This is a genomic window from Methylophaga sp. OBS1, from assembly GCF_026319365.1.
In genome coordinates, this window is record NZ_JAPDMS010000001.1 from 1,204,595 (window position 1) to 1,262,265 (window position 57,671).

General features: G+C 49.4%; 49 protein-coding genes and 1 other RNA gene (2 of these 50 running past the window's edge). 12 read left to right on the forward strand and 38 right to left on the reverse strand.

Features of this window, described 5'->3' with window-relative positions:
* The 5 genes in view from glnT to OMQ46_RS05890 are tightly spaced (at most 38 nt apart) and all read right to left on the reverse strand, a layout consistent with a single transcriptional unit that may run on beyond the window.
* Nucleotides 1-558, reverse strand: the 5' portion of a protein-coding gene (glnT, locus tag OMQ46_RS05870) for a type III glutamate--ammonia ligase (RefSeq protein ID WP_266235040.1). It extends 813 nt beyond the left edge of the window; only the first 558 of its 1,371 coding nucleotides appear in the window; it begins with the start codon at nucleotides 556-558; the stop codon falls past the left edge of the window.
* A gap of 38 nt (nucleotides 559-596) precedes the next feature.
* On the reverse strand, nucleotides 597-1,265 hold the full coding sequence (locus tag OMQ46_RS05875) for a sarcosine oxidase subunit gamma (protein ID WP_266235038.1): 669 nt from the start codon (nucleotides 1,263-1,265) through the stop codon (nucleotides 597-599).
* A 2-nt stretch (nucleotides 1,266-1,267) separates the two neighbouring features.
* Nucleotides 1,268-4,180 (reverse strand): 2Fe-2S iron-sulfur cluster-binding protein, encoded by a 2,913-nt coding sequence (locus OMQ46_RS05880; RefSeq protein ID WP_266235036.1) that lies wholly within the window; start codon nucleotides 4,178-4,180, stop codon nucleotides 1,268-1,270.
* Nucleotides 4,177-4,440 (reverse strand): sarcosine oxidase subunit delta, encoded by a 264-nt coding sequence (locus tag OMQ46_RS05885; RefSeq protein ID WP_266235034.1) that lies wholly within the window; start codon nucleotides 4,438-4,440, stop codon nucleotides 4,177-4,179. Before OMQ46_RS05885 ends, OMQ46_RS05880 begins: the two co-directional genes overlap by 4 nt.
* Before the next feature lie 14 nt (nucleotides 4,441-4,454).
* Nucleotides 4,455-5,696 (reverse strand): FAD-dependent oxidoreductase, encoded by a 1,242-nt coding sequence (locus OMQ46_RS05890; RefSeq protein ID WP_266235033.1) that lies wholly within the window; start codon nucleotides 5,694-5,696, stop codon nucleotides 4,455-4,457.
* Between the two features lie 243 nt (nucleotides 5,697-5,939).
* On the opposite strand from OMQ46_RS05890, the gene OMQ46_RS05895 reads away from it, so the two are divergent.
* Nucleotides 5,940-6,575 carry a helix-turn-helix domain-containing protein gene (locus OMQ46_RS05895; RefSeq protein WP_266235031.1) on the forward strand — a complete coding sequence of 212 codons (636 nt, stop codon included), beginning with the start codon at nucleotides 5,940-5,942 and terminating at the stop codon, nucleotides 6,573-6,575.
* On the opposite strand, the gene OMQ46_RS05900 is transcribed toward OMQ46_RS05895, so the two are convergent.
* Complete coding sequence (locus OMQ46_RS05900) at nucleotides 6,572-6,982, reverse strand: group II truncated hemoglobin (RefSeq protein ID WP_266235029.1); 411 nt, start codon at nucleotides 6,980-6,982, stop codon at nucleotides 6,572-6,574. The two genes, OMQ46_RS05895 and OMQ46_RS05900, sit on opposite strands and share 4 nt — an antisense overlap.
* Before the next feature lie 184 nt (nucleotides 6,983-7,166).
* Between OMQ46_RS05900 and OMQ46_RS05905 the strand changes: the two genes are divergently transcribed.
* Nucleotides 7,167-8,384: a diguanylate phosphodiesterase gene (locus OMQ46_RS05905; protein WP_266235028.1), complete on the forward strand. Its 1,218-nt coding sequence runs from the start codon at nucleotides 7,167-7,169 to the stop codon at nucleotides 8,382-8,384.
* Nucleotides 8,385-8,389: 5 nt separating this feature from the next.
* Here OMQ46_RS05905 and OMQ46_RS05910 read toward each other — a convergent pair whose 3' ends face one another.
* The 7 genes from OMQ46_RS05910 to OMQ46_RS05940 all read right to left on the reverse strand — a co-directional run bounded on the left by OMQ46_RS05910 (nucleotide 8,390) and on the right by OMQ46_RS05940 (nucleotide 17,395).
* Nucleotides 8,390-9,970 carry an alkaline phosphatase gene (locus OMQ46_RS05910; RefSeq protein WP_266235026.1) on the reverse strand — a complete coding sequence of 527 codons (1,581 nt, stop codon included), beginning with the start codon at nucleotides 9,968-9,970 and terminating at the stop codon, nucleotides 8,390-8,392.
* Between the two features lie 110 nt (nucleotides 9,971-10,080).
* Complete coding sequence (locus OMQ46_RS05915; RefSeq protein ID WP_266235025.1) at nucleotides 10,081-10,527, reverse strand: HEPN domain-containing protein; 447 nt, start codon at nucleotides 10,525-10,527, stop codon at nucleotides 10,081-10,083.
* Nucleotides 10,524-11,111: a nucleotidyltransferase domain-containing protein gene (locus OMQ46_RS05920; protein WP_266235023.1), complete on the reverse strand. Its 588-nt coding sequence runs from the start codon at nucleotides 11,109-11,111 to the stop codon at nucleotides 10,524-10,526. The genes OMQ46_RS05915 and OMQ46_RS05920 overlap by 4 nt, the downstream gene beginning before the upstream one ends.
* Nucleotides 11,112-11,168: 57 nt before the next feature.
* Nucleotides 11,169-11,705, reverse strand: a complete 537-nt coding sequence (locus OMQ46_RS05925; protein ID WP_266235021.1) for a hypothetical protein — start codon at nucleotides 11,703-11,705, stop codon at nucleotides 11,169-11,171.
* Nucleotides 11,706-11,717: 12 nt separating this feature from the next.
* Complete coding sequence (locus OMQ46_RS05930) at nucleotides 11,718-12,686, reverse strand: calcium/sodium antiporter (protein ID WP_266235020.1); 969 nt, start codon at nucleotides 12,684-12,686, stop codon at nucleotides 11,718-11,720.
* Nucleotides 12,687-12,815: 129 nt separating this feature from the next.
* Entirely contained in the window at nucleotides 12,816-16,520 is a 3,705-nt protein-coding gene (locus OMQ46_RS05935; RefSeq protein ID WP_266235018.1) for an EAL domain-containing protein, read from the reverse strand.
* A 419-nt stretch (nucleotides 16,521-16,939) separates the two neighbouring features.
* Nucleotides 16,940-17,395 carry a very short patch repair endonuclease gene (locus OMQ46_RS05940; RefSeq protein ID WP_266235017.1) on the reverse strand — a complete coding sequence of 152 codons (456 nt, stop codon included), beginning with the start codon at nucleotides 17,393-17,395 and terminating at the stop codon, nucleotides 16,940-16,942.
* 14 nt (nucleotides 17,396-17,409) lie between these two features.
* On the opposite strand from OMQ46_RS05940, the gene OMQ46_RS05945 reads away from it, so the two are divergent.
* A complete protein-coding gene (locus OMQ46_RS05945; RefSeq protein ID WP_266235016.1) occupies nucleotides 17,410-19,254 on the forward strand; it encodes a DNA cytosine methyltransferase in 1,845 nt (614 codons plus the stop codon).
* 26 nt (nucleotides 19,255-19,280) lie between these two features.
* Here the strand turns inward: OMQ46_RS05945 and OMQ46_RS05950 are convergent, their stop codons facing one another.
* From OMQ46_RS05950 to smpB, 7 genes are all read right to left on the reverse strand, one after another.
* Nucleotides 19,281-21,380 (reverse strand): AIPR family protein, encoded by a 2,100-nt coding sequence (locus OMQ46_RS05950; RefSeq protein WP_266235015.1) that lies wholly within the window; start codon nucleotides 21,378-21,380, stop codon nucleotides 19,281-19,283.
* Complete coding sequence (locus OMQ46_RS05955) at nucleotides 21,373-22,350, reverse strand: PD-(D/E)XK motif protein (RefSeq protein WP_266235014.1); 978 nt, start codon at nucleotides 22,348-22,350, stop codon at nucleotides 21,373-21,375. The genes OMQ46_RS05950 and OMQ46_RS05955 overlap by 8 nt, the downstream gene beginning before the upstream one ends.
* Complete coding sequence (locus OMQ46_RS05960; protein WP_266235012.1) at nucleotides 22,340-25,204, reverse strand: Z1 domain-containing protein; 2,865 nt, start codon at nucleotides 25,202-25,204, stop codon at nucleotides 22,340-22,342. Before OMQ46_RS05960 ends, OMQ46_RS05955 begins: the two co-directional genes overlap by 11 nt.
* Nucleotides 25,186-26,541 carry an ATP-binding protein gene (locus OMQ46_RS05965; protein WP_266235010.1) on the reverse strand — a complete coding sequence of 452 codons (1,356 nt, stop codon included), beginning with the start codon at nucleotides 26,539-26,541 and terminating at the stop codon, nucleotides 25,186-25,188. The genes OMQ46_RS05960 and OMQ46_RS05965 overlap by 19 nt, the downstream gene beginning before the upstream one ends.
* Complete coding sequence (locus OMQ46_RS05970; protein ID WP_266235008.1) at nucleotides 26,534-26,890, reverse strand: hypothetical protein; 357 nt, start codon at nucleotides 26,888-26,890, stop codon at nucleotides 26,534-26,536. The genes OMQ46_RS05965 and OMQ46_RS05970 overlap by 8 nt, the downstream gene beginning before the upstream one ends.
* A 381-nt stretch (nucleotides 26,891-27,271) precedes the next feature.
* Nucleotides 27,272-27,635, reverse strand: a transfer-messenger RNA (tmRNA) gene (gene ssrA / locus OMQ46_RS05975).
* A 548-nt stretch (nucleotides 27,636-28,183) separates the two neighbouring features.
* The gene (gene smpB / locus OMQ46_RS05980) at nucleotides 28,184-28,663 is read right to left on the reverse strand and encodes an SsrA-binding protein SmpB (protein WP_266235006.1); all 480 of its coding nucleotides are present in this window, start codon (nucleotides 28,661-28,663) and stop codon (nucleotides 28,184-28,186) included.
* 131 nt (nucleotides 28,664-28,794) lie between these two features.
* On the opposite strand from smpB, the gene OMQ46_RS05985 reads away from it, so the two are divergent.
* From OMQ46_RS05985 to OMQ46_RS05995, 3 genes are read left to right on the forward strand one after another with little or no spacing between them, the layout of a single operon-like run.
* Nucleotides 28,795-30,165, forward strand: coding sequence for a sodium-dependent transporter (locus tag OMQ46_RS05985; protein ID WP_266235004.1), 1,371 nt, complete (start codon nucleotides 28,795-28,797; stop codon nucleotides 30,163-30,165).
* 17 nt (nucleotides 30,166-30,182) lie between these two features.
* Complete coding sequence (locus tag OMQ46_RS05990; protein WP_266235003.1) at nucleotides 30,183-30,623, forward strand: type II toxin-antitoxin system RatA family toxin; 441 nt, start codon at nucleotides 30,183-30,185, stop codon at nucleotides 30,621-30,623.
* On the forward strand, nucleotides 30,610-30,924 hold the full coding sequence (locus OMQ46_RS05995; RefSeq protein ID WP_266235001.1) for an RnfH family protein: 315 nt from the start codon (nucleotides 30,610-30,612) through the stop codon (nucleotides 30,922-30,924). Before OMQ46_RS05990 ends, OMQ46_RS05995 begins: the two co-directional genes overlap by 14 nt.
* 1 nt (nucleotide 30,925) lies before the next feature.
* On the opposite strand, the gene OMQ46_RS06000 is transcribed toward OMQ46_RS05995, so the two are convergent.
* Together OMQ46_RS06000 and OMQ46_RS06005 are read right to left on the reverse strand one after the other, a co-directional pair.
* The gene (locus OMQ46_RS06000; protein ID WP_266235000.1) at nucleotides 30,926-31,747 is read right to left on the reverse strand and encodes a ferritin-like domain-containing protein; all 822 of its coding nucleotides are present in this window, start codon (nucleotides 31,745-31,747) and stop codon (nucleotides 30,926-30,928) included.
* Nucleotides 31,740-32,720, reverse strand: coding sequence for an ABC transporter permease (locus OMQ46_RS06005; protein WP_266234998.1), 981 nt, complete (start codon nucleotides 32,718-32,720; stop codon nucleotides 31,740-31,742). Before OMQ46_RS06005 ends, OMQ46_RS06000 begins: the two co-directional genes overlap by 8 nt.
* Before the next feature lie 207 nt (nucleotides 32,721-32,927).
* On the opposite strand from OMQ46_RS06005, the gene OMQ46_RS06010 reads away from it, so the two are divergent.
* The 3 genes from OMQ46_RS06010 to OMQ46_RS06020 all read left to right on the forward strand — a co-directional run bounded on the left by OMQ46_RS06010 (nucleotide 32,928) and on the right by OMQ46_RS06020 (nucleotide 35,330).
* Complete coding sequence (locus OMQ46_RS06010; RefSeq protein WP_266234996.1) at nucleotides 32,928-33,680, forward strand: hypothetical protein; 753 nt, start codon at nucleotides 32,928-32,930, stop codon at nucleotides 33,678-33,680.
* Nucleotides 33,681-33,745: 65 nt separating this feature from the next.
* Nucleotides 33,746-34,594, forward strand: a complete 849-nt coding sequence (locus tag OMQ46_RS06015) for a DUF692 domain-containing protein (RefSeq protein WP_266234994.1) — start codon at nucleotides 33,746-33,748, stop codon at nucleotides 34,592-34,594.
* Nucleotides 34,587-35,330, forward strand: a complete 744-nt coding sequence (locus tag OMQ46_RS06020) for a DNA-binding domain-containing protein (RefSeq protein WP_266234992.1) — start codon at nucleotides 34,587-34,589, stop codon at nucleotides 35,328-35,330. Before OMQ46_RS06015 ends, OMQ46_RS06020 begins: the two co-directional genes overlap by 8 nt.
* 732 nt (nucleotides 35,331-36,062) lie before the next feature.
* Here OMQ46_RS06020 and OMQ46_RS06025 read toward each other — a convergent pair.
* Together OMQ46_RS06025 and edd are read right to left on the reverse strand one after the other, a co-directional pair.
* The gene (locus OMQ46_RS06025; RefSeq protein WP_266234990.1) at nucleotides 36,063-36,695 is read right to left on the reverse strand and encodes a bifunctional 4-hydroxy-2-oxoglutarate aldolase/2-dehydro-3-deoxy-phosphogluconate aldolase; all 633 of its coding nucleotides are present in this window, start codon (nucleotides 36,693-36,695) and stop codon (nucleotides 36,063-36,065) included.
* A gap of 28 nt (nucleotides 36,696-36,723) precedes the next feature.
* Nucleotides 36,724-38,547 (reverse strand): phosphogluconate dehydratase, encoded by a 1,824-nt coding sequence (gene edd, locus OMQ46_RS06030; RefSeq protein ID WP_266234989.1) that lies wholly within the window; start codon nucleotides 38,545-38,547, stop codon nucleotides 36,724-36,726.
* A gap of 385 nt (nucleotides 38,548-38,932) precedes the next feature.
* On the opposite strand from edd, the gene trmB reads away from it, so the two are divergent.
* The 3 genes from trmB to OMQ46_RS06045 all read left to right on the forward strand — a co-directional run bounded on the left by trmB (nucleotide 38,933) and on the right by OMQ46_RS06045 (nucleotide 42,740).
* Complete coding sequence (gene trmB, locus OMQ46_RS06035) at nucleotides 38,933-39,619, forward strand: tRNA (guanosine(46)-N7)-methyltransferase TrmB (protein ID WP_266234987.1); 687 nt, start codon at nucleotides 38,933-38,935, stop codon at nucleotides 39,617-39,619.
* Between the two features lie 85 nt (nucleotides 39,620-39,704).
* Complete coding sequence (locus tag OMQ46_RS06040) at nucleotides 39,705-40,928, forward strand: OmpP1/FadL family transporter (protein WP_266234985.1); 1,224 nt, start codon at nucleotides 39,705-39,707, stop codon at nucleotides 40,926-40,928.
* A gap of 9 nt (nucleotides 40,929-40,937) precedes the next feature.
* Nucleotides 40,938-42,740 (forward strand): AMP-dependent synthetase/ligase, encoded by a 1,803-nt coding sequence (locus OMQ46_RS06045; RefSeq protein ID WP_266234984.1) that lies wholly within the window; start codon nucleotides 40,938-40,940, stop codon nucleotides 42,738-42,740.
* A 2-nt stretch (nucleotides 42,741-42,742) separates the two neighbouring features.
* Here the strand turns inward: OMQ46_RS06045 and folC are convergent, their stop codons facing one another.
* The 14 genes from folC to OMQ46_RS06115 all read right to left on the reverse strand — a co-directional run.
* Entirely contained in the window at nucleotides 42,743-44,041 is a 1,299-nt protein-coding gene (gene folC / locus OMQ46_RS06050) for a bifunctional tetrahydrofolate synthase/dihydrofolate synthase (protein ID WP_266234982.1), read from the reverse strand.
* Between the two features lie 11 nt (nucleotides 44,042-44,052).
* A complete protein-coding gene (gene accD / locus OMQ46_RS06055) occupies nucleotides 44,053-44,910 on the reverse strand; it encodes an acetyl-CoA carboxylase, carboxyltransferase subunit beta (protein WP_266235921.1) in 858 nt (285 codons plus the stop codon).
* 21 nt (nucleotides 44,911-44,931) lie between these two features.
* Nucleotides 44,932-45,753 (reverse strand): tryptophan synthase subunit alpha, encoded by an 822-nt coding sequence (gene trpA / locus OMQ46_RS06060; protein WP_266234980.1) that lies wholly within the window; start codon nucleotides 45,751-45,753, stop codon nucleotides 44,932-44,934.
* 10 nt (nucleotides 45,754-45,763) lie between these two features.
* Nucleotides 45,764-46,984, reverse strand: coding sequence for a tryptophan synthase subunit beta (gene trpB / locus OMQ46_RS06065; RefSeq protein ID WP_266234978.1), 1,221 nt, complete (start codon nucleotides 46,982-46,984; stop codon nucleotides 45,764-45,766).
* Nucleotides 46,977-47,591, reverse strand: coding sequence for a phosphoribosylanthranilate isomerase (locus OMQ46_RS06070; protein WP_266234977.1), 615 nt, complete (start codon nucleotides 47,589-47,591; stop codon nucleotides 46,977-46,979). Before OMQ46_RS06070 ends, trpB begins: the two co-directional genes overlap by 8 nt.
* Nucleotides 47,592-47,627: 36 nt before the next feature.
* Entirely contained in the window at nucleotides 47,628-48,407 is a 780-nt protein-coding gene (truA, locus tag OMQ46_RS06075; RefSeq protein WP_266234975.1) for a tRNA pseudouridine(38-40) synthase TruA, read from the reverse strand.
* Nucleotides 48,408-48,419: 12 nt separating this feature from the next.
* Nucleotides 48,420-50,996: a FimV/HubP family polar landmark protein gene (locus OMQ46_RS06080; protein WP_266234973.1), complete on the reverse strand. Its 2,577-nt coding sequence runs from the start codon at nucleotides 50,994-50,996 to the stop codon at nucleotides 48,420-48,422.
* A gap of 30 nt (nucleotides 50,997-51,026) precedes the next feature.
* Nucleotides 51,027-52,049 carry an aspartate-semialdehyde dehydrogenase gene (locus tag OMQ46_RS06085; RefSeq protein ID WP_266234971.1) on the reverse strand — a complete coding sequence of 341 codons (1,023 nt, stop codon included), beginning with the start codon at nucleotides 52,047-52,049 and terminating at the stop codon, nucleotides 51,027-51,029.
* A gap of 21 nt (nucleotides 52,050-52,070) precedes the next feature.
* Nucleotides 52,071-53,141, reverse strand: coding sequence for a 3-isopropylmalate dehydrogenase (leuB, locus tag OMQ46_RS06090; RefSeq protein ID WP_266234970.1), 1,071 nt, complete (start codon nucleotides 53,139-53,141; stop codon nucleotides 52,071-52,073).
* A gap of 30 nt (nucleotides 53,142-53,171) precedes the next feature.
* Complete coding sequence (gene leuD, locus OMQ46_RS06095; protein ID WP_266234969.1) at nucleotides 53,172-53,810, reverse strand: 3-isopropylmalate dehydratase small subunit; 639 nt, start codon at nucleotides 53,808-53,810, stop codon at nucleotides 53,172-53,174.
* A 19-nt stretch (nucleotides 53,811-53,829) separates the two neighbouring features.
* Nucleotides 53,830-54,417, reverse strand: coding sequence for a YceI family protein (locus tag OMQ46_RS06100; RefSeq protein ID WP_266234967.1), 588 nt, complete (start codon nucleotides 54,415-54,417; stop codon nucleotides 53,830-53,832).
* Nucleotides 54,418-54,429: 12 nt separating this feature from the next.
* Nucleotides 54,430-55,323 carry a flagellar motor protein MotB gene (locus OMQ46_RS06105; RefSeq protein ID WP_266234965.1) on the reverse strand — a complete coding sequence of 298 codons (894 nt, stop codon included), beginning with the start codon at nucleotides 55,321-55,323 and terminating at the stop codon, nucleotides 54,430-54,432.
* Between the two features lie 17 nt (nucleotides 55,324-55,340).
* Entirely contained in the window at nucleotides 55,341-56,108 is a 768-nt protein-coding gene (gene pomA, locus OMQ46_RS06110) for a flagellar motor protein PomA (protein WP_266234963.1), read from the reverse strand.
* An 84-nt stretch (nucleotides 56,109-56,192) separates the two neighbouring features.
* Nucleotides 56,193-57,671, reverse strand: the 3' portion of a protein-coding gene (locus tag OMQ46_RS06115; protein WP_266234962.1) for an ABC transporter substrate-binding protein. It continues 672 nt past the right edge of the window; only the last 1,479 of its 2,151 coding nucleotides appear in the window; the start codon falls outside the window, past its right edge; its stop codon occupies nucleotides 56,193-56,195.

Genomic DNA, 57,671 nt, shown 5'->3' on the forward strand with positions numbered 1-57,671 from the left:
CATCAAGGCTTCGGTCATTTTTTCGAGATACTCACCCTGGCGCTTTATACCTTTGTAGTCATAGCAGGGTTTTTGCAGGGTGTCTGTTTCTTCCCATGGTTCAATCTTGCCGGTGACCGGGTCTTTCTTGAGCAGAGAGAATTCAGGTTCCAGGCCGGTATAAAGAATCCAGCCTTTTTCTTCCAGGCGCTTGATCTGATTTTTCAGCACCACACGGCTGTCATGACCGTAAGGTTGTCCATTGACATGACCGTCGCAGATGATGCGGGCATAGCCTGGCTGCCAGGGCAGCAAACTCAGGGTACTTAAATCACCCACCGCCATATAATCGGGACCATTAGGCGCAATGCCCATGCCCCAGATAGCACCCCCGGCAAAGCCGGCACCATTAGTGGTAATGTCTTCCAGGTGTGAAGCAGGGACAGATTTAACCTTGGCGACACCGTGAATATCGACAAACTGAGCCAAGACGTATTTAACATCATTGTCTTTCAGAAACTTCTTGGCCTGCTCGATTTGGGCTGACTCCAGAAGTGTGTCGTTGTGTTCGTATTTCATGATCTCTTTCCTTCTGTTTATAAAAACAGCGTTGGTGATTAAGTAAGCGAGTAATAAAAATTGAAACCGACCGGGCCGCCGCCCTGCTCTTCGATAATGCTGAGCAGGGTTTTCCACAAATAAGGTCCGAAGGTTCCGTCACACCAGATGCGATAAACAGATTGGCCGTTGAGCGTCTGCTTCAGCAGCGTTGCTGACACACCGGCGATGACAGTCATGACCAGACGATTTTCTGCCAGGGTCGCGCCGTCCAGATCGATGGCACACACTTCAGAAAACAGGGCTAGGGTCAGCTCACCGCTGACAATAAATGCCGCGTCATTGCGCATCACTTTATGCACACCGCCCTCATTCACGGCGGTGTCGTTGAGCATCCGGGCAAGGTCGTTTTCCGGCCGGTCTTCCAGCAGAAACTCGGTATTACCCAAACGCATCACCAGACTGCCGTTGTCCTGTGGCGTCCAGCTGTTAGTGGTTTCAGGCAGCTTGATTCCCGCTGTCTGCAACCAGTTGGCAGCCTGTGGTCCTTTCACACCAAAACGATTGAGATTGCTGACATCGCAGATACTCAAGGTCTTGCTGCGTGAGGCTTCCACATCGGCTGCATCAAAGCTCAATGCAGTCTCCATGCCATTGACTTCCCCGCTGACCGGCTTCCTTAATGCGTGAGCAAAGGCCACCGGACTCATTAATACGGCGTCTTGCATGATTACTCTCCTCTACTCTCTAAAAGGTGGAAAAACGGTGCATTGCAGGCGGTCGCCGATACCATCGCACCGGAGTCGGTACGGATCTGGAAACGGGCGCCGTCATGGCTCTGTTCAGGCGGCACAAAGGCAAAGCCGATGTGACGATCAAGATAGCCGCTGTAGGAAATACTGGTGACTCGTCCAGCAATACGGCTTGCACTATCAATGACCAGGTTGCACTCATTTGGCATCTCGCCGTTGAAGCCCGGATCCAGTACAAAAGTGGTCAGCTTCTTGTTAAGCGGCTTTTTCTCCAGGATTTTCAGGCTGCGCTGACCGATGAAGAACGGTTTATCCATCGCCACCAGAGATTCAGAATGCGCTTCAAACGGGTTGGTCAGACCATCGGTATCGTGACTCACCAGGTGATGCCCCATCTCCAGACGCAGCAGACGCTGGGCATCGGTTCCGAATGGGCGTATGCCTGATGATTTACCGGCTTCCATCAGTGCTTTCCAGACATGCAGACCGGCTCTGTAGGGCACATGGATTTCGAAGGCGAGATCCGCAACAAAGCTGACACGCATCACGCGGGCATCGACACCGGCCACTTTTCCGGTACGGAACGCGCCTTTACCCATGCCGGCTTCAGACACATCAATCTCGGTCAGCGCCGCCACGACATCACGGGATTTGGGACCAGCGACAGTCATCGCTGCCATTGCACCGGTCAGGTTGACCAGCGTGACCTGCATCTTCCACAGCTGAACGTAGCGCTGCATTTCACGGTAAACGGTCGCGGCATTGGATGAGTTGGTGGAGACATAAAACTGGTCTTCCGCCATTCTCACCGCGACACCATCGTCACTGACCACACCGGCTTCATCGAGCAGCATGGCAATGCGACTGCCACCGACTTTTTGATCGGCAAACTTACCGGTGTAAAAACGTTCCAGGAAGGCGCCGGCATCGCTGCCGAAGACCTCGATTTTGCCTAGGGTGCTGCCGTCGATCATGCCCACGCTCTCGCGTACCGCCAGCGTTTCCTGCTGTACCGCCTCACTGGCAGTCAGACCGGAACCGGCCGGCGCATAATAGGCCGGACGCATCCAGACACCGGCTTCCATCATTTCACCGCCGTGATCCACATGCCACTGGTGCATCGCGGTATAGCGATGAGGATGGAAACCACGTCCACCCAGGTGACCAATCGGGGTCGGATGGAAGAATGGACGTGCAGTCGTAGTGCCGATTTTTTCTACCGGCAGCTGACGGATACGAGCCAGGATCCGGATGGCATTCATATTGGAATGCTTGCCCTGGCTCGGGCCCATGCCAACCGTGGTAAAGCGTTTCATCAATTCGATATTGTCGAAACCTTCTTTGGCGGCATTGATAAAGTCCTTAACCTGGATATCCTCGTCAAAATCAACAAAGTTCTTGCCTTTGGGATGGTTGACGATGGGATAAGGATGGCTGGGACGGTTGACCGATGCGGCTTTAAAGCGCTCCAGCTGGACCACTTTACCCAGGTAATTAGCGGCTTCCGTCGCGGCACGGCGGCCATCCTGCTGACGTGATTTCAAATCAAACACGCCGTTGACCTTACCGGCAGCAAATACGCCTTCAGGCAGCTGGGCCGGGACGAACTGTTCGACATCATAGTCGTAGCCCATTTTGGTACCAGCCTGGTACAGCAGCGCGGCAGCCGGTGCCCAGCCGGCACTCATAGCAACGCCATCACAACTCAGACGCACACTGCGGCTGGTATCAGCTTCAGCGGTGTTTTCGTTATAAGGACAGACCACCACCTCTTTCACGCCCAGCTTGTCACCAGTGGGCACGGCTTCATAAATGCAGCTGCCTTTATGCACGCTGATGCCACTGTCTTTGACCTTTTGAGTCAACTCCTGACCGGCACCACTGATGCGCATATCGATGACGGCAACGACTTCAACACCGACCGAGGCCAGATCCAGTGCCGTGCGGTAGCCATGATCATTGGCTGTCACAACCACACCTTTATCAAATGGCTTGACCGCATAACGATGCACCAGCCGCTGAGCAGCGCTGCCCAGCATCACGCCTGGCAGATCGTTGTAGCGGAACACGGGGGGTTGCTCGAATACGCCGGTTGCCACAATCACAGATTGTGCGCGCACCTTGGTGATACCGCTTTTTTCGACAATCGGCACCAGGTGGTCAGTGTAATAACCACCGGCATAAGCATCGGTAATCAGGCGGATATTGCTGTTGGCTTCGACTTCACTCAGCAGCGTATTCAGTGTGTCAGCAGAAGTCTGATCACCGGCATAGTCATAGCTCAGACTGCCGCCTGCCTGGCGGTTCTCATCCACCAGAATCACACTCAGGCCTTCTGCTGCCGCAGTCAGGGCCGCTGACAGACCGGATGCACCGGCACCGACTACCAGCACATCACAATGCGCATGGCGTTTAGGACGGATATTGCGCGGGTAGTTAGAGTTAACCTCGCCCAGTCCGGCTGCTTTACGGATTTTGTCTTCCCAGAACGGGAACATCCGTTTGGGTTTATAAAAGGTTTTGTAATAGAAGCCGACCGGCAAAAACGGTGACAAGTAATCGATATACTTGTTCTTATCTTTGATAACGCCGCCATCGGTATTGACCGCTTTCAAGGTCATACCATGGCTGACCGGCCAGACATCAGCGCGAATATTGGTGTCTTCACCATCGGTCATCAGCGCGTTGACATCATGATTGGCAAAACTCAACAGACCACGGGCACGGTGATACTTGAAGCTGCGGCCCAAAACCTGAATACCATTGGCCCACAGTGCACTGCTGATGGTGTCACCCTCGTAACCCTGTACCTGCTGACCTTCGTATTCAAACGTCAGGGGCTTGTCGCGGTTGATCCACTCGCCTCTTTTCTTTGCAATTCGACGGGTCATTTTGCTTCCTCCTGACCGGCAATGTAGGTACGGACGACTTTGTCAGCCATCGTGTCGCGTTCGGCAATAAACCAGGTGCCGCTGGGCCCGTGGTACCACCATTCCTTTTTCACACCGGGTGCACCATGACGGTAGTGCACGTAGGCAGCCCATTCCTTGTCGCTGCAGGTGTCGGGATTCGGCATATCACGGTACTCACCGCCGTAGGTGAATTCGCTGAGAGGCCGGATGCCGTTGATTGGACATTGAAGTAATTTCATGGTGTGTTTCTCACTTAGTGTCCGACCGAGGCTGCACCTTTTTCACCGGTCAGCTCGTAGTCTTCAAAACGGGATAAACGGAAAGGCTGGATCAGATCCGGGGCCGCATCACGGGCGATGGTCTCGGCCATCGTCTTACCGCTGATAGGTGTTGCCTTAAAGCCCCAGGTACCCCAGCCGGCGTCGAGATAGAAACCTTCCACCGGGGTTTTCCCCATCACCGGCGCAAAGTCCGGGGTCAGATCGGCCATGCCGGCCCACTGACGAACCACTTTGACGTTGGACAGGAACGGGAACATATCGACGATGTGCGAAGTGAGGCCCTCGACGAAATCCAGTGAACTGCGGGTTGAATGCACTTCATAAGGATCCAGCGAAGACCCCATGACCAGCTCACCACGGGATGACTGGCTGACATAAACATGCAGGCTGCCGGACACCAGGATGGTATCGAGCCAGGGTTTCATCGGCTCACTGACGCAGGCTTGCAGTGGGTGAATCACAATCGGGGTATCGATATCGACCATGTCGGTAATACGCGGTGTAAAACCGGCAACGGCAGACAAAACCCGGTTAGTTTCGATGTAACCCTTACTGGAATTGACGCCGACGACCTTGCCGCTTTTCACATCGATACCGGTGACTTCGGTCATCTGAAATATTTCCACACCCATACGATCGGCTTCTTTGGCATAGCCCCAGGCCACAGCATCATGACGCGCCACTGAACCGGGTGCGTGATACAGCGCGCCCATAATGGGCGCCTGACCACTACATTGAATATCCAGCTGAGGACAGGCTTTGGAGATTTCATCCGGACCGACCACATAGCTCTCCACACCAACATGTTTATTCACTTCGGCACGCCAGCGCATGGTGCGCATCGCGGATTCGGTGTGCGCCAGTGTGAAGTGACCGCGGGTGGAGTAAAACAGGTTGAGGTCCAGCTCTTCCGACAGGTCCTCATACATTTTGACGCTGGCGTCATAGAAGTTGACGCCTTCCGGTGTCAGGTAATTGGAACGGACGATCGTGGTGTTCCGGCCCGTATTGCCACCACCGATATAGCCTTTTTCCAGCACGGCGACATTGGTGATGCCGTAATCTTTGGCCAGGTAGTAAGCGGCAGCGAGGCCATGACCACCACCGCCGATGATGACGGCATCGTAGCTTTTCTTGGGCTGCGTGCAGTCCCGAAAAAACCGTGGTGCCGGATGTTCTTTGCTAAGACCGTATTTCAAAAGTCCTAATGGCATTCTTTACCTCCACTGCCGTGGTGCTGGCTTCTACTACTTAAGAAGTAGACTGCGGCTACCACCTTTTTAGTAAACATTGTTTCACTGGATGAAACTTGATTTCCATTTACGCATGACTGATTTTTGATGTCAATACTTGCAGTAAACTTTTTTTCATATAATGAATCTTTGAATGGTCTGATGCCCGGAAACTGGGTTATAATCAAAGCCCTGAACAAGGCATACGACGGAGTATTTTCAGGCGTGAACAACAAAGAATCGCTCACCACAGGGACGACCGGCCATTCACTGGATAAACATCTGGGCAATACTTTGCGCCACTTGCGGATGGAGAACGGTCTGACCATTGCCGAAGTCAGTAAGCGGGCTAATGTCAGCCGCGGCATGTTGAGCAAAATCGAAAACGGTCTCACGTCACCCAGCCTCGAAAAACTGGAACATCTGGCTAACGCCCTGGGCGTTACCCTCTCCCGCCTGTTTCATGACTACGACACGCCCAAGGCCGGGGCGCAGTACGTTCCCCATGGCGAGGGCATGGAAGTCGTGCGTCGCGGCACTAAAAGCGGCCACACCTATCATCTGCTGGCCTACGACACGGGCCCGAAAAAGCTGTTTGAACCGTTCCTGATTTCGCTCGATGAAGACAGCGAAGTGTTTGACCCTTTCGAGCACGCCGGTACCGAATTCATTTATATGCTGGAAGGCAAGCTGGAATACTCTGTGGGTGACAAGCTCTATATTCTTGAGCCCGGTGATTCGCTGACATTTGATGCCGAACAGCCGCATCGACCGATGGCCAAGCTGGACATGCCGATCCGCTACCTGGCTATCATCTACTACGACAGCCTCGACGACTTTGAGGGCGACCAACACGGTTAAGTTTGAGCCTGGGCTGATTGGCGAACCAGAATTGCTGCCATATCAGTAAAGCTCTGCATTAATTGCTGTTTGAGATTCGGGCTATAGTTCAGTTTGTCCATAGCCATAGACATACTGGTCAGCCAGGCCTGACTGACACTGTCATCGATATGCACATGCGCATGAATCTGTCGTACGTTGGAGTGCCCCCATTTCTCAGCGTAAAGCTTGGGGCCACCGAATAAACCGGAGAAGAAATTGAACTGCTCCATTCGGGCATGGGCCATCCCATGACCACGCAGATGCAACAGATAAACAGGCTTACCGACCTCTGTCGTTTCCAGAATATTACAGAAAGTCTCAACCAGCCGCTCAACGCCCTCGGCGCCACCAATCTGTCGGTAAATACTTTCACGAGGTTTTGTCATCGCTTGCTGCATGCTTACCCCCTAACCACTCAGCAACCATCAATAAAATGATTTTAGTGAGGGGCAAGAGACGGTGAAATACCGATGAGTGTGTACTCCCAAAGAGGTATATCCGTTACCGCAGCGTGTTTTCACAATGTGACAAACCTGTGTTAACGTCCTACAAAAAAGCGTGGAATTGGCTATGTCATTAAGCCTGTTGGTCTATCGAAGTCGTTCAACCAACCAACTAAAGAAAGATAAAGTTGTGGCGATGTCAAAGCACTTCGCCGACAGAAATCGTCATCGCGATATCACCGGTATGCTGGTGTTTGATGGTGAATTTTTTTTGCAGGTGCTGGAGGGACCCAGGCAAAGGGTGAGCGCTTTATATGAACTGATTCAGACCGATCCCAGACATGATGAAGTCGTCACCGTGCTCGAAGAACCCATATACAGACGCACTTTTGATGACTGGGGACTGGGATTTATCGTCATCAATGATGAGGGTGGTAAGCAAATCATCTCCAGTGACCTCGAGTTTGACGATCAACTCCACAGACTGGGTCTCGATAACCTGGAACGGGTCGATGCAACACGCGCTTCCTTGATCATTGATGCCTTTGCCAAGGGCCGCTGGCGCGACTCCTATAATATCCCCTCAAGAAAACTCTATGACGATCTTAACGGCATCGTGGTAAGGCCGAATGAGAAGGCAGTACCTATCGGAAACTACCCGGTTAATTTTGCTTTCCAGCCTATCGTTAACCCCATCAGTAAACTGGTGACTTCTGCTGAGGCGCTGCTCAGGGGGCCAAATAGTGAATCCCCCCTCTCTATCCTGTCTCAATATAGTGGCATCGATTTGTATCGATTCGACCTGGAATCTAAACAATACGCACTGCAAATTGCAGCAGATATGGGCCTGCCCTGCCGGATTTCACTCAACCTGTTGCCGATGTCACTGATTATGGTGCCGGATGCTGTGGATTTTCTGCTGGATACGATAGAAAGACTGGGGCTTTCCAGTGAGCAGATTGTGGTGGAAATCACCGAAGAAGAGGCTATCACTAATTACGATGCCTTTTTCGGTGCCATTACCCGCTTACGCGGTGCTGGTATCAAAGTAGCGATAGATGACTTCGGTGCCGGCTATGCCGGCCTCTCATTGCTCGCTGAATTTCAACCAGACAAAGTCAAAATAGATCGCAAACTGATCCAGGGCATTCAAACCAATGGCCCCAGACAAGCTATTGTGAGAGCGATTATTGAGTGTTGTTACTCTCTGGGGATCTCGGTCATTGCTGAAGGCGTGGAAGAAGCCGCTGAAGTTCAGTGGTTACTGGCAGCGGGCGTCAGTAAATTTCAGGGCTTTTACTTTGCACGCCCCTCTCTTAACAGTTTCCCACAAATCAACTGGTAAAACACTCACCACGGCGCTACTCGCCGCATGACGTGAAAGATCAGATTCTGTTCATTGACGCCTGAGACCGCTGAAGCCCCCGGGCCAATCGCATAAATGGCCACATCTTCTCCACCATGTGTCTCTGAACCCAGCGGCACCAGCACTTCCTGGTGATAGCCTTTGGCCTCTGTATCAACATGGCTGAGGTCATGCCGCCCTGTATTAGCTGGCTGAGTGTAAGCCACATCCGCATCCGTTTCATCGCCCAAATCCCGAAAGCCTAAACCATTCGCATAGCCCAGCGTGGTATAGGGCATGCCATCCTCTGCGACTGCCGGTTCCTGTTCACCGATATTAACGACTTTTCCCAAAATCGGATTACCGCGCTTGGGATAACCGGCCATAGTAAAGACATGACTGTGATCTGCGGTCACGATAATCAGTGTTTCTTCGCTGTTGGTGTTCTCCAGCGCGATCTCAACTGCGCGAGCAAACTCAATCGTATCTGTCAGGGCGTTATGGGCATTACCGGCATGATGAGCGTGATCAATCCGTCCGCCTTCCACCAGCAGGAAAAAGCCATTTTCATTGTTATCCAGAATATCAATCGCTTTGGCTGTCATCTCACTGAGCGACGGTTCACCGGCATCATCATTGCCGCGGTCAGCCTCATAGTGCATATGTGAGTCTTCAAACAGCGCCAGCAGCTTCTGGGTTTCAGCGGGATTCACGGCATCAAATCCTGCCTGATTCTCGATGTAATGACCGCCCGGATATTGTGCCTGCCACTCATCAATTAAGTTGCGCTGGTCATTTCGGTCACCAGTGAATAAGCTTTTTTCATCCTCATTATCCGAGGCTGGCTGATTGGGCAGAAAATGACGACGGCCACCGCCCATCATCACCTCAATACCGTCAATATCAACAGTTGGATAACGTTGCTCCAGTCGCTGCTCAAAACTGACCAGTTGCGAGGCAATATCTTCACAGCCTGCCGCCACTGCATCCGCTGGCAGATCAGCGCTGTCTTCCCAGTTACGTTCCGGTGACTTGGCATAGGTCGCGGCTGGCGTGGCGTGCGTGACCCGGGTTGTGGTTACAAAGCCTGTCGACTGCCCCGCCATTTCCGCGAGTTCCAGTGCGCTGACCAGTTCATTACCACTGACGCTGGTGCAGTCACCGCGCGTGACGTCTTCATCAATGCCGATAATACCGGCATCTGTTTTCACACCGGTGATTATCGCGGTCATGGTACCGGCAGAATCCGGTGTCTGGGCATCCACATTGTAGGTTTTGGAGAGTCCGGTAAACGGAAAGGCTTCAAAGCTCAGGCTGTTCTCTTCCCCGGGCAGGCCTTTGTTCTGACCATCCAGAATCCGCGCCGCGGTAATAGTGGACACGCCCATGCCATCGCCAACAAACAGAATAATGTTTTTGGCTTTTTTCCCGGGTTCAAATACCGGTTTTTCTGCCAGTTTGGCTGCCGCGTCCTGAAACCAGGGATTATTGGTCTGATGCTCAGGTAAATTTACTTCACCGCTATAGGCATGCAGACTGGTAACAATTAAGGCAATCGCAATTAAAAATAAAGATTTCTTGGGCATTACAATATCGGCCTTGATTAAAAAGAAGACGTTTAACAGAAACAGTGCCTTTCATGTTATGCGTAAACAATGAAACTCATATTTCATAATCGGCATCAGTTTAGTTATCACTATGCTTTTGAGATTAAATCAGCGTGATTTTCAAGCAAGTATTGATTCACCAACTTCCATAATGCATCTGCATGGTCGAGACACGCTTGCATAGATCTATCCGTGATTAGGTCACCGCTATAATCAGCAATATTGCGTTGCTTTCTCAAGATATCCAGTTCTACAATGATGTCCTTATCCAGACCAACCGTTTTAGCTAAGCTCTGAATCATGGTCTGATGATGACCCGGCACCGAGGTAACAGTGCGATAACCGTTGGCCTGCAGCGACGCGTTGGCAAGTTGCATAATGGCCTTATAAGCCATATCAAAACGGTTTTCATTACTCAATGTGGTGGTTTGTGCATCTTCAATATTGCGCCTGGCTGCAGCCAATAAGCGCTGAATCATATGTTTATCAGGCGCAACCGCATCCAGCGACTTCCCGACAAGATTATCTAATGTCATGCTAAATCATCCCTGTTACCAATCACATTAATGACTGGTTTGTGCAAAAGCTCCTGCAGAAATACTGTGTTCTTTTTCTTGCTCTGCTGCCACTCTGATAGTGTAAAAGTTTTCGGATTAATTTCACGTCCCAGAGTCTGCTGACACGGATAGACGGCTTTTACCAACTCAGCAAAACTGACCTCTCCCACCACGCACAAATCAATATCGCTGTGAACACCAGCCTCGCCCGAAGCCATCGAACCAAATACAAAAGCCACATCAATTTGTTCAGACAAGGCAGCCATTGCATGGCGCAGCACATCCGCTACACCGAAGGTCTTTCGAGCGATTGAGACCAGCTCTTCAAATATCGGGCTAGCAGGATTAGCCTGGTAGTGCTGTTGATTTCCTTCTCTTGACACAAGAACAAGACCGGCGCCCGCAAGTTTTTCCAACTCGCGAGTGACAGTGCCTCTTCCCATATCAGCCCGACGTAGGATCTCGTTGGTATAAAAACGCTCGCCAGGCTTGCTAAAAAGTAATCCCAATACCCGTTGCTGTGTTTTTGTGAATAATGCATCAGCTATCGAAGTGATTGACATAGAACACCAACAATAAAATCCCCAATATGGGTACTATAATCCCCATATTGGGGATTTTCAATATTCACTATGAATTGGGTATTCCAGCTCTGAATAATAATCACCAAACACAATTTCCACCCGTAGTCGCTCTCCTGATTTTGCGAGTGAAGCCGGGTTGGAAACCTGCTCCAGCCACTGGCTGGCCTGATTGGCTGGAATCAGGTTGCAGATATCACCGATGGGCCAGTGAAAATACAGTTCATTGTTTTTCTTCTCCGCCAGCACGTCCGGGTCAGTGCTTTCAGGAATCGGAATATAGGAGCTGAACATTTCCAGCCCACCCTGCTGCTCAGGATCATTGGCAAAATACTCTAGCGAAATATCCCAGCCGCGCACCAGTCCGGCCATTTCATTGCCCTGCTCCAGGCTGAAGCCATACATCGCCAAGGTGCCGTCATTGACCTTGGGCAATTTATTCAGCGCTTTCTGCACGGCTTTAATGGCCTGACTGTCCTGTTCACTGAGCCCATCCAGGGAAAGCAGCCAGTCACCTAAATCAATCGCCGACTGAATGAGTTTTTTGTGCGACTTGTCGAGCAGTATATTCGCCATGATGTTCCGTGATTAAGCGAAAACAGTAGTGATCAGGTACACGGTATAGCCGACATAAGCCGACAGCAGAATACCGCCCTCAATCCGATTGATTCGGCCCTGTTTACCGAGACCGTAACCAAACACAAACAGCGACAGCGTCAACACAATCATGGTCATCACATCGCGATACAGCAGTTCCTGAGAGACGGCCATCGGGGCAATGCTGCCGGCGATACCCACCACGGCCAGGGTGTTAAACAAGTTGGAACCGATGATATTACCCAGTGCGATATCATGCTCACCTTTACGGGCGGCAATCACTGATGAGGCCAGCTCGGGCAGAGAGGTACCCACAGCTACAATGGTGAGACCGATAATCAGGTCACTGACGCCCAGGGCTGTAGCGATTTCCACCGCCCCCCAGACCAGTACCCGGGAACTCAGAATCAATAGCAGCAAGCCGGTAATCAGCCAGAATACGGCACGTTTAATCGGCATTTGCTGCTGTTCAAGCTCCTGCTCCATTTCGGTACCGAATTCATCTGTTTTTTTCTGCATCCCCTGCCAGATGGTCCAGCCCATCAGAACAGCGAAAATCAGCAGCAGGACGATAGCGTCCATCCGGGACAGGTTGCCATCCCAAAGCTGCCAGGCTGCGGCGAAGGTAATGATGGTGAGGATAGGCAGCTCTTTTCTCAGCACCTGTGAATGCACTGCAATCGGGCTGATTAAAGCTGTGATACCCAGAATCAGGGCAATATTGGTGATATTGGAGCCATAGGCATTGCCCAGGGCGATACCGGGATTTCCCTGCGATGAGGCCAGTGCCGAGACCACCATTTCCGGCGCAGAAGTACCAAAGCCGACAATCACCATACCTATTAATAAGGCAGGCATGCCGAAGTGCCGTGCGGTAGCGGCGGCGCCTTCAACAAACTTGTCCGCACTCCAGACCAGTAAAATCAGGCCAAAAATGACAGCAGCAATAGCAAGGCTCATACAGGTGATTACTCCGATTCAATGCGTTAGAAACAAAAGCCTGCCCGATCATAGCAAGCCTGAAAATGCTTATCAGAATAATCTCATCATGTCGCTACGATTCGGTGTTTTATGCCGGTGTTACCTGGATTACTGAAAGGACTGAACCCAGTCAAACACAGCCGCAGCGGGCATCGGTTTGGCGATGTAATAGCCCTGAATCGTCTCACAGCCAAATTGCATCAAAGTGTCACACTCCGCTTCGGTCTCAACCCCCTCCGCGACAATGTGCCGTTTGAAGGTTTGTGCCAGCTCGATTACACCTTTCACAATCGCCATATCGCCCTCGCTTTCATGCATGCTGCTGACGAATGAGCGATCAATTTTCAGCGTTCTGACGGGTAATTTTCTCAGGTAGGTCAGCGAAGAATATCCGGTTCCAAAATCATCCAGCGCGAAAAAGATACCGAGCCGCTGACCTGCCGCCTCTACCACACCTGCCGTTTGGCGGGTTTCAAGCGCGGATGTTTCCAGTAACTCCAGCTCCAGCAAGGCAGGGGGAATGTCAGGATAATTCGACAGCAGTTTTTCCAGTTTATCCACGAAATCAATATGCTGGATTTGCCGTGCCGACACATTCACGCTGACCTGTAAATCCAGTCCCTGGCTGCGCCATTGTTGAATCTGTTGCAGGGCTTGTTCCAGCACCCAATCGCCTACAGTAATGATGAGTTCATGCGATTCAATCGCCGGTAGAAACTCACCCGCGCCCAGCACGCCTTTTTCCGGGTGTCGCCAGCGTATCAGTGCTTCCATCCCCGTGACCTCACGGGTTCTCATATTGACTTTGGGTTGATAGTACAGACAAAGCTCATCGTTTCGCAGCGCTGCCGCAACCTGTTCAATACGGGCATGCAGCGCATGCATCTGCTGGTCGAGTTTGACATCAAAAATATGGTAACCGTCACGCCCCGCCTGCTTGGCCTCATACATGGATAAATCAGCATGACGAATCAGGGTATCGGCATCGACATCATCCAACGGATAAATTGCTACGCCGATACTGGCGGTAACAGAGACAATATGGCTATCCAGTGAAATTTCTTCTGCAATTTTCTTGTTGATACGGGTCAGCACCGGATCCAGTTCTTGAAGATCCTCAATATTGGTGATCAGCAGAACAAACTCATCGCCGCCCATTCGAGCAACCGTATCACCACTTCGAACCACCTGATTAAGACGATTTGCCACTTCAATCAGTAGTTTATCGCCAACATCATGGCCGAAACTGTCATTGATAGGCTTGAAATCATCCAGATCAAGAAAACACACTGCCAGCATACTGCCTCGGCGTCGGGCATGGTTCAATGACTGCTCAAGCCGGTCAGACAACAATGTCCGGTTGGCCAGTTGGGTGAGCGAATCGTAATGAGCCAGATCCTCCAGTTGACGCTCGGTATTTTTTATTTCGGTAATATCCGCGAACAGGCCGAGATAATTAGTGATTTCGCCCTGCTCATCCTTAATGGCACTGATAGTCAGGATTTCGGCATAAAACTCACCATTCTTCCGACGGTTCCAGATTTCACCTCGCCAGCGCCCCGTCTCGTGAATGGTTTTCCACATCTTGTCGTAGAAACTTTTATCCTGACGACCGGAAGCCAGCACGCCCGGATCCTCACCTATCAACTCATTTTGACCATAACCGGTAATTTCAGTGAAAGCATGGTTAACGGTAATGATGCGATTGTCCTTATCGGTGATCAGGATACCTTCCCAGGCATTATCGAAAACGCTGGCGTGTAAACGTAAGGCTTCCTGTGCTTTCAACCACTCGGTCACATCATAAAACCAGCCGATGACACATTTTTCGTTTTCGTACTGAATTGGCATATAGGTGGCCAGCACCACCTTTTCTTCACCATCGGGTATCTGCAGACGAGTGAGCACATCAGACACTTTGCCATCCTGCTCCAGGGTCTTCAGGTAATGCTGGTATTGTGCTTCATCGACATAATAATCAGCAGGGTCAGCACCGAGCACCGTATCAGCGTCACGCTTTATCAGCTCTGCGTAGCCCCGGTTTGCGTATATCACTTTTCTGCCACCGTCAGCAGCAATCCTTGTCGCGATGGGGCTGTATTCCAGCAATTCCTGTTGCTGTTTTGTCAGTGTCCGAAGATCTGTTTCGATTTGTTTGAGATAAGAAATATCGGTATGCATACCGATCATCCGGGTCGGGCACTGTGCCCGGTCCCGCTCGACCACGATGCCGCGTGACAAAATCCATTTCCAACTGCCATCCTTGCAGCGCATTCTGAATTCAGCAGCAAAAACGGCGCTCTTACCACTGAGGTAGTCATCCAGATGCTCGCGGGCTTTTCCAATATCATCCGGGTGAACCAGCTCATCCCAGGACGAAATCTCGGGGGAAATCTCATGCTCTTTAAACCCGAGCATTCGTGCCCATTGTTTGGAGTAAAGGACATCTCCCGTCGTGATATTCCAATCCCAGACCCCGTCACCGGCCCCCTCCAGGGCCAGGTTCCAGCGTTCCTCACTCTCAGCCAAAGCTTGCCTGGCGTCCGCCACACGCTCGGCCATAACATCAAATTCCCGCGCAGCCATGGCAATTTCATCTTTGCCTTTCACGCTCTGCGCGACCACATTTCGGTCACCGGATTCATAAGATCGAATTGCCCGGGTCAGACGGGTCAAACGCGACACAACATTGGTGTGAATCGCCGCCGTGATCAGCCCACCACACACCGCAGTAATCACAAAGACCATGACGAACAACATGAACAGTAACTGTTGCAGCGGCTCAACAATATTAGCCACAGGTACCAAACGGAAATAAGACCAGTCCACCGGGGCAATCCGCATGCCCAGCGCAATATATTCCTCGCCATCAATCATCAAATTCCGTGACAACAATACCGAGGCGTAATCCAGTGAGTGGGTATTGAGTAACGCTTTTAATTCGTCTTCCCCATTCAACGCGAAATCATCCTGATCCGTTGCCGCCTCAAGTGCCTCCTGCCATTGACCGGCAAGAATAAACTCCCCTTCTTTATCAAGCAGGAAGTGCTGCGTATCCGGGTACATCTGCTGATCACGGAAGATAAACCCCAAAACATTAGTGAGTTGCATATCTTCCCCAAGTGCACCCATCCATTGTTCATTCAAGTAAAGGGGATAGACTGCACTGACCATCCAAACTTTCGGCACCGGATCAAATAGTGGCGGTGTAAACCGATAGCCGCGAGCCGGGTTTGATTCGGGGGAAGTCAATGTCATCCAGGGTGTCTGGGTGTAGTCATTATCAGCGTCTTGATCAAAAACAAACTCAGGAAAAGTCTTATCGAAAATGACCTCGCTGCGGTCCCGAGACAGATACCAGACATTTTCGTGCAAACGGTTGGCTGCAGCACCAAAGGTATCCATAACCTGCTTGATACGAAGATGCATGACTTTCTGCTGATCGCTGAGTGCTGACGAATCCGGCAGAAAAATACCGGCCTCCTGCTGTCCGTCATAATCATCACGACGGTTACGCCAGATGCCATCATCATTCAGCGTGGCCTCCTGATAAAAAGCATCGATTTCTTGTTGCGTTACCGGCTTTTGCAGCGCTTCCTGTAATAGCCGTGATAATGCTTTTAGCTTCTGCTCCCCTGCTCGCAACCGCTCTGATGCCACGTCAACCTGACTATCAGTCATGGTTAACAGATTCTTAACCTCACGACTCAGAATCTTCTCTTTGGCAAAAGCTGTAATCAGTATCGCTGTGGGTATCGCCGTAATCAGTATGCTAACGATGACAATAAGACTGATTTTTTCTCTGATCCGCATAGAGACTGGCTTTCCCAATGGCTATGAGGCTATCTTCCTAAGCACAGAAGGATTCGTCAACAATTTTGAACGGTCTGTGACGCTTACCAGGTGGAAAAAGAAAATCAGGCGGGGAAAATCTACCAATAGAACACCGGAGCAACATTCAAATAACTGTATATTTCTATTAATGGTGCAGACACAAAAAAACCACCCGAGGGTAGTTTCTGTTCGATTGGGGCGGCGCGAAGCTAATTTAAAATTTAGTGTGTTGATATTGATATATGCTACCAACTGAGAATATCAGCTTGCCCCGTCAATGAGAGATATAAAAAAGTCATGATATTGAATTGATTTTAAAGCTTATTTGAGAAGAATTATCCGTTTCATAAGCTGAACTTGGCGGTAAAGGTGAAGCCAATGACTTATGATTATGCGCCTTATATTTCTCCTTCAATTGAACTGCTATTTTTATTTGCAACTATCCAATCAACTATCCGCTCTATGAGTTGCGTACTGCCAAGACGAGTCTTTCCTTTTATCGAACATTCCCAGACCGTTAAAACTCTCCAGCCCAACTCCTCAAGCTTTTTTGTGTTTGCCTTATCCCGAACTATATTCTGATTAATTTTTCTCTCCCAGAACTCACTTCGAGATTTAGGCCACTTGAATAAGTGGCAATTGTGCCCATGCCAAAAACAACCACGTATCTCAATTACTGCCCTAAACTTTGGCAAAACCATATCTGGTTTACCAGGGAGGTCAGCTCTGTGTAAGCGATATCTATATCCCCTTTTATGAAGCTCCCTTCTGATTAGTAGCTCAGGCTTAGTGTCTTTTGCCCTGATACGAGACATATTTTTTGATCTGGTTTCTTTGTCAAAAACATCAGCCACAAATGACCTCCACCATGTCCTGGTTTTTACTGGATAACCTGGTATTATTACCTGAAAATTTTGACCTGCAAAAAATGAAAAGTAATTCAAAAAATAAAATTACCGTTATCGATTTGTTTGCTGGCCCGGGGGGGCTCGGTGAAGGTTTCAGCAACTGTCGTCCCAACTCCCCATTTCAAATTGCAATGTCTGTCGAGTACGAAAAAAACGCACATGACACGCTGACATTGCGGTCTTTTTATAGAAAACTCACTAAACAAGAGCGTGAACTCTTCTACTATCCATACATCACCAGTAGTGATGAAGATACCAAGAAAGCCAGAAAGGAAGAGATGATCCAGAAATGTCGTGATAAATGGGACGAAGCTCGCAAAGAAACTCTTTTAAAACCTCGAGCACTGGGTAAACCTGATAAGTGGAAAAAAATACGAAAAGGTGAGCCAATCAGCGATGTAGATGACAAGGAAACTCAAGATGAATTGGAAATCATTGAGCGTATCAGACAAATTAAATCTTCAACTACTGGACCCTTAATAGTCATTGGTGGACCACCTTGTCAGGCATATTCCGTTAATGGCAGAAATAGAATCAAGGCAATAAAGGATTACTCACCTGAAAATGATGAGCGTTTTTTCCTCTATCAAGAGTATTTGAGAGTAATTGATGAAGCTGATCCAGATGTCTTTGTCATGGAAAATGTCGAAGGCATACTGAGTGCAAAACTGGCCACAGGTGAACTGATTTTTGAACGAATCAAACGTGAACTGGTAAGGCCTGACAAAATTGAGGATAACGAACATTACGACATATATTCACTTGTCCGTGAACCAGATGAACCAGCTACAGATACTGCTGGGCCTCTCTACAAAAGCAATAAGAAATTAGTTATTAACGCAAGTAAATTTGGAGTTCCTCAAGCTCGCAAGCGCGTGATACTTCTCGGTATCAAACACAAGTACGGTCCTGTTGATGATTTTATGAGGGAAGATGTCCTACCCACCCCTTCAACAAGTGAGTTACTGAGCGGCTTGCCTAAGCTCAGAAGTGGTATCAGCCAAAAAAGTGAAACATTGAACGATAGCCATAAAAACTGGATATCTACTTGGGAAAAAAATCGAGACCATTTGATTTCAATTCTCTCTGATAAGAGAGAAATAGAACGGGTCATCGATAGAAATAATAAAAAATTATCGAACTTCAATTCCAAGGATGCTGAGAAGATCAGAACATCCTTTGCTAATACCCTCAAAGAAGTCGAGCAACTCAAACTATCCGGGGATATCACTGACATTAATGCAGGTAGGGGGAATGCGCTTTTTTGTAAGCAAGAAGGCAACAATCCCCCATACGATGACAACTTCAAATATAAATACCCAGATCTATATAACTGGTTGAATAGAAGTCTCGATGGCGTTCCAAATCATGATACCAGGCAGCACATGATTAGTGACCTGCAAAGGTATATGTTTTCTGCATCATGGGCAAATGCACACAAACATCAGAAAAGTCCTTTCCCAAAGAGTAAAGATTTTCCATTTGCATTATCGCCAGACCATAAGAACTGGGAGTCTGGTAATCAAGCAGATAGGTTCAGGACTATTGGCTCAGATATGGTCCCTCTGACCATCACAAGTCACTTAAGAAAAGATGGTCATGCCCAAATACATTATGATGCTAGTCAAAATAGATCTTTAACTGTCAGAGAGGCAGCCAGAATACAAACCTTTCCCGATGACTATTACTTTGAGGGAACCAGAGGCTGGCAATACCAACAAGTCGGAAATGCAGTACCAGCATTTCTAGCTAAACAAATAGCCAACCATGTTCTTAAAATTTTAGAAAAAAAGGGGCTTTTCTAGGCTGTATTGGTAGCATTTATCCCTAATCAGACAAAATCAAAGCCATTCAGGTATGCCTGCTTCCTCACATCCATCACCACTTTGCTCTCCCTCTCACTTGGGAACCACTTACCACTACTTATGAAAGAGCATTTTTCAGGTAAGGCAACATTTTTATGGTCGATCGGATAGCCCATATTTTTAAAAAACTCCTTGATTGCGAGCCACTCATCCGCTGTCACTTCCATAACGGATGTTTGTGACTCAATTTGGGCACCTGCCTCATTTATCTCATCATTTTTGTGTTCTGCCTCTCTTTTCTGCTCTGCATCCACATAGTCTGCTCTGTTGATGAGGCTCAAATCGTAATCAAGTTTTTTGACAAGATTCCAACCTTTCTCTGATTTACAGAACTCAGAGGGGTTACCAACACCCTGTCTAAAATTCGGATCGAGTATTTTTTCTCTCACAAACTTAGCAAGGCTAACTATCTCATCTAAAAGTGATGAGGAAACTGACTGGTTTTTGAAGATTCGTTCCAAGTTTATGTCTTTACCATCTTTGATAAGAAGGTGCCTGAGTAGTGCCAATGTAAATGTAACTGTCTCAGCCTTGAAACCTTTCTCTTCCTTGTACCAGTCTGACTTTAAGATGGCAGAGTCTGCGGATTTGAAGAGTATAGCCTTCGCAATCAGCTCTCTGTAAAAGGCATGCTTAAAGCTTGAGTCGTCCTTGTCATACTCATCTGCTATTTTTGCCCCTAATAATCTCAGGTTAGCTTGGGCACCCTTTTTAACCTCATGAGGGTTCATTCGCCAGGTATTCTCAAACTTTGCCATGTCCGTTTTATTGAATTTCTGATTTTTGGGAAACTCAAGTTCAAACTGGTTTCGTTTCGCAGAACTCAAAGCTCGTATTCTAGTTCCATATTGTCCGCGAGCCCGCTCATAAAACCACTTCGTGGATAAGCCAGATTCACCTGCAGGCATTGGTATTGTAAGGGCAAGTTTCTCCAGATTCAGATGGAAAGGATGATTAGATACAAGATCAGACTTCTGGATCGCATTTTGTGTGTTAGCGTATTGTGAAATTTTAGACTTTAGAATCTCTCTTTTTTCTTCCTCAGTAATGACTGTCAGCTTCATCTGGACGAAAACTTTCGAGAGATCTATGTCTTTATACCTCAACTCTCCTATTCCACCTTTTTCACGAGGTGAAAAATATATCGAAGCGGTTGTCTGGCCCCCGTTTACAATCTGCAAGTCATCAAGACTCGTAATCACCTCTCTGCCATCAATAACCTCTGTTTTGATTCCAGTAGCGGTACACGTCAACCCATTGTTATAGGAGAAGAAATTTTCAGGCTCGGTCAGAAGTGCCTTTCTGATGCCGTTATTGACCGAGGACCTGAAGTCTAGAAATGTCCTAACATTTGCTTCAAGAAGTCTTTGACCATATTCATCGTAAAGTTTGCTGAGAACCTCACCAGGCACAACACAGAGGTATGTACTTGTATCTTCTGGATTAATGTTAGCTGGAAGAACACTCAGGCCTTTACAAAGCTCCATAAAGTCAACTGTAAATGGTTCATTTTCCGTACCTGAATCATTCAGTATTCGGATTCGCTCTATGTCCCAAATTTCAATTGAGGTTGGTAAACCTTTAATGTCCTCAATTTCTATTTTCTTAACCCGGTCACTGAGTTTCTTGTCTGTAAGAATAACCACCCTGCACTTAATTGCATCAGGTAGAAAATAAGCCATACTCGTGGCTATAACTCTATCGGTAGATTCTTCAAGCTCATCCAAGAACGACTTGTCTTCAACCTTATCTAGAAAGCGCTCTACCTTTTTACTTAATTTGAGAATATCGGCCTTATTGATGGTTGAGATCTCATCCAGGCCTTCGTAATCAGTGATGATTCCTGTCAGCGACTTTTCAAGGTCATTCCAACTGTATCCGTCTATTTTGAGACCTTTATTAGAGTTCCTGTAGGGCGAATACTCAACGTTATCCAAAATACCGGCCTCAGATAACGACTCTGAGATATCTTCAAAAAACTTCTCTTCTTCAGCTGAGAGGTGGGATTCTGCTGCAAGTTTAATCCGGTTAAGGAACTGTTCCCTAAATTCTAATAATTCATCCATCTGATAATAGATCCTTTATTCCATCCAGAATACGATGTTTGCCAAGTGCATTTTCATCGATTGAATAACTCACCCTTACGATACTAGGACCAGGTATATTTTCAGGAACGAGTCTGGGGAAATCATCATCGACCTCATATATAGCATGGTCGACTTCTATAAATTTGGTCTTCAACTGGCTTTGGGTTGCTTTTCCATAAAGTGATGCAGCTTTCTGCAGGAAATCACGTTTAGAAACAGGAGAAAACTCCAACTCTTGAACAATCTCCAGATAGAGGTCTTCAAGACTCAAATCATCCTGTTCTTTAGTATTAACAATACGCAGAGTCAGTAAATATAACTTTTCCGTTCGTTTCTGGAGTTGCTCCAGTGACGAGATTCTTATCTCATTCCCATCGCCGGATTGGGAAGTTTTTACCTCTATGCTGGTTTCCCCAAGCGTAAAATCCTGTTTTTTCTTAAGTGGTCCAACCCAGCCTGACACTGCTTTGTCTATTTGTAAGTGTGGAGAAATATGTTTTTTCAGCGTATAGAGCTCTCCCCAGAAGCCGACCAACTCACTATGCCTCAGCCCCTCTCTGGAGGGTTTCAAGAACTCTCCCCAAGATAAAATACGTTCAACAGCGTGCTGGAATAACTTTAGCCCTTGATGTGAGGAACAATAATGAGCGATGTCCTTGGTAACAGTAGAGAATTTGTCTTTTAATTCATCCTCGACAAGAGTGCAGACTAATCTAGTAGAACTGTTCATTTTTACCATGTCTACCCGTAAACAGGACACTTTGAGGTCTGTATCCACCTCGCAGATTACAGGCTCTTCTATGAAAAAAAGTTTCTGACCTGCTTCATCAACAGAGACCCAGAAGCGATCGTCCTCAGAGTAAAGCCTGCGAGCAGATTTTGGATAAGTGCCTTGTTCAATATCAGCCCAAGGATCATCTTTGAAAAAGTCGTAGAGACTAGCTGTCATTTTCGTCTGTCTCCTCTTCTACCCCGGCCCCTTCGTCAAATTCTGGCTCATCATCAATAAAGGCCGTCATATCACGCCACACCTTATTTGTGAGGTAGCTGACTTTTGTATTTTTTCTGATCCGTTCTATTTCATCCTTAGGTTTATTTTTGAGGTTGTCCGGCTCCGGAAAAGACAATGAATAACCGACAGTGACATCTGAGTGAGGCTTATCCACACCATCATTATTACCTTTAGTTCCCTTAACACCACTTTTCGCTTTAACAACTGCAGTAGCGAAGGTATACAAAATTAGCCCGGGGAAGTCTCTGTCTGGATGCCTTATGTCATCTGTAACCGAATCAGAACGTGTGCTTACAAACTCACTTTTGGGAAGAAATAACCTTTCGTCTGTTTTCTCACCCAACTCTGAGCTGGGCTGTCTCATTGTTTGCTTGTTTCTTGAATAGGTGAGTTTTCGTTTAGCAGCCTTAACTAAGCCCACTGGTGACGGGAAGGTATAGTTCCCTGGCAGTGTAATGTTATATTCTTCGAGAAGCTTCTTTGACCACCACGTATCAGGTGAGTTACCTGTGAAATTTTTTACACACACCCTGAAGTTAGGTAACCCGTTCAATTTCAGCTTTTGAATGTACTGTTCAATCAGATAATCAGGAATTTCGTCCTCAGCGAGCTTCATCATTTGCATGAACGCTATTACATCCTCATGATTCACATCATAGAAAAGCGTTGAGCCATTATCTGTCTTGGTGTGTTTATAAAGCTTCTCAAGGTTGGCTATAAATCCATTCACAGTATTTATATTATTGTTGTTTGATTGATCATCAGTGAAGAACTCAAACCTTCTGATCCTCGAGCCAGACAAGTCCATCGATCTGGTATAGGCTTCAGCTGTATCCATCTTCTGTTTTGCAGTTACAAGGAGTGCGCCAGGATAGTCACGAACCTTCAAGCCAAACTCGCTTGGCGTTTTTTTCTGTCGGGACATTCTCTCAAGCTCGTGATAGAGCTCCTGAATAGCCTCAGAAATGAAGGTATACCATTCAAGTGACTCTTCAGTGAGATATAACTTGCATAGGTCTTTATAGCCAGGCCTGTAGCCAAACCAGCGACACATCTGCATCAGTGTGTCGTACATTTTTGAATTACGTGTGAAGTATGAAACCGTAAGTCCTTCCAAGGTGAGCCCCCTAGAAAGCTTGTGTCCTCCGACGACAATTACAGCCAGACCATTCTCCTGATAACGACTATAATCCAGTGTGTCGCCTTTTCCGTGAACCGCCAAGACCTCCGTCTTGAAAATTGCCTGTTTCAGGAAAGGATAGATATCCTCAAAACTTTCCGGAATATCATAGAAGCGGTTGTTAAAAGTTTCTCTAAGTTGATTGATGAGAGATGATTTTATAACTGCTTTATCTGAAGAGTATCCAAGTGCAAAATCAGCTGCATTTCTTATTTCACCTACATAAGAATCAATCATCCCGGCCAACTGATCCTGCAGAGCAGTGAGGTGCGTCATATTGACTAGCATCGTGTTATGGGCCCGACTCTCTTTTCTGCAGCTTCTACAAGCTGTGACGATAAGAAAAGCTCTGACCGCATCTTTCAGAGACTCTGATAAATCTGTCAGTTTAGATGACTTATTACTCTTGTTAGGTATGGTTGTGTGGTAATCATCAACAACAATTACCGGACTGGATGAATCATCATCTTCTTCAGACAGAAAGAAGTGATTTTGTCCGACGTAATTATCTGGAATTGGCATCTTCACCATGAAATTCTCAGGGAAAAGATCATCACCAATCAGTTCATCCCCATCCTCGTCAGGATCTATAAAGATATTGGCAAAAGGTGTCGCTGTATAACCGATGTAAGTTGAACGCTCAAACAGATTCAGCAGACTTCGGATACCAGCATTGATGGTGGTAACTTTTGATACTTTTTTCTTTGTGTTGATGGATGCATAGTCAGCCTCATCATCAATCAAGAGAAGTGGCATTTTGAGTTTGATATTATTCTCAGGGTCAAGATCATGCTTGTCTGTAATCCACTTGTTCACACTCTTGAGAACCGATGCCCACTTTTTTATGACGAGAACCACAGGCGCATTGACCTGTGTAAATGGAAACCTTATCTGTTCAAGATTCTTATGAAAGTCACTCTCTGTGGAAGTAAATGTAAAAACTTCCAGATCCTTATCTCTATATAAGCCAACACCTACCCTCTCAGCATTGCCTGTATTCAATTTAGCCAAGTGAGAAGATTCTCGACCAGTCACTCCCTCATCTACACGCTCCTGAGTCTGCTTTCTCAACTCATTCAGGTGTCCACCGAGCAGAATAATTACCTTATAACCAGCATCGATACCTTTATTAATGAGACCAAGATAATTCTGAGTCTTTCCTGACTGAACATTACCCATTACCAGGCCTTTGCGTTTCCAAGGGCCTGTTAAATTCGGGTCACCACTCGCGTCAAGAATTTCATCTATGACTTTCTCTGTGTCATTTATGACACTCTCTGAACGGCCGTTATCAACTAAAAGTTCTCTATATGCATTCCAATAGTTCCATGAGATATCGGCACGTTTATGATTAAGCCATCTCTCAACATCCTTACTTACCAGTGAAGTGCTCTGTTCCTGGATATCAATGTTGATACTGGACTCAACCCTGAACTTGATTAACTTCCAGTCTTCATCTGTAAAATCATCATATTGTCGTAGAGGGCTGGATCGGAGATGCTCGACAAGACTATCAATGAATGCGACATCTACTATTTGCCCTGCTTTTTTTGCCTCTTCACATAGGCGAAAAATATTCTTGAATGAATCTTCTAGTCTTGCTTTTTCCATAAATGTTCAACTTCCTTAAGGAGATCACTAAATTCAATTTTTGTCTGATCGATACTGTTTGGTTTGGATGACATCTTTTCGTAGATGTGGTTGATAGGAAGAGTTGATGAGACGTCTATGAGGTATGCAACAAGTTTGTCAGCCGTTTCCTTGTCTACATGTTCAAGTATATCTTTCAATCGATTGTTATCACGTGATAATTCGTAAGTGACCGTGGCCTCTCTATCATTCTCTCGTATATCCCAAAAGGAATTAGCCTCTTCTACTTGGCCACGATACCTATATGAGCGCTTTGATCTCTTGATAGGATCCTGTATCAGCTGTTTGAGTTTTGTTCTGATCTTGGTGGGTATTTCCAGCGTTGCTTTTTTTACATCTGTACCCCACTCTGAGTCCAGAGAAGCTGGCACATTAACCTCCACACGCGCCAGCTTTCCGAGCTGTGTCCACTGAGTTAACCCATGCCAGCCGCCAGCGATAATGAGCCTGTTTGAACGGTAGACATACAAACCTTGATTGGCTGTGAGTTCGCCAGGTCCACCAAGATCATCAAGCTCTTTCTTGGTCAGTTTTGACTCATGAGGCAGTGTATGTACACGTATCTCAACTTTGCCACCTTTTTTTACCCTGAAGGATTGCGAGGGGCCTTCCTGATAGCCTTTAGATTTAGTCAAAAAAGGGTCGATTGGTGTTATTGCCTGCCTGTTTATAAAAATTCTTAGACCTGATTGCAGGAACTTATGAAAATAGAGTGAGAGAAACTTTTTTAATGCAGCAATATCAGCTGAGACTGTGGTTTCAATTTCTCCCTCATTTAAATCAGAATATCTATAGATCTGCTCCCAAATGAGGGTTGTGCCTGAGGAAAGTGAATTAATCTCTTCTTGGTAAAGCAGATTGAACTGTTCAACTTGCGGCAGTCTAATCAGCCATGCATTTTTTTCTTCTACAAAATTCAGGTCCCAGATTGCGACAGCCGGACTAGAACCACTGGTTTTAGAAATGACAGTTAGTATTTTTGCCTGAGAGAAACTTGCTGTTTTCATTCCAGAACCAAAGCGTCCCAAATCGTTCTCATGCCTCTCCTCGAAAGGGTCTCTGCAGCTGATCCTCATGTTTTCGATCAACTCATCACGGCTCATACCAAAGCCATCGTCAGTAATTCTCAGTTTTACTGAATTACCTCTTATCTCTGCATCAACCCAAATATTCTTGGCTTGAGCGGTAATGGAGTTATCAATAATGTCTGCAATGGCGCTGTTGAGGTTGTAGCCAATGCTACTAAGCGTTCTTATGTGTGCGATTGGATTTGGAGACAGGTCTATGTGTTCAGACATCAACGATATCCTCTAGGAAATAATTGCATGAACGCAGAACCCTCTGAAAAGCAATGTTCTCTCTAACATCAAGGCCATCTGCGTCAGCCGCAAAATATGCAATTTTTAACGATTTTTTTAGATAGACCGTATCAACCAGAGGAGCTATCAGACCATCTAGCGGATGATCAGAGTCAAAAAAATTATCTATTGAGTTTCTGAGTGCGTTTTCATCGACAATTTCGAAACAGTCCTTGATTTGTTCGATAATTGACTGTTCTTCGACTTCAGATAGAACCCCATCAGCCATACAGACGTGAAGGGAAAGGTTTAGAATTGCAGTAATAGTCTCTTCAGTAATGCTTTCCATGCTATCAGGTTCCTGATTGGAGAAATTTGAGAATTACTTCACATTCAGAGACTACTAAATTATATAAAAAACTAAAATCAATTTTTAGCTGTTAATTTAATATACGAGGCCAATGAATTTGTATGTTTTAACTCAAGGTGTATTTGCTCAGAAAACTTAGCATCCCATGTAATAATCAACTACAGGCGACAGGAGATTAAAAATGTGTACATCAACTAAACTAACTAGTAATGATCTCAACAGAGTCTTTTAGATACTTTTCTTGTTCGTTGTATAGTTAAATCCCTTGCCACAACAATCAGCCTCAAAATAGAAATGACAGAAGCCACTCAGAAACAAAAGACACAAAAAAACCACCCGAGGGTGGTTTCTCTATTCGATTGGTGGAGGCGGCGGGAATCGAACCCGCGTCCGGAGATCCTCCGCCGTTGGATCTACATGCTTATTCCATCTTTTGATTTAACTGGCTGCAACCCGATGGACAGGGCAAACAGACAGCGAGCTAGTCAAAGTTTTAGTCTCTTCGCACCTAGCTTACGTCGAGACGATCTTGTGTGAGTCGACGCCCGATACCAGTCGCACAAGCACGGGTCTGGTCGGACGGCATTTGCTGGTTATTAAGCAGCTAGTGCGTAGTTGTTATCGTTAGCAACTATTTTAAGTTTCAGTCTGTTTTACGAGAAGAACTGAAATACTCGGCATGCACCTCAGGTTTTGCGATCCCCGTCGAAGCCAGGTCGCCCCCAAAGCTTGTGTTACATGGACATTATAGAGAAAGACAAGTTTCTCAGCTAGGGGCTTTTTGTGTCGTCTTAATTTATTTTGTGGATTTTGGGTGTGGGCTCGATATTAGCGTTGGTTATTTTTACTTGTTATCGGTTTCTGGTCGTTTTGGTTTGGTGCACTTATTAACGGTGGGGACTGGATTGCCACGGCATGTGGCCTCGCAATGACGGGGATGGGTTGGCATTGGTCATTGTTTGTTGTGGCTAACACGACGCGACTTGGGCATTTCTCAGCGCACTGGACTGGATTGCCGCGGCCTATGGCCTCGCAATGACTGGGATGGATTGGGGGTGATCATTATTTGTTGTGGCAGACACGGTGTGACTCGGGCAACTCTCGGCGGTGGGGACTGGGTTGCCACGGCCTGGGGCCTCGCAATGACGGGGAAGGTTGGCGTTGGTCATTGTTTGTTGTGGCAAACGCGGTGTGACTTGGGCATTTCTCTGCGCACTGGACTGGGTTGCCACGGCCTGGGGCCTCGCAATGACGATGTCGAAGCGTTGGCCCCTATTTCATTTTGAGGATACGGGCTTTGTCGCGCTGCCAGTCACGTTCTTTTTCTGTGGCGCGTTTGTCGTGGAGTTGCTTACCTTTGGCCAGTGCGATTTTTAGCTTGGCCATTCCTTTCATCCAGTACATTGTCAGTGGCACCAGGGTGTAGCCTTTGCGCTCGACGGCGCCAATGAGCTTATCCAGCTCGCGACGGTGCAGTAACAGTTTTCTGTCGCGCTGTGATTCGGGCACGATGTGGGTGGAAGCGGTTTTAAGCGGAGAAATCAGAGCATTAGCCAGATAGGCTTCGCCCTGACGGATATGCACATAACTCTCGTTTAATTGCAGCTTGCCATCACGCAGACTTTTTACTTCCCAACCTTCAAGAGATATTCCTGCTTCAAAGGTCTCTTCGATAAAAAAGTCATGACGAACCTTGCGGTTGACCGCGATGGTGTTGTCACTGAGTGTTTTCTTTTTGTTCTTTTTAGCCATCCGTCCATTATAAAGTTTTTAGCGGCGGTCTTCATTATTTTCAGTCAATACGACCAGGTGAGGCTTGTTTGTTGATTTGAACAAAATCTGGTTACAATCGGAGCAATTTGTGCATCAATCAGGACTCAAACATGGCAAGACCTGCAAAGTCGATACACGGTGAGTGGACTTCCCGCTGGGCATTTATTCTGGCGGCCACCGGTTCAGCTGTTGGTCTTGGTAATATTTGGAAATTTCCCTACGTCACCGGCGAAAATGGTGGCGGTGCCTTTGTCATTGTCTACCTCGGCTGTATTGCCCTGATTGGTCTGCCATTGATGATGGCGGAAGTGCTGATTGGCCGCCGGGGTCGCCAGAATCCCATAAACAGCCTGAGGTCCCTCGCCGAAGAAGAGGGTCGCTCCAGAATCTGGGGTTGGTTGGGGGCCATGGGGGTCCTGGCAGGCTTTTTTATCCTCTCTTATTACAGTGTCATTGCCGGTCAGGCCATGGCCTACATCCCGCGTACCTTGTTTGGTGTATTTGAGGGCGTCACCCCGGATGGCGCAGCAAGTATTCATTCGGCACTGGTCAGTGACCCCGAGCGGCTGCTGGCCTGGCACACGCTGTTTATGATTATCACCATGTTTGTGGTGACCCGTGGGGTACAGCATGGTCTGGAAAAGTCGGTACGCATTATGATGCCGGCACTTTTTATCATTCTCATCATGTTGGTCGGTTACGCTTTCAATACCGGTGAGGCTTTTACCCGCAGCGTGCATTTTCTGTTTGATGCTGACTTTTCCAAGCTGACTGCGAACTCAATTCTGATAGCGATGGGCCACGCCTTTTTCACCCTGAGCCTGGGGATGGGCGCGATCATGGTTTATGGCTCTTACCTCCCCAAGAAAACATCTATATTTAAGGTGTCTGTGACGATTTCAGTGATGGATACCGGTGTTGCTCTGCTGGCCGGTTTGGCCATTTTCCCACTGGTGTTTGCCAACGGCATGGAGCCGGGCGCCGGGCCCAGCCTGATTTTTGAAACCCTGCCAATCGCCTTTGGCCATATGCCGGGTGGGCAGTTCTTCGGTGGTATTTTCTTCCTGCTGCTGGTCTTTGCCGCCTGGAGTTCCGGTATCTCCCTGGTGGAGCCGATAGTCGCCTGGATGGTAGAAAACCACGGTTTCAGTCGTCGTAATGCGACCCTGCTGTCCTGTGGCATTATCTGGCTGCTGGGTCTGCTAACCCTGTTTTCATTCAACATCGGTCAGGACTGGACGCTGTTCGGCAAGACGGCCTTCGGCTTGCTTGACTACCTGACTGCGAATATCATGTTGCCTTTAGGTGGCTTACTGATAGCCATTTTCGCCGGATGGATGATAAAACCTGCCAGCACGGCTGATGAGTTGGCGATGGGCAGCCGGATTCTGCATTATTGCTGGCTGTTGTTGATTCGTTTCGTGTCACCGCTGGCAATCCTGATTGTGTTTGCCAACCTGACCGGTCTACTGAAAATATAAGACAATAACCCGACCTGATGACTACCATTACACGAAGTGCTTTGGTGATGTATACGCCTGATCAGATGTTTGATCTGGTCAATGATGTGGAAGCTTATCCACGTTTTCTGCCCTGGTGCAAAGGCAGCCGTATCATCAATAAAAATGAAGATGTGATCTGTGCGGCACTGGATATCGCCAAAGGGGGTATCCATCATGAATTTTCAACACGAAACGTACTCGATCACGGCAATGCTATCCGTATCGAACTGATTGACGGCCCCTTCCGCCATCTGGAAGGTCACTGGCAATTCAAGCCCATCGGTGACAATCAGGGATGCCGTGTCCAGTTGGATATGGATTTTGAGTTTTCCACCCGGCTGCTGGATTTGGCTTTGGGGCCGGTATTTACCCAGATCTCCGGCTCACTGGTCGATGCCTTCTGCAAACGTGCCCAGGAAATCTATGGAAAACGCTGAACATATTGTTGTTGAAGTGGCTTATGCCCTGCCCAATGAGCAACTGATTCTGGAAATTGAAGTGCCGGCCGACTGCCAGGTCGAGGAAGCCATCAAACGTTCCGGCATTCTGGAGCGTTACCCACAGATTGATTTGAGCACCGACAAGGTCGGTATTTTCGGCAAGATGTGTAAACTCAATGCCAGCCTCAATCACAAGGACCGGATCGAAATCTATCGACCTTTGATTGCCGACCCCAAAGAGTCCCGTCGTCAGAAAGCAGAAATGGCGAAGAAAAAGGCCAAAGCGTCAGAAGACTGATTCAGGCCTGTTTTTTATACACCGCCTGGGACTCCAGCAGCGCCATTTCGGCTTCACTAAAGCCGGCCGCGATACGGGCATCAGTATGAAACGGGCCGCGAATTTCGCCGTTGAAATAAGTTTCCAGCAAGTCTTTGAAGGTCAGATACGGGTCCAGTCCACGTTGCTCGCAGAGAAAATTAAACCAGTGGGTGCCGACTTTCACATGCCCCACTTCTTCCCGCAAAATCGTTTCCAGAATCTCTACCGCCTGATAATCCCCTGAACCTCTGAGCTTGTTCATCATCGAGGGCGTCACATCCAGGCCACGTGCTTCCAGTACTCTCGGCACCAGCGCCATTCGCGTCAAAGGGTCATGATGGGTTTTTCGAGCCATCTCCCACATCCCGTCATGGGCTGGGAAATCACCATAAGCAAATCCCATCGTCCGTAAATGCTGATCCAGCATTTCAAAATGGGTGGCTTCTTCATAAGCTACCTGCATCCAGTCTGCATAAAATGCCTCCGGCATATCGGCAAATCGTGCAATGGCATCCAGTCCCAGGTTGATAGCGTTGAACTCGATATGACAAATGGCATGAATCAGGGTGGCATGACCGGTTTTCTGATTATTGCGGCGACGCGGTAAGTCACGGGGTGCAACCAGTTCTGGCTTATCAGGACGGCCGGGGAAAGCGGGCACTGCCAGGCTATCATCAGAGACCGAAAATCCCTGTTCCTGGACCTGTTTGTAGAGTGCCTGAGTGGCAGACGCTTTTAGCCAGGGATCAGCGATTAACAGGCATTCCAGAGCCTGTTCGCGAAGTTGTATTGACTCAGCCATCGAGTCTTACCCGCGGATCAACGACGGTGTATGAGATATCGGTCAGCATCAGGCCGACAATGTAGAGCACTGAGCCCAGGAAGACCATCGCCCGGACAATCGCAAAATCCTGTGCATGAATAGCATCAATAGTGTAACTACCCAGGCCGGGGATACCGAAGAATGATTCCAGAATCAGGCTGCCCATAAACAAAGTTGGCAACACCACCACGATACCGGTCAAAATCGGGATCATGGCGTTTTTAAGCACATGTGAGAACAGCACCCGGACTTCTGACAGGCCCTTGGCACGGGCGGTGCGGACGTAATCTTTGGAAGCTTCTTCCAGAAATAAAGTCCGGTACCAGCGAGAGCCGCTGCCAATACCGGAAATAATGCCGATAGCAACCGGCAGTATCAGGAACTTGGTCGCATCAAAGCCTTCTGCGTAGCCGGATATCGGCACCAGTTGCATGATTTTACCGACCAGGAACTGGCCGCCAATAATATAGAAAAGGCCGGATATCGACATCAAAATCACGCACAGGATGACGCCACTCAGGTCGACATAAGTAGCCCGGAAAAAGACCATCAGCATAGCGAAGGTGATATTGACCATCAGACCGATAATCAGGATCGGTACTGCGATCGCCAGACTTGGCCACATGCGGTTCTTGATATCTTCACCGATGTCCCGGCCATCATCAGCCTGGCCAAATTCAAACACAAACAGGCTGAGAGATTTGGCAAAGAAAATGGTTTCCGTGACTTTATCGACACCCTCTGCCTCACTGTTCCAGAGCAAAGGCTGGTCATAGCCACGTTCCTGCTTCCAGGTTTCGATTGCCGCCTCGTTCACGTACTTGTTACCCAGGTGCATTCGCGCCATATCGTCTGGCGTGTTGACCATGAAAAACAAAACGAATGTGAGCGCATTCACCCCCAACAGTATGGGAAAGGCGTAAAGAATCCGTCTAATAATATAAGCGAGCATGAAGCGATACCTGTCAGGAGTAACCAGATTGGCAGAACGTCAGATTAATGACCGACGCGCTTGCCTCAAGTTTCACAGAGCGTCATTGTAGCAGTTGACCATGCCATCAGCATGCCGTCATGAAATAGAGGTATGCAAACAGAACATTGCGCAATCATAATAGTCACAAAGACAGTAATCCGTTCCATTAATGACATGAGGTCTATCATGAAAAGATTGTTTCTCGCCCTACTGCTACCCCTGGTCATGGCATTGAGTCTGCCTGCTCAGGCAGAAGAGACTAAGATTATGATTCGGGCCCAGGCAGTGGATGCCAAATTTATTGGTACCGGTGTCGGCGGCGTGCGCGTGGTGGTTGAAGATGCGGAAACCGGTGAAATTCTGGATGAAGGCTGGATCAATGGCGGGACCGGCGATACCGATTTACTGGTCAAAAACCCGATCAAACGCGGACAAACACTCACTGATGATAAAACTGCCGGATTTCTGGCCGAAGTCGACCTCGAAGCACCACGCCTGTTGAAATTTAAACTGATGGGGCCTTATGGCTACCGGCAGTCACTACAGGAAGCCACGGTCACTTCCTGGGTCGTACCGGGTAAACACCTGCTGGGTGATGGCATCATTCTTAACATGCCCGGCTTTATTGTCGATGCCTGGACTCAGGTACTCGAGGGCGGCAAAGTCGAGTTCTATACCAAAGCCTCATTGCTGTGTGGCTGCCCGATTACCAAAGATGGTCTTTGGAAACCGGATAACTATGAAGTTAAAGCCATCCTGATGCAGGATGAGGAAACCCTCGCTGAAGTGCCGCTTGAATTTACCGGTCCGGTGGGCATGTTCTCAGGCAAAACCGAGATCAAACAATCCGGCCATTATAAAGCGATCGTCTACATGGTCGATCCGACCACGGGCAATGTCGGCGTTGATCGCACCATGTTCGAAGTCAATCTGGATTAAGCCACATCTGTAACAAAGCGCCCGCCCAGGCGTCACAGATCCAGAGACTGAATGCAGGAGCGTCTATGAATAGTAAAACTTGTCCGGTGAACGGTGCCGGCCTCGGCCTGCGCCGCAGTTTTATTGACGAACTGGCCCAAATGGATGACACCGGTATCGATTTCCTGGAAGTCGCACCGGAAAACTGGATGGAAATGGGGGGCGGTTTCGGCCGTAAATTCTCGGCAATCACCGAGCGTTATCCGATGCTCTGCCATGGTCTGTCATTGTCGATTGGCAGTCCTGCCCCACTGGATGAGCATTTCCTGCAGCGGCTCAAGCAGTTTTTCGACAGACACAATATACGCTGTTACAGCGAGCATTTAAGCTACTGTAGTGACGATGGTCACCTGTATGACCTGATGCCAATTCCTTTCACTGAAGAAGCCGTCCATTACGTCGCTGATCGCATTAAAAAAGTTCAGTCGATACTTGAACGTCGACTGGTGATTGAGAATGTCTCTTACTATGCAGCGCCGGGACAGGAAATGGATGAAATTGCCTTTACCCGGGCAATTCTTGAAGAAGCGGACTGTGACCTGTTGCTGGATGTGAACAATGTCTATGTCAACAGCGTCAATCATCGTTACGATCCGATTGACTATATCAAGGCCCTGCCCACTGAGCGTATTGCCTATCTGCATATTGCCGGCCACTACAATGAGGCCGAGGATCTGATTGTCGATACGCATGGCGCCGATGTGATCGATCCGGTCTGGGAGTTGCTGTCCCAGACTTATCAGTATCATGGCGTCAAACCCACTCTGCTTGAGCGCGATTTCAATATCCCGCCACTGCCGCAGTTAATCGAAGAAGTCAGCACCATTCAACGTTATCAGCAACAGCCAGCGTTTAAACATGTCTCGCATGGCTGATTCATTTCAGGCTACGCAATACCGCTTCGCCGCACACATCCGCAATCCCGAAGGCGAACCGGCACCGGCGCACATCGAAGACCGGCGTATGGCGATTTATCGTGATCTGTTTTTCAATAACATCAACGGCACGCTGCAAAACGCTTTTCCGGTGATTCGAAGCCTCTATGATGAAGCGCAATGGCAAGCTATGGTGCGGGACTTTATGGTTAAGCATCAATGCAAAACCCCGCTATTCGTGGAAATCGCCCGCGAGTTTATGGCCTATCTCGAAAATGAACGGCTCAATGATGCAGATCCGCCTTTTCTGAGGGAACTGGCACATTACGAATGGGTGGAACTGGCTTTAAGTATTCATGAAGCTGAATTTTCCCGCACGCCGATTGCTGACGAAGATTGTCTGGCACTGCGTTATCAGCAATCTCAGTTAGCCTGGCTGCTGGTGTATCAATATCCTGTGCATCAAATCAGTGTTGAGAACCAACCAACATCAGCGAACGAAACACCGGTATGTTTGCTGGTGATGCGCAATGAGCACGATGAGATTAAGTTTATTGAACTCAATCCGGTCAGTGCCCGCTTGCTGGAATTACTGTCACAGGGACTGCGTGGAGATGAGTCTGTTAAGGATATTGTCGCTGCCATGCAGCATTCACAGCCAGAAGTGGTTGAGCAGGGTGCGCGGCAGTTGATTCATGACTGGTTAGACCGTGGTGTTTTGCTCAAAAGGGATTGATTGGTGGCGTCTCTCTGCCCGTGAGATGCCTCGACTTCGCTCGGCATGACACATGCTTTATTCATCGCACTTGTCATCCTGAGCCTGTCGAAGGATCTCTCAAACCTCAAAGATACCTCGCCTACGCTCGACATGACAGGTTGTGACTCTCTACCCCTGTCATCCTGAGCCTGCCGAAGGATCTCTCCAACCTCAAAGATGCCTCGACTGCGCTCGGCATGACAGGCTTTGGCTCTCTACCCCTGTCATCCTGAGCCTGTCGAAGGATCTCTCAGACCTCAAAGATACCTCGCCTACGCTCGGCATGACACGGCTTTGACTCTCTACCCCTGTCATCCTGAGCCTGCCGAAGGATCTCTCAAAGCCCTAAGATGCCTCGACTTCGCTCGGCATGACACGGCTTTATTCATCCCACTTGTCATCCTGAGCCTGCCGAAGGATCTCTCCGACCTCAAAGATGCCTCGGCTGCGCTCGGCATGACAGGTTTTGACTCTCTACCCCTGTCATCCTGAGCCTGCCGAAGGATCTCTCCGACCTCAAAGATGCCTCGACTTCGCTCGGCATGATACGGCTTTGACTCTCACCCCTGTCATCCTGAGCCTGTCGAAGGATCTCTCCAACCTCAAAGATGCCTCGACTTCGCTCGGCATGACACGGCTTTATTCATGATTCCGCCCAATAAAAAAGGCGCTGATTAGCGCCTTTTTCAATTTCAGTGATGCTTGAAATACTCAGGCTGTTGCGAGTTCAATCGCTTCTGCCGCCAGACGGGTGATTTCATCCCAGTTCTCTGCATCGACCAGATTCGCTGCACACATCCATGAGCCGCCTACACAGCCGACATTAGGCAGCTTGTAGTAGTCATTGACGTTTTTCTGGCTGACGCCACCGGTCGGACAGAATGTGATTTGTGGAATCGGAGCACCGATTGATTTCAGCATGGGGACGCCACCGGCCGCTTCAGCCGGGAAGAATTTCATGGCAGTGATCCCTTTTTCCAGCAGTCGCATGGCTTCGCTGGGGTTCGCAATACCCGGCAGCAGCGGCACACCGGTTTTCAGGGCGGCATCGATCAGGCTATCTGTGGTACCGGGACTGACGATGAACTCAGCGCCCGCATCAATCGCGGCATTCAGCGTGTCGATATTAATAATCGTACCCGCACCGACGATCGCATCAGGCACTTCTGCTTTGATGCGGCGGATGGATTCCAGCGCAGCGTCAGTACGCAGCGTGATTTCCAGCACTTTAAGGCCGCCTTTGACCAAAGCTTTGGCTAGTGGCACAGCATGGTCGGCATTGTTGATCACCATCACCGGCACGACCGGTGAAACTTTCATAATTTCATGAATTGTTTTCGACATGGATAAGGCGTTTCCAGCTTATTGTTGATTATTCGACATTGAACATGTTGATGGCGCCGGTCTCAGAGGTGGAGACACCCTGACGGAAGCTATCGAACAATTCACGGCCCATGCCGTAATGATGTTCCGTATTTGCCATCACACAAGCCATGCGTGAGTTCAGTTCTTCTTCGTCGACCAGCACGTTCAGTTCACCGCGCTGGGTGTCGAGACGAATCATGTCACCATCACGGACCTTGGTCATCAGGTTGCCATCGGCACATTCCGGCCACAGGTGAATCGCTGATGGGATCTTACCGGAGGCACCGGACATGCGACCGTCAGTAACCAGCGCCACTTTGTAACCTTTGTCCTGCAGCACACCGAGTGGTGGCGTCAGTTTGTGCAGTTCCGGCATACCATTGGCTTTCGGGCCCTGGAAGCGGAGGACGACGATGACATCTTTATTCATTTCACCGCGTTTGAAAGCCTCAACCACGTGATCCTGATTGTCGAATACCATCGCTGGCGCTTCGACGACCTGATGCTTGGGCTCAACGGCAGAAATTTTCGACATTCCGCGGCCCAGGTTGCCCTGGATGAGATGCAGGCCACCGCTGGTCGCGAACGGCGCCGTCACGCTGCTGACTACTTCCGGGTCCAAAGACTTTTTCGGTCCTTCCTGCCAGCTCAGTGTGCCCTCTTTCAGGGTCGGCTCCTGCGTGTATTGCTCCATACCCTTGTCATCACCCACGGTCAGGATATCGGTATGCATCAGGCCATTGGCTGACAATTCGCCAATCAGCACGCCCATACCGCCGGCCGCCTGGAAGTGGTTAACGTCGGCAGTGCCATTCGGATAGATACGGGTCAGCAATGGAATAATCTTGGACAGACGGTCAAAGTCATCCCAGTTAATGATAATGCCTGCTGCACGGGCGATAGCGACCAGGTGCATCGTGTGGTTTGTGGAGCCACCTGTGGCCAGCAGACCGACCAGCGCGTTGATGATGGCTTTTTCATTGATCATGTGACCAATCGGACGGAAGTCATCACCCAGTGAGGTGAATTTCAGGACTTGTGCTGCTGCACGCTTGGTCAGCGCGTCACGCAACGGCGTGTTGGGGTTGATGAAGGAACTGCCGGGCAAATGCAGGCCCATCATTTCCACCATCATCTGGTTACTGTTGGCAGTACCGTAGAAAGTACAGGTACCCGGGCTGTGATAAGACTCGGATTCAGCACGCAGCAGTTCTTCACGACCGACTTTTCCTTCTGCATAAAGCTGACGGATACGCACTTTTTCCTTGTTAGGCATACCGCTTGGCATTGGACCGGCCGGTACAAAAATCGCCGGCAGGTGACCGAAGCTCAGCGCGCCAATCAACAGACCCGGTACGATTTTGTCGCAGACGCCCAGATAGAGCGCAGCGTCAAACATGTTGTGGCTGAGACCGACCGCGGTCGCCATGGCAATCACGTCACGGCTGAACAGAGACAGTTCCATTCCCGGCTGCCCCTGGGTGATACCGTCACACATGGCCGGTACGCCACCGGCAAACTGGGCAACGCCGCCTGCTTCATGAGCGGCATCTTTTATCAGTTTCGGGAAGTCCTTGAACGGCTCGTGAGCAGACAACATATCGTTGTAAGAAGAAATGATGGCGATGTTGGCTTTTTGATCACCAGCCAAATCGGCTTTGTCTGTCATTGAGCAGGCTGCAAATCCGTGAGCCAGGTTACCGCATCCTAATACTGCACGATGAGGCCCTTTACCAATAGCTTCATCAATCCGCGACAGATAGACCGACCGCGTTTTCTTACTTCTTTCGATTACGTCATTAGTGACGCTTTCTAATACTGGATGAACCATAGTTTCCTTCTCTCTTTAATGCTTTGCCTGATGTGTTTGCAAAGGATTGCCGGGCTCGGAATGTCCCGAAGATTTTGTGTCAAGACCGACCATTATACCTTGAAAGGTCTATTTTGGCATATGTCGAATTCGTTTCGCTTCGGCCATGATGCATGGTAAAGCTACAGCTGACGCCACTTTTTAGCGATACTGACAGCCCACTTATATTGATATTCTACCAGTTTCAAGGTCGCTGAAATACAACAGTGAGACAGTTCTGTTTATCGTTTATTCGACGCCCGATCCTAAACCGGTAAATCGGGACAAACAAGCTAATTTGGGATCCCCTGTAAACCACCATTGCGGTATGATCGCAGGTTTATTTACCAGCAGGAAAAAGTCCACGATGTCTGAATCCAGAGTCATGCGTCCGATTCGAAGTTTTGTCCGTCGCGAGGGCCGGCTGACGCCCGGCCAGCAGAAAGCGCTTGATGAACTCTGGCCCCGCTTTGGCATCGATGACACTCACGAAGCTATCGACCTGGATAGCCTGTTTGGCCGCCATGCGCCTGTCGTGCTTGAAATCGGGTTTGGTAACGGTGCTTCTCTGGCTGAAATGGCTCAAAATCAGCCTGAACAGAACTTTATCGGGATTGAGGTTCATCGACCTGGTGTCGGTCAATTGCTTAAATCGATTCAAACCTTAGCACTCAATAACGTGCGCGTTGCCTGTACTGACGCCGTTGAACTACTCAGGCACCGGATACCGGATAACAGTCTGGATCGCGTGCAGATTTATTTTCCTGATCCCTGGCATAAGAAGCGACACCATAAACGTCGCATTATTCAGCCTGCTTTTGTCACGATGCTGGCCGACAAACTCAAGCACGAAGGCCATTTGCATCTGGCCACTGACTGGCAGGATTATGCGGAACAGATGCTGATCGATGTTTCTGCCAATCAGCGCTTTGTTAACTGTGGCAATGATGACGGCTTTATTGAACGGCCAAGCTACCGACCGATAACCAAATTCGAGCAGCGTGGGCACCGCCTTGGTCACGGCGTATGGGACTTGTTATTCAGACGGGTTTGATGAGATTAATGATAAATGCTTGCGTCATTTGATGGCTTAATATAGTTTAGACTGCTAGTTAAGAAAATGATGCAAGTGGTTGACTATGAACTCGAAACTAAAAAATATTTCAGCATTCGTATTAATCGCAGCTTTACCCGGGACGGTGTCTGCTGCCGGATTTGCCATCAAGGAGCAAAGCATCACCAGTCTGGGCCGGGCTTTTGCCGGTAGTGCTGCCGTTGCTGAAGATGCCAGCACGATATTTTTCAACCCCGCTGGCCTCACGTATCTCGACCGTAGTGAACTTGACCTGGGTTTGAATTACATCAAACCACAATCCGAATTTCGTGATGAAGGTTCCACTATCAATGGCAATCCTCTCACTGGGGGTGATGGTGGCGATGCAGGTAATGACGCTTTTGTCCCGAATTTTTACCTGAGCCACCCCGTCAATGACAAAGTCACATTAGGCTTTGGTGTCTCTGCACCATTCGGCCTGGTCACCGAATACAAAGATGACTGGGTCGGTCGTTACCTGGCGGTGAAATCTGAAATGCTGACGCTCAACTTCAATCCGACCCTGGCTATTCAGGCTACAGAGAAGTTGTCGCTGGGTTTTGGTGTCAGTGCCCAATATATCGACGTCAAATTAACCAAGGTCGCTCAGGTTCCTGCCGATGCCGGCGTTGAACTGGAAGGTGACGATTGGGGATATGGCTATAATCTTGGTCTGCTCTACCAGTTTACAGATCAAACCCGTGTTGGCCTCTCTTACCGGTCAAAAATTTCTCACACTCTGGAAGGCGACGGTACGCTGGATGCCCTCGGCGTCAAGGAAGATATCAGCGCCGATCTGGACTTACCTGAGACAGTCTCCCTGGCAATACATCATCAGTTGAATGATAAATGGGCCATCATGGCTGATGCCACCTGGACCCGATGGAGTCGATTTGAAGAACTGGTGATTGAATCAGACGGGATTCTATCAACCGATAAGCCAGAAAACTGGGATAACAGCATGCGTTACGGCATCGGACTCAGCTATCAATATAACGACAAGTGGCAATTCCGTACTGGCGTTGCCTACGATGAAACACCGATACCCAGCAGTGGGTTCCGAACTGCACGTATTCCCGGTAATGACCGCAAATGGGTAGCGTTTGGTGCCAGCTATCAATACTCTGATAACATCGTTATTGATGCGGCCTATGCACACCTTTTTATGGATGACCCTCGCATCAATGAATCCGAGAGTATCTATAACCTCCGCGGTAAATATGATGCCAGTGTCGATATTGTGGGGCTGCAACTTCGTTGGCTGATGTAGATCGGATTAATGGCACTAGCAGGAACAGATTACATCTCAGCAGAACAAGCCGGCACGCTCTACGGATTATTTCTTGAGCGCCTGGCACGCACGCCGGATCAGGTGGCTTACAAGAGCTACTCCACTGAGATTAATGACTGGTCAGATACCTCATGGCGTGATGTTGCCCGGGAGGTAGCCCGCTGGCAGAAGGCGATGGCGGCTGAGAAGCTGGAACCGGGCGACCGCGTAGCGCTCAATCTGCGTAACAGTAAAGAATGGGTATTTTTCGATCAGGCGGCAATGGGACTGGGGCTTGTAGTTGTACCACTTTACCCTGATGACCGGCCGGACAATGTGGCTTATATTCTGCAAGACGCTGATGTGAAATGCTTGTTTCTGCAGAACCTCAATCAATGGAAACGGCTCCAGTCATCCATTACTGAAGAACACAGCCTGCGGCGGGTTATCATCAATCATGACGACGATGAGCCCGACGATGAACTTCTGGTTTATGCCAGCCACTGGTTACCGGAACATGCCGATAAGGTCAGGGACTGGGATGCTGATCCGCATCAGCTGGCTTCAATTATTTATACCTCCGGCACCACCGGGCGACCCAAGGGCGTGATGCTCAGTCATCACAACATGCTTTCTGTCGCTGCCGGCTCACTACAGTATTTCGATATTCTCGGTGATGATCTGTTTCTGTCCTTTCTGCCTCTGTCGCATACCCTGGAACGAACTGCCGGCTATTACCTGCCGATCATGGCTGGCGCTACCGTCGCCTATTCCAGAGGTATTTCTCAATTGGCTGATGATATACAGTTGGTCAAACCGACTATTTTGATTGCGGTACCGCGAATTTTCGAACGTATCTATACGCGTCTGCAAACACAACTGGCCGCGAAAGGCATGCTGAGCCGCATGCTGTTCAAAGCCAATGCCAATATCGGCTGGTCTCACTTCCTCTACCGTCAGGGCAGGCGTGGCTGGCGTCCGGGCTTTGTTATGCTGCCCCTCTTAAACAAACTGGTTGCCGGTAAAGTACTGGAACGACTGGGTGGCAGGATGCGTCTGGCTGTCAGTGGCGGTGCGCCCCTGCCGGAACAGGCATCGAAACTCTTTATCGGTCTGGGCCTGAATTTATTACAGGGTTACGGTCTCACTGAGACCAGCCCGGTAGTCAGTGTTAATGAGCCCAATAACAACTTCCCCGCCAGTGTGGGCCGCGCCATTCCCGGTGTTGCCGTTAAAATCGGTGATAACGAGGAACTGATGGTGAGAGGTCCCGGCAATATGCTGGGTTACTGGAATAATCATAAAGCGACGGCACAGACTATCAACGCTGAAGGCTGGCTGCATACGGGGGATCAGGCCAGAATCAGCAGCAGCGGCCACATTTTTATCACCGGTCGTATTAAGGATATTCTGGTGCTTAGCAATGGCGAGAAAGTCCCGCCGGCCGATATGGAAGTGGCTATTCAATCCGACGCCCTGTTTGAACAGGCAATGATTGTCGGTGAGGGGCAGTCTTATCTTTCTGCTTTATTGGTCTTAAACAGTGATAAGTGGTTCAGCCTGGCCAAGCAACTGAAATTGAACCCAATGGAAAACGCGAGTCTGGATGATAAATCACTGCATCAATTTGTCATTCAGCGTCTGCGTCAGTTAATGCATGACTTTCCTGCCTACGCCAAAATCCGGCGGGTCAGTCTCAGGCTGGAACCATGGACGATTGAAAATGGCATGATGACGCCGACCATGAAAATCAAACGCGCTAAGGTGCTCGAACACCACAAGGCTGAAATTACCCGCCTGTATCAGCAGTGAGGTTAACTCGCCCGGGAGACCGGCTGCTGACACTCAGGCAGAAACAACATGGCTGCTTCCACCGTGTGGAATGAACCGAAAATCAGTACTCTGTCGCCAGCCACAGTTTCATTCATTGCAGCCTCATAGGCCTGTTTCACAGTCTCGAAACAGTGTGTTTTATCTGCACCAGTGACGGAGGCAATCTGACTGCCAAGCTCGGCACCGCTCATGCCTCTATCTCCGTCCAGCCCAGCCAGGAACCAGCCGTCCACCGCCACGTTCAGTGCCTTGGCCACAGCCTGGCAGTCTTTGTCCTTCAGCATCGCCAGTACGGCATAAGTTTTGCCACCGGTTTGAGTCTCTTCCAGCACTGTGGCCAGGTTTTCAGCGCCCTGCTGATTATGAGTCACATCCAGTACACGGGTAACAGGCCCCGGAATTATCTGGAAACGTCCGGACAGGCGTATTGTTTTCAGACCATGACGTATGGCCTCTTCAGAAATCTTCAATCCCTGCTGATTCAATAAATGACAGACCTGCAATACGGCAGCACTGTTCTGTAACTGGTATTTACCAGGCAGTACTGGCAGGGGCAGTTTTTCCAGACTGACATCGTCGTTACGCCATTGCCACTGCTGGTTAAAATCCTGATAAGCATAGTCACGCGCTTGTATAAAGATCGGCGCTGTCTGCGACGCTGCATAGTCAATCACTGTCTGCGGTGGGACAGCTTCTGAGCAGACAACGGGTTTGTCACTACGGATAATTCCTGCTTTCTCCCGGCCAATCAGTTCACGGTTATCACCCAGCCAGGCCATGTGATCCAGGCCAATTGGCGTGATCAGTGCCACATCGGTATCGAACAGATTGACCGCATCCAGGCGCCCCCCCATACCGACTTCGAGTACAGCGACATCAACCTGTTCACGACAGAAGATATCTGCCGCTGCCAGCGTAGCGAACTCAAAGTAAGTCAGCGACACATCGCCACGGGCATCATCAATACGCTGGAATGCTTCACAGATGTCCTGGTCGCTGGCGGGTACGTTGTTGATAGCGATACGCTCGTTATAGCGCAGTAAATGGGGCGAGGTATAAGTGGCGGTTTTATAGCCCGCCGCTTGCAAAATAGCAGCCAGTATCGCCACTGACGATCCCTTGCCATTGGTGCCGGCAACGGTGATCAGTTTGAAAGGCAACTGGCTGCTGCCTTTCATTCTCTGCCAGACGGTGCCGACGCGTTGCAGTCCCGGATCGATATCCCTGAAGTGCAAGTGTTCCTGCCACGCCAGCCACTGCGACAAAGAAGAAAAGCGCATTGGTGTCCTTATCAGACCGCAGCGCGTTTCTGCAGCAAAGTCAGCACATTGCTGAGCCGGTCACGCATATCACGGCGATCCACAATCATATCTATCGCCCCATGCTCGAGCAGGAATTCTGCGCGCTGAAAACCTTCGGGCAAAGTCTCACGGACAGTCTGTTCAATCACGCGGGGACCGGCAAAGCCGATCAGCGCTTTGGGTTCAGCTACATTGATGTCGCCCAGCATGGCTAGACTGGCAGAGACCCCGCCCATAGTTGGATCTGTCATTACCGAAATGAAAGGAATCCCGGCATCGCTCAACTGGGTCAGGATGGCACTGGTTTTCGCCATTTGCATCAGAGAGAACAAGCCCTCCTGCATGCGGGCACCGCCACTGGCAGAAAAGCAAATCAGGGGGATATGATGCTTCAGCGCTTCCTGGGCGGCGCGAACAAATTTCTCGCCGACAACAGACCCCATGGAACCGCCCATAAAACTGAAGTCAAAGGCGACGGCAACGACCGGCAGATTGTTAATTTTTCCCTGCATCGCGATCAGCGCATCATTTTCACCGGTATTTTTCTGTGCCTGGCTGATGCGATCACGATAGCGTTTGCTATCTTTAAAACGTAATGTATCGATAGGTTTGACGTCAGGTGCAATTTCTTTTCGTTCATCTTCATCCAGAAAACTTTCCAGACGGGCTCTGGCACCGATACGCTGATGATGTTCGCACTTTGGGCAAACCATCAGGTTGCGTTCCAGTTCAGCACGATAGAGTACGCTGTCACAGCTTGGGCATTTACACCAGACGCCTTCAGGCACTGAGCGACTGCGAGCCGTAGTGCGGATCTTGGACGGAAGTAATCTCTCAAACCAACTCATCATTTCACCTTAAATTTGCAATCAGGCACTGGCCAGGTCACGGGCGTTAATCGCATGACGCATTTCAGCCAGTAAACCGGCGACAGCAGCGGGTAATTCATCCAGTTTATCAGCATGCTCTTCGATGCAGCGAACCAGAGTTGAGCCGACGACGACGGCGTCAGCGATTTCCGATACAGCAGCAGCGGATTTACCATCACGGATACCAAAACCGACACCTAATGGCAGTGAGGTTTTTTCACGCAGCAGTGACAGCTTTTGCGAGACTTCACTCACATCAAGGGCGGCAGCGCCGGTAATCCCTTTGATTGAGACGTAGTAAATAAAGCCGCGGGCGAAGCTGGCAATCGTTGCCATGCGTTCGGGAGACGTGGTCGGCGCGACCAGATAAATAGTATCAATGTCATGCTCATCCATGGTCTGACGAAACTCATCAGATTCTTCCGGTGGCACATCCACTGTCAACACCCCATCAACACCGGCGTCTTTGGCCAGTTCAGCAAAATTATGATAGCCCATGGCCTCGATCGGGTTGGCATATCCCATTAACACGATTGGGGTTTCTTTATTCTTTTCGCGGAACTGCTTAACCATTTTCAGCACATGTCTGATGCTGACATCGTTTTTAAGCGCGCGCTCACAGGCTTTTTGAATGACCGGTCCATCACACATGGGATCTGAGAATGGAATACCGAGCTCGATGATATCAGCACCGGCATCAACCAGCGCATGCAACAGCGGCACAGTGACCCAGGGTTCAGGATCACCCGCTGTGACATAAGGGATCAGGGCAGTCTGACCATCGGCTTTTAAACTTTCGAAACATTGGCTAATGCGACTCATTGTGACTCCCTTAGAAATTCAAACCAGCCATGGCTGCAACGGTATGCATGTCTTTATCACCGCGACCCGACAGGTTGATGACAAGCGTCTGATCCGAGGTCATGGTTGGGGCCAGTTTACTGGCATAAGCCAGTGCGTGACTGGATTCCAACGCCGGAATAATGCCTTCGGTACGCGTTAACTCATGAAATGCTGCTAGCGCTTCATCATCGGTTACAGAGACATAATTGGCACGACCGATATCTTTCAACCAGGCGTGTTCAGGGCCGACACCCGGATAATCAAGACCGGCTGAAATCGAGTGAGTCTCGATGATTTCACCATTCTCATCCTGCATAAGATAGGTACGGTTACCGTGTAACACCCCGGGGACACCGGCGCTCAGCGGCGCTGAATGCTGACCGGTTTCAATACCGTGCCCAGCCCCCTCGACACCGTACATCGCTACTGACTCGTCTTCAATGAAGGGATAGAACAAACCAATGGCGTTTGAACCGCCACCGATACACGCTAACAGCGCGTCAGGTAACTTTCCGGTTTTCTCCATGACCTGTTGTCTGGTTTCGCGACCAATGACGGACTGGAAATCACGCACCATGGCGGGATAAGGATGAGGCCCGGCTACAGTGCCGATAATGTAGAACGTATCGTCGACATTGGTGACCCAGTCGCGGAGTGCTTCATTCAGTGCGTCTTTCAGCGTACGTGAGCCTGACTCGACCGGCACCACCTGCGCCCCCAGCAATTTCATCCGGTAGACATTCTGTGCCTGACGCTCAACGTCTTCAGCACCCATGTAAACAACACATTCCATACCCAGCCGTGCAGCGACTGTGGCCGTGGCAACACCGTGCTGACCGGCACCGGTTTCAGCAATGATACGGTTCTTACCCATGCGTTTGGCCAGCAATGCCTGACCAATGGTGTTATTTACTTTGTGCGCGCCGGTATGATTCAGGTCTTCACGCTTGAGATAGATTTGCGCCCCGCCGAGTTTCTGAGACCAGTTTTCCGCCAGATAGAGAGGTGAAGGACGGCCGACAAAAGTACTGAGATCCTTGTCCATTTCGGCCAGAAAATCAGGATCATCGCGATATTGCTGATAAGCCTGTTCCAACTCATAGATGGCTCCCATCAGGGTTTCACCTACAAAACGACCACCATAAGGGCCGAAGTGTCCTCGTGAGTCCGGGAAGTTTTTAAAGTAATCGTGGATATGCTGCTCAAGCATTAGCTACCTCTCTCATAAAAGCGCTCATCTTTTCATGACTTTTTATCCCCTTTTCACGCTCAACGCCACCACTGACGTCTACCGCGAAAGGTCGCACTTGTTGTATCGCCTGCCGAACATTGTCAGCATTCAAGCCACCGGCCAGAATAACGGGCCTATCAATATCGGCGATTAGAGACCAATCGAATGTTTTACCGGTACCGCCCGGCACACCGGGCTGATAGGCATCCAGCAAAAAGCCACTGGCTTTGCGATGGGCCTCTGTTGCTTTTTTCAGGTCTATACCCGGCTTCATTCGGATGGCCTTGATATAGGGCCTGGCGAATTGCTCACAAAATGCCGGGCTTTCATCACCATGAAACTGGATTATATCAATGGGTAATGCGTCAAGACACTGTGAAACCAGTTCTGCTTCCGGGTTCACAAACAAGCTGACCACCGAAACAAACGGGGCGATGCCAGCCACGACTTCCTGAGCCTGCGCAACAGTCAGCGCACGGGGACTGGACGGGTAAAATACCAAGCCTATCGCATCAGCGCCATTTTCGGCTGCAAAATCAGCATCTTGGCGACGCGTCATGCCGCAGATTTTGACACGGGTTCTCATTGCGTTCTGATATCGCTCGTTGATCGTTGTGATACTTTACCAGAGCACCGGAAAACCCGACACTGTTGGTAAAGAATATTCTGATGGATAACGAACATCGACCAGATAAAGGCCATCCGGCGGCGCAGTAACACCGCCCCGACTTCTGTCAGCACTTCTCAGTACTTCCCCCGCCCATTCGACCGGCTTACTGCCATCACCAATCGACACAATCACACCGACCAGGTTACGCACCATATGATGGAGAAAAGAGCGTGCCTCGACATCAACAGCAATGCAATCACCCTGCTTGCTGATAGCAATTTTATCCAGGGTTTTGATTGGACTTTTGGCCTGACATTCGCTGGCTCGGAAGGATGAGAAGTCATGACGACCAACCAGTTGCTCAGCGGCCGCACGCATGCGTCCGATATCCAGTGGATGATGGTGCCACCACATTCGTTGGTGATGCACTGCTGAACGACTTAGCCGGTTCAGAATCAGATAACGATAACTGCGCTTAATCGCTGTAAAGCGGGCGTTGAAGTCATCGTCAACTTCCCTGACCCAATTGACAGATATATCTTTGGGCAGGTTGGCATTAATACCCAGAAGCCATCCACGCTGCTCCCGAACCGACTCGGTATCGAAGTGAACAACTTGATTAAGTGCGTGAACACCGGTGTCTGTTCTGCCGGCAGCGAACACTTCTACCTGATGATTGGCGACTGTCGACACCGCTTTTTGCAGTTCGTCCTGGACAGTGCGGGAATGCGGCTGGTACTGCCAGCCACAAAAATGGGTTCCGGCATATTCAACGCCGAGCGCAATCCTCACATTCACTCCCTTTTAAGACAGGGAATTGAGCAATGCCTGAGCCCGATTCTTCTGTTCTTCGTTACCTTCTGCCAGTACTTCATTCAGGATACTGCGCGCCCCTTCCGGATCGCCCATATCAACATAAGCCGCTGCCAAATCCAGTTTGGTCTCTGCCTCGTCAATGTCGTCGAGATCACCGATATCAAACTCCAGGTCAGGCTCATCTTCCGTAGATGCAGTGAAATCATTTTCATCGGGCAGATCTTGTTCTGCTTCGGCAGTCTCCGTGGCAAAATCCTCATCAAAGGATAATGTCTCTTCACGCTCCCCTTCTTCAGCGATATCCAGGTTCAGTGAAGCGCTATCATCCTGCTCGCTGTCAGACAGTTCGTCTTTGTCATCGAAGCCGAAGTTGGTATCGAAAGATAACAAATCATCATCCAGATCATCCACGACCTGTTTGTCAGTGCTTTCCTGTGCTTCTGTTTCGGGCTCGGGCTCAGACTGAGATTCGGATCCAGTCTCAGAAACATCAGCCAGGTTGAACTCAAGGTGATCATTGTCCTTGTCTTCATCTTCAGCGGCGGTTTGCGCAGGCGCAGGCTCAGGCTCGAAGTCGGTCATACTGTCATCAGTATTCACTTCATCATCCTGAGTGGCTGTTTGCTGCTCGACAAACAGATAATGGGCCGGAGACAACTCCTGTCCCCATTGTTTGACTTCGGACCATTCAAAGCTTTCCGTATCGAACGGCGTGTCTTCCGCCAGTGAAATGAACGCTTCTGTCTGCTGCTGCTTATACAACACAAACAATAATTTGTAGGCTACCAGCGTGTTATCAGGCTCAATATTTCTGGCTTCTTCCAGCGAGTTCCTGGCCTGTACATAGTCAGCATACCCCACGAACATATCCGCTTGTTCAACCAGTTCTGCAACCGATTTTTCCTGTTCATGCTCTTGTTCCGATAGCGGTGCATCAGTGATGTCGTCACCTGTCACCGGGGCGACTACCGTGGTGTCTGAGACCTCATTATCAGCCCCTTTGTCCATTTTTTTCACCGCTTCATCCCAGCTCACATCACGGTTGTTGCGACGCGCCAGTAACCAAAGCAGCAGTAATACCAACAACAGGCCCAACGCAGCCGGTAGTTTGTTGTCATTGAGGAATTGCTTGACCTGATCGATGGTGGAATGTACCTCGTCAGCTTCAAGATTAAGTGCTTGTGCGGTCGTGCTGATGACATCCTCATCTGCGGCTGTTTGCACCGGTGAAGGCTGTTCGGTTTCATCTTCAGTGTCTGAGCCTGGTTCCTGATCCTCAAGTTCAGTCTCAGCGGGAGTGTCATTAGAGTCAGCTGATGGCGCTGACGGCGCTTCAGAGTCGACTATCATGGCTGCCTGATCAGCAAGCGCCGGGTCCTCTTCTTCAAGCATCGACTGTAAGCGGGCCAGATCAGCATCTTTCAGTGAAATCAATCGACGCATGGTTTCGAGTTGCTCTTCCATGGCATCCATACGCTGTTTGAAATCGATGTTTTCCTGAGTTTGCGCTTCGATGGTTTCTTGAGCCAGTGTTAATTGCTCAGTTAACTTTTTGATATCTTCATTGCCCGCCACGTTAGGTGAGGCGTCATCTTCTGATGTCGCCGCATCTTCAGGTGCAACCAGCTTGAGACGACCATCTGATGACGCTGCGTCCGAAGTATCAACATTCGATGTTGACGCTTCACTGTCGGTCTGGTCAGTTTGCGTCTGTGCCGACGCAGTATCAGCCTCGGTGTTCGGGTCTTCAGACTGTGTTGCTACCTGAGCGGCAGGCGCAGAAGAGACAGGCTGTTGGTTGCGGTTCTTCCAGGCTGAATTCTGTTCGGTAAAGGCGGCTCTCGCCTCAGCGGGCGACATTGCCGTGATCTCACTACGCGGGGGAATCTGGAGTGTCACACCGGCTTGAAGACCATTGACATTCTGATTTTTGAAAGCCCTGGGATTGGCGTTGAGCAGCGCCATCATCATCTGATGCACTGTGATGCTGTTATCCGGTCGGGTATTAGCTGCGACATTCCAGAGTGTGTCACTTCGTTTTACCGCATAACTACCGGGACTGTTATCTGTATTTTGAGACAGATAGCGATCCGTAGTCGAGGTCTGAGTCGATGGTGTTGTCGGTTCACTGGGCCGTTCAGTGCCACGAACCGCTTGTGTCACGTATTCAGGCGGGTCAAGTAATACCGTGTACTCACGGAGCAGAATGCCAGACCCCGCTGTGGCCGTAATCAAAAAATCAAGGAAGGGTTCTTTGATGGGCTGCTTGGATGTAATCAGAATCTTGTCACGGCCATTCGACTCAACGATGTCGAACTGCATTTGACTCAGCAGGATGCTGCGATTCAGACCTGCCTTGGTGAATTCAGCATCAGATGCCATTTTCACCTGCAAGTTATCCTTTTCATCCGGCTGCAGTGCAGTGAGGCCAATTTCAGCTTTGAAAGGTTCATTCAAAGCCGACATGACCTCAATCTTACCTAGGCCAAAAGCGTGACTGGTGAGAGGCGTGAAAAAACCCATTGTGGCAGCCGCCACCATTCCGGCCAGAACCTGTTTCTTCATCGTCATCCCCTCACCCTTCCTATGCGCTGATCAAAGGTAGTTTTCGACCAGAACTTCTGCAATTTGTACGCTGTTCAGTGCTGCGCCTTTACGAACATTATCCGCAACTACCCACAAATTCAAACCGTTTGGATGAGAGATATCCTCACGGATACGGCCGACATAGACAGGATCATGACCAGAGGCTTCCGTCACAGCGGTGGGATAGCCGCCATCATTACGATCGTCGAGCACAACAATGCCCGGAGACTGCTTCAGCAATTCGGTTGCCTGCTCAGCAGTCATCTTGTCACGGGTTTCGATATGAATCGCTTCCGAGTGACCAAAGAAAACGGGTACACGCACTGCTGTCGGGTTCACCAGAATATTCTCATCACCCATGATCTTGCGGGTCTCCCACACCATCTTCATTTCTTCTTTGGTGTAGCCGTTATCCTGGAACACATCAATTTGCGGCAGCACATTGAAGGCGATCTGCTTGGGATAAACACTGGATTCTACCGGACGACCATTAAGCAAATCCGCTGTCTGCTTGGCCAGTTCGTCCATCGCCGGCTTACCCGAGCCTGAAACTGCCTGATAGGTGCAGACATTAACGCGGGTGATACCAACCGCATCATAAATCGGCTTCAGTGCCACCATCATCTGAATGGTAGAGCAGTTGGGATTAGCAATAATGCCGCGATTTTTGTAGTCTGCAACGGCTTCCGGATTTACTTCCGGTACGACCAGGGGGATATCTTTGTCGTAACGAAATTGTGAGGTGTTATCAATCACCACACATCCGGCAGCGGCCGCTTTCGGTGCGTATTCCGCAGACACGCTGGCACCTGGCGAGAACAGGCCGACCTGAACTTTGGAGAAATCAAATGTCGCCAGGTCTTCAACGACCAGTGATTTGTTACCAAAACTGACTCTGCTGCCGGCACTGCGCTCACTGGCCAGTGCATAGACTTTACCGACCGGGAAATTACGCTGGTGCAGAATCTCCAGCATGGTTTCACCGACAGCGCCGGTGGCGCCTACGACTGCAACATCAACTTGTTTACTCACATTTCACCTTTTGTCTTGGGTTTAAAGTGCTGCGACCACCGCATCGCCCATTTCCGATGTCGATACTCGGGTGCTGCCTTCTGAATAGATATCGGCCGTTCTGAGACCGTTATCCAGCACCTGGCTCACAGCATTTTCGATTCGATCAGCCATGACGGCCTCATCGAGCGTATAACGTAACATCATAGCAGCTGACAGAATGGTTGCCAGCGGGTTAGCCATATTCTGACCCGCGATATCCGGGGCGCTGCCATGAATCGGCTCGTACATCCCTTTACTGTTTTCATCCAGTGATGCCGATGGCAGCATACCGATAGAACCCGTCAGCATGGAGGCACAGTCAGACAGAATGTCACCGAACATATTGGTGGTCACCATCACGTCAAATTGCTTGGGTGCCCGCACCAGTTGCATCGCCGCGTTATCCACGTACATGTGACTCAGTTCGACAGCGGGGTAATCCTTCGCCAATTCTGTCATAGTTTCACGCCAGAGTTCCGTGCACTCCAGCACATTTGCCTTATCCACCGAGCACACACGGCCCTGGCGTTTACCAGCGATATCAAACGCGACCTTACCGATACGCTGGATTTCGCTTTCACGATAAACCAGGGTGTTATAGCCCTGCTTTTCACCATTTTCCAGCGTACGGATACCGCGTGGCTGGCCGAAGTAAATACCGCCTGTCAGCTCACGCACAATCATCAAATCCAGACCGGCGACGACATCCGGTTTAAGCGTGGATGCCCCGGCCAGTTGCGGATACAGGATGGCAGGACGCAGGTTGGCAAACAGGTTGAGTTCGCTGCGAAGACCCAGCAAGCCTTTTTCCGGACGGACACTGATATCGAGTGACTCCCATTTGTAGCCACCCACAGCACCAAGCAGAATCGCATCCGCCTCTTTGGCCATGGTCAGCGTCGCTTCTGGTAACGGAGTGCCTGTCTCGTCATAGGCGGCACCACCAACCAGCCCATAATCCAGACTGATATCCAGTCCTTCAGTGCGGAGTTTTTCCAATACCTTGACCGCTTCGGCAACGATCTCAGGACCAATCCCGTCGCCGGGCAGAACTGCTATTTTTTTTGTCATTTTACTTTCTTTAAATTGCTCTATCTGGTTTCAGGAAAACAGCCAGGGCGCTTCCTGCTTACGTTTGGCTTCGTAGGCTTCGATCTCAGCGGTGTGCTGCAGCGTCAGACCAATATCATCGAGTCCTTCCTGCAGACAGTGCTTTTTGAAGCTGTCAATCTCGAACTCGATAACTTCACCATCGGGCAGTGTAATCGTCTGCGCCGCTAAATCAACCTTGAGCTGGTAACCGGGCGTGGCTTCAACCTGAGCAAACAGCTTGTTGATCAGCTCCTCTTCCAGCGTGATAGCAAGAATGCCGTTCTTGCTGGTGTTACTGAAGAAAATATCAGCAAAGCTCGGCGCGATAATGACACGGATGCCAAAATCATCCAGGGCCCAGACCGCATGTTCACGGCTGGAACCACAACCAAAATTCTCCCGGGCCAGCAGGATGGTACCGCCTTTATAACGCGGCTGATTCAACTCAAAGTCGGGATTTATCGGCCGCTGACTGCAGTCCTGACCTGGTTCACCATGATCCAGATAACGCCATTCATCAAACAGATTGGGACCGAAGCCGGTACGTTTGATGGATTTTAAAAACTGCTTGGGGATGATGGCATCGGTATCCACATTAGGTCTGTCCATAGGGATAACAATGCCGGTTTCAACTGAAAACTTTTGCATGACGCGGATTAAACCTCTTTTACATCGCGTTCAATGTTAAATAAAAACTGACTGGAACCGCCTGGCTGATGCTGGGCAGACCGGCCAGTTCACGTAATTTTTCCAAGCCTTTGACCAAGTCGTAATCAGCCACATTGAGAATGACCGGCTGATTGGAGACGACAAGCAGCTCACTGTCACTGACTTTGGTGACCAGCAACGTCATTGTCACGGCTTGTTTCTGTCCGTGTAGATCCAGTTCAGCATCCACGGTCAGATTGTTTGATTGTCCCGCTTCGAGCTCGGCAATCATGGCGGGGTCGATCCTGGCCTGCAGAGCAGCTGTTGGATAGGCATCGACCTCAAAGAAAAACTCTTTCATTCGCGAGTCACGGATTTCGATGCCGGTATTGACGCTGGTCAGATCGATCTCAAGCGCGAGGTCACCCGCCTCGCTGACAGATCCTGCAATCCAGTCAAAGTGATGGACCTCAGCAATATTATTTTTCTTGACCGACACAAAGCTGAGTTGAGATTTGCCATTATCCACCTGCCAGGAAGCCGCTGAAGCCATAGTGGATGCCAGCAATAAACTCAATAAATAAACGGTTCTGTGAAGATATTTCATTATCTACTCCTGTTATTGGTATAGCGGGCTGATTTCACTATCGACGGATTCGTGGTCCTGCATCAGTTCGTCAATAGATCGAGTCAGTTCCTCCTCAACGGCTGATTTGAGGACAATAATCTCTACCCGGCGGTTTTGAGCCCGGTTTTCCGTGGTGTCATTAGGCACCAGAGGCTTGGTATCCGCGTAGCCTTCCAACACGAAACGCTCAGCGGGTATCTGACCGGGGGCCAGTAACTCATGCACCACCGATGTGGCCCGCGATGTGGACAATTCCCAGTTGGAACGATATCGCGGGGTATTAATCGGCACATTGTCCGTGTGCCCTGCCACGGCAATGCGACCATCCGTCGTCAGTAACACATCGTGAATCTTGCGCAGGATCGGGACAAATCCTGGATTCAGTCGCGCATCACCTGAGGGAAAGGATCCTTTTTCTCTGATTCGGATCACGATACGACTGAACTGGCTCTCTACGACAATCAATCCATCCTGGATCTCCTGCTCCAAGGCTTCCCTGAATTCCTGGGTCTCTTCAGCCACTTCCTTGACCTGCTGTTGAGCCAGCTGTTCGGCATCCGCAGTGACCTTGAGCTGTTCGCGAGTTTCGTCCATTGTATCCTGTCTGACCACTTTCAGGGGAGTCGGTTTAGGTTCCCCCGGACTGAACTCCTGTGCAATGATGCTGGTACCCTCAGGAATTTCATCTTTGGGAACCTCACGTTGAACACCAAATGCATTTTCCAGTGATTTGACCACCATCTTGTATTTCAACGCATCAATTTCAGCGAAGGACAGCAGCAACACAAAGAAGCACATCAGCAGTGACATCAGGTCGGCAAAGGTCGCCATATAGGCGGGTAAGCCTTCCGCGTCGCGTTTGGCTCTGTTCGGATTCTCGCTCATAGACTAAGACCGCTGCGTCAGGCTGCGGCTTCTTCTTCGCTGTCACGCTTGGAGGCGGGCAGGAAGTTTTTCAGAATCTCACCCAGAATTTTGGGGTTCTGGCCTTCCTGAATGCCGAGCACACTCTCGATAATGATGTTTTTGTTCATCAGCTCTTCACTACTTCGCAATGACAGCTTGTCGGCGATAGGCAGAGCAAACATATTGGCGAGCATGGCGCCGTAGAGGGTGGTCAGCAGTGCCACAGCCATTGCAGGACCAATCGACTTGGGGTCAGACATGTTGCTCAGCATTTGAACCAGCCCCACCAGCGTCCCGATCATACCCATTGCCGGTGCCGCATCCCCCATCGCTTTGAAAATCTGCTGACCGACACTGTGGCGGTTAAGCGTTTCATTCAACTCCGTCAGCAAAGCCTTTTTTACCACCGCGGGTTCGTGACCGTCGACCAGCATCATAATGCCCTTGGAAAGCACCGGATTGCTGATTTCCTGGCGCTCCAGAGCCAGCAGGCCCTCTTTACGGGCTATACCGGCAAGCTCTACGACGTTGTCGATAATCGCCTGAGGTGATTCGGATTTATGCAGAAAGGCTTTGGTCGCCGTTTTTATCGAACCGATAAACTGCCCCAGGGTGAATCGCATCAAAACCACGGCAAAGGTCCCGCCGAGAACGATGGCCAAAGAGGGCATGTTGACAAAAGTACCAGCCGCCGCACCCAGTGCGATGGTTGCGATAATCAATCCCCAGGCGGTCACAAGGCCCAGCAGCGTAGCAAGATCCACTCTTAAACTCCCTCTATAGCATCCGGCAGAAACAGCATAAATTCAGCGGGTATTTTACCGAACAGTTCACAAAAAATCTGCTGCTCAAGCAGATGGAATTGAATGTTTTTTATGCTTTTTATGACGGTAAACCATCACAGCGGGCAATATCACGATCAACAAGCCCAACAGCAACAACAGCAATGGCCATACTGTCGGCCTGTTCCATTCATCCTGTAATTGTTGCCGCAGTTCTGTATCCAGACGGCGGTATTTCAGGGTGTTATTGGCCATCAGGTTAGGCTTGATGTTGTGATTCCATGCATGATAGAGCGTAAACATTTTAGGGTGAAATCCCCACACCCACGGTGCATCCTCTCGAGCGATATCGGCCATGCGCTGAATAATCTTTAATCGCTCATCACTGTTGGGCATCACCCGCATTGACTCAAACAGCTTATCAAAGGCTTCATTTTTGTAGTTGGCTGCATTTTCCCCTTTCGTCTCAACTTTACCGTTTGGGCCATAGAGTAGAAACAGGAAGTTCTCAGGATCAGGATAATCCGCATTCCAGCCCCACTGGAAAATCTGGGCGCGACCACGACGCATTTTATCCTGAAAACGGTTGTAGTCGGTGCTGCGGATCACCAACTGCACGTTGAGTTTGCGGAACTGTTTACGTAACCAGTCCAGTTGCGCTTTACTATCGGGGCCACTGGCCGGCACATCGAAATAGAGGACTAACGGCTCACCGGTCTCGGCATCACGCCCTCTGGGATAGCCTGCCTCGGCCAGCAGTTTTTTTGCCTCATCAAGAGACTTTCTCACCGCCTCTCCATCCTGCCATTCATAAACATACGGGTTGATGCCGGCTTCACCCTCTACGTAACCAAATATACCCGGCGGCACAGGCCCCTGTGCCGGTATGCCCCGACCGTTGGCAAATATCGATATATATTCCTCATGGTCAATAGCGATGGAAATGGCGCGTCTGAGCTTTTTCGCTTTCTCACTATAACCGCCTACGACCGGGTCCAGCATGTTGAAGCCCATATAGAAGGTCGAGGTGCCGACAGCCGTTTCCAGTTGTATGCCCTTCACTTTCATTGCATCACTGAGGCCGAACTCACCGGCAGAAGACACCTGTACAGCCTGATCAAAGCTGTCGGAACTGATGCCACTGACATCATAATAACCCTGAATAAATTTACCCCAGTAGGACGTGTTTTCCTTTTCCAGAGTGAAAACGATTTGGTCAATAAGGGGCAGTGGCTTGCCAGCATCATCCAGGAGACCGGCTTCGGCATCGCCAGGGTCGCCTTCCGTGGGATAAAACTCGCCATGGAAATTCGGATTTTTACTGAGCACCATTCGCCGGTTGGGATCATTTTCCGTCATGTAGAAGGGACCGGTGCCGACTGGATACCAGTCAATCGTGATGTTTTTATCGATCAGTCCGGGCTGAGCGTAGAATTGTTCCGCTTCCCAGGGAATCGGGGCAAAAAAAGGCATCGCCAGCCAGAAGCGGAGCTGGGGATATTTGCCATAGACCTTAATCTGGTAAGTATAGTCATCAATGACGTT

Excerpts from the sequence above, each read along its gene's own strand:
- OMQ46_RS05905 (WP_266235028.1), top strand. The coding sequence starts at position 7,167 with ATGTCATTAAGCCTGTTGGTCTATCGAAGTCGTTCAACCAACCAACTA.
- OMQ46_RS05950 (WP_266235015.1), bottom strand. The coding sequence starts at position 21,380 with ATGGATGAATTATTAGAATTTAGGGAACAGTTCCTTAACCGGATTAAA.
- OMQ46_RS06070 (WP_266234977.1), bottom strand. The coding sequence starts at position 47,591 with ATGAGAACCCGTGTCAAAATCTGCGGCATGACGCGTCGCCAAGATGCT.
- smpB (WP_266235006.1), bottom strand. The coding sequence starts at position 28,663 with ATGGCTAAAAAGAACAAAAAGAAAACACTCAGTGACAACACCATCGCG.
- trpA (WP_266234980.1), bottom strand. The coding sequence starts at position 45,753 with ATGAGTCGCATTAGCCAATGTTTCGAAAGTTTAAAAGCCGATGGTCAG.
- edd (WP_266234989.1), bottom strand. The coding sequence starts at position 38,547 with ATGGTTCATCCAGTATTAGAAAGCGTCACTAATGACGTAATCGAAAGA.
- OMQ46_RS06000 (WP_266235000.1), bottom strand. The coding sequence starts at position 31,747 with ATGGCTGAGTCAATACAACTTCGCGAACAGGCTCTGGAATGCCTGTTA.
- OMQ46_RS06105 (WP_266234965.1), bottom strand. The coding sequence starts at position 55,323 with ATGAGCGAGAATCCGAACAGAGCCAAACGCGACGCGGAAGGCTTACCC.
- OMQ46_RS05875 (WP_266235038.1), bottom strand. The coding sequence starts at position 1,265 with ATGCAAGACGCCGTATTAATGAGTCCGGTGGCCTTTGCTCACGCATTA.
- OMQ46_RS05960 (WP_266235012.1), bottom strand. The coding sequence starts at position 25,204 with ATGGAAAAAGCAAGACTAGAAGATTCATTCAAGAATATTTTTCGCCTA.
- OMQ46_RS05945 (WP_266235016.1), top strand. The coding sequence starts at position 17,410 with ATGTCCTGGTTTTTACTGGATAACCTGGTATTATTACCTGAAAATTTT.
- OMQ46_RS06015 (WP_266234994.1), top strand. The coding sequence starts at position 33,746 with ATGAATAGTAAAACTTGTCCGGTGAACGGTGCCGGCCTCGGCCTGCGC.
- OMQ46_RS05925 (WP_266235021.1), bottom strand. The coding sequence starts at position 11,705 with ATGGCGAATATACTGCTCGACAAGTCGCACAAAAAACTCATTCAGTCG.
- OMQ46_RS05890 (WP_266235033.1), bottom strand. The coding sequence starts at position 5,696 with ATGCCATTAGGACTTTTGAAATACGGTCTTAGCAAAGAACATCCGGCA.
- OMQ46_RS05955 (WP_266235014.1), bottom strand. The coding sequence starts at position 22,350 with ATGACAGCTAGTCTCTACGACTTTTTCAAAGATGATCCTTGGGCTGAT.
- OMQ46_RS05920 (WP_266235023.1), bottom strand. The coding sequence starts at position 11,111 with ATGTCAATCACTTCGATAGCTGATGCATTATTCACAAAAACACAGCAA.
- trmB (WP_266234987.1), top strand. The coding sequence starts at position 38,933 with ATGTCTGAATCCAGAGTCATGCGTCCGATTCGAAGTTTTGTCCGTCGC.
- trpB (WP_266234978.1), bottom strand. The coding sequence starts at position 46,984 with ATGCTTGAGCAGCATATCCACGATTACTTTAAAAACTTCCCGGACTCA.
- OMQ46_RS06100 (WP_266234967.1), bottom strand. The coding sequence starts at position 54,417 with ATGAAATATCTTCACAGAACCGTTTATTTATTGAGTTTATTGCTGGCA.
- folC (WP_266234982.1), bottom strand. The coding sequence starts at position 44,041 with ATGCGCTTTTCTTCTTTGTCGCAGTGGCTGGCGTGGCAGGAACACTTG.
- leuB (WP_266234970.1), bottom strand. The coding sequence starts at position 53,141 with ATGACAAAAAAAATAGCAGTTCTGCCCGGCGACGGGATTGGTCCTGAG.
- OMQ46_RS06025 (WP_266234990.1), bottom strand. The coding sequence starts at position 36,695 with ATGTCGAAAACAATTCATGAAATTATGAAAGTTTCACCGGTCGTGCCG.
- OMQ46_RS05930 (WP_266235020.1), bottom strand. The coding sequence starts at position 12,686 with ATGAGCCTTGCTATTGCTGCTGTCATTTTTGGCCTGATTTTACTGGTC.
- OMQ46_RS05885 (WP_266235034.1), bottom strand. The coding sequence starts at position 4,440 with ATGAAATTACTTCAATGTCCAATCAACGGCATCCGGCCTCTCAGCGAA.
- leuD (WP_266234969.1), bottom strand. The coding sequence starts at position 53,810 with ATGCAAAAGTTTTCAGTTGAAACCGGCATTGTTATCCCTATGGACAGA.
- OMQ46_RS05970 (WP_266235008.1), bottom strand. The coding sequence starts at position 26,890 with ATGGAAAGCATTACTGAAGAGACTATTACTGCAATTCTAAACCTTTCC.
- OMQ46_RS05935 (WP_266235018.1), bottom strand. The coding sequence starts at position 16,520 with ATGCGGATCAGAGAAAAAATCAGTCTTATTGTCATCGTTAGCATACTG.
- OMQ46_RS05985 (WP_266235004.1), top strand. The coding sequence starts at position 28,795 with ATGGCAAGACCTGCAAAGTCGATACACGGTGAGTGGACTTCCCGCTGG.
- OMQ46_RS05990 (WP_266235003.1), top strand. The coding sequence starts at position 30,183 with ATGACTACCATTACACGAAGTGCTTTGGTGATGTATACGCCTGATCAG.
- OMQ46_RS05880 (WP_266235036.1), bottom strand. The coding sequence starts at position 4,180 with ATGACCCGTCGAATTGCAAAGAAAAGAGGCGAGTGGATCAACCGCGAC.
- OMQ46_RS05965 (WP_266235010.1), bottom strand. The coding sequence starts at position 26,541 with ATGTCTGAACACATAGACCTGTCTCCAAATCCAATCGCACACATAAGA.
- OMQ46_RS06045 (WP_266234984.1), top strand. The coding sequence starts at position 40,938 with ATGGCACTAGCAGGAACAGATTACATCTCAGCAGAACAAGCCGGCACG.
- OMQ46_RS05900 (WP_266235029.1), bottom strand. The coding sequence starts at position 6,982 with ATGACAAAACCTCGTGAAAGTATTTACCGACAGATTGGTGGCGCCGAG.
- OMQ46_RS05910 (WP_266235026.1), bottom strand. The coding sequence starts at position 9,970 with ATGCCCAAGAAATCTTTATTTTTAATTGCGATTGCCTTAATTGTTACC.
- accD (WP_266235921.1), bottom strand. The coding sequence starts at position 44,910 with ATGAGTTGGTTTGAGAGATTACTTCCGTCCAAGATCCGCACTACGGCT.
- OMQ46_RS06005 (WP_266234998.1), bottom strand. The coding sequence starts at position 32,720 with ATGCTCGCTTATATTATTAGACGGATTCTTTACGCCTTTCCCATACTG.
- OMQ46_RS06080 (WP_266234973.1), bottom strand. The coding sequence starts at position 50,996 with ATGAAGAAACAGGTTCTGGCCGGAATGGTGGCGGCTGCCACAATGGGT.
- OMQ46_RS05915 (WP_266235025.1), bottom strand. The coding sequence starts at position 10,527 with ATGACATTAGATAATCTTGTCGGGAAGTCGCTGGATGCGGTTGCGCCT.
- OMQ46_RS06010 (WP_266234996.1), top strand. The coding sequence starts at position 32,928 with ATGAAAAGATTGTTTCTCGCCCTACTGCTACCCCTGGTCATGGCATTG.
- OMQ46_RS06040 (WP_266234985.1), top strand. The coding sequence starts at position 39,705 with ATGAACTCGAAACTAAAAAATATTTCAGCATTCGTATTAATCGCAGCT.
- OMQ46_RS05995 (WP_266235001.1), top strand. The coding sequence starts at position 30,610 with ATGGAAAACGCTGAACATATTGTTGTTGAAGTGGCTTATGCCCTGCCC.
- OMQ46_RS06020 (WP_266234992.1), top strand. The coding sequence starts at position 34,587 with ATGGCTGATTCATTTCAGGCTACGCAATACCGCTTCGCCGCACACATC.